Consider the following 57,068-nt stretch of genomic DNA (forward strand, 5'->3'; position numbering starts at 1 on the left):
GACCGCGACTGACCCAGCTCGCACAGGGGGGCACGGCCGTGGGAACCGGAGTCAATGCCCCCCGTACCTTTGCCCGCCTGTTCTGCCGCTACCTCAGCGTGCGTTCGGGCCTGACTCTGAAGCCGGCCAGCAATCACTTCAGCGCCCAGGCGACGCAGGACACGGCGCTGGAACTGTCCGGTCATCTCAAGACCACCGCGGTCAGCCTGATGAAGATCGCCAATGACCTGCGCTGGATGAACTCCGGGCCACTGGCGGGTCTGGGCGAGATCGCCCTGCCCACGTTGCAACCGGGCTCCTCCATCATGCCCGGCAAGGTCAACCCGGTCATTCCCGAGGCCGTGATGATGGTGGCCGCTCAGGTCAGCGGCAACGATACCGCCATCAACATCTGCGCCCAGCATGGCAACTTCCAGCTCAACACCATGCTGCCGCTGGTGGCCTACAACCTGCTGCAGAGCGAGCAGCTGATCGCCAATGCGGCCGAGCATCTGGCAGACAAGGCGATCCGCGGTTTCAGCGTGAATCAGGAGCAGATCGAACAGGCGCTGGCACGCAACCCGGTGCTGGTCACGGCGCTGAACCCGGTGCTCGGTTACGAAAAAGCCGCTGCACTGGCCAAGCAGGCCTATGCCGAGAACCGTCCGATCATTGATGTGGTGGAAGCGGAAACCGATCTCAGCCGCGAGGAACTGGAGCAACTGCTCGATCCGCGGCATCTCACTGGCGCCTGACAGGCGCCATCCGCTATACTTTCGGCCCCTGAACGTGAGCGAAAAACCCTGACAATTGCAGGGTCTGCACAGGAAAAGCGCATGAATCCAGATCTCGACAGACTCCAGCCCTACCCGTTTGAAAAGCTGGCCGTGCTCAAGGCCGGCATACAGCCACCGAGCAGCCTTGAACATATTTCACTGGGCATCGGTGAGCCCAAGCATCCGGCACCGCCGTTTGTGGAAGAGGTGCTGGCTGAAAACCTGAGTTGCCTGTCGAACTACCCGACCACCAAGGGCATGCCCGAACTGCGTCAGGCCATCGCCGGCTGGTGTGAGCGCCGCTTTGAACTGAACAGCGGCAGCATGGACCCGGAACGCAACGTGCTGCCGGTCAACGGTACCCGTGAAGCGATTTTTGCCTTCACTCAGGCCGCTGTTGCCCGTCGGGATGATGCGCTGGTTGTTGCACCCAACCCCTTCTACCAGATTTACGAAGGCGCCGCCTATCTGGCAGGCGCCCAGCCGCACTATCTGAACTGCCTGCCGGAAAACGGCTTTATCCCCGATTATGATGCGGTGCCGGCAGATGTGTGGCAGCGCTGCCAGCTGCTGTTTGTCTGCTCCCCGGGCAACCCGACCGGTGCCGTGCATGATATCGACACGCTGAAAAAGCTGATCGCACTGGCCGACGAGCATGACTTCATCATCTGTTCCGACGAGTGCTATTCCGAACTGTATCCGAACGAGCAGAACAAGCCTGCCGGCCTGCTGCAGGCCTGCGCCGAGCTGGGCCGTCACGACTACGCCCGCTGTATCGTGTTCCACAGCCTGTCCAAGCGTTCCAACCTGCCGGGCATGCGCTCCGGCTTCATCGCCGGCGATGCCAGCCTGCTGGAACCCTTCCTGCTGTACCGCACCTATCACGGCTGCTCCATGCCGATTCAGCATCAGCTGGCCTCCATCGCGGCCTGGAATGACGAAGGCCACGTACTGGAAAACCGCAGCCAGTATCGCCACAAGTTCGATGCCGTCCTGCGTGTGCTGCAGCCGGTGATGGACGTGAAGCAGTCCGATGCCAGCTTCTACCTCTGGGCCCCGACCCCAATTGCCGACGATGCGTTCGCCAAGGGGCTGTTCGAGCAGCAGAACCTGACCGTTCTGCCGGGCCGCTACCTGTCCCGCGAGGTGGATGGCGTGGTGCCGGGTGCCGGTTTCGTCCGTATGGCACTGGTGGCGACCGTCTCCGAATGTGTGGAAGCGGCCGAGCGTATCCGCCGTTACATCGAATCGCTGTAAGCGGGAGGCCCGATGACGACGATTTACGGCATCAGCAACTGCGATACCGTGCGCAAGGCGCGCAAGTGGCTGGAAGCGGAAGGTATCGCCTTTGACTTTCATGATTTTCGCAAGCAGGGCCTGAATGCCGAGCAGGTCGCCCGCTGGTGTGCTGCCGCCGGTACCGACAAGGTACTGAACAAGCGTGGCACCACCTGGCGCCAGCTGTCGGATGAGCAGAAAGCCATCACTGACGATGCCGCCCTGCAGGCTTTGCTGGTGGAACATCCGACCCTGATCAAACGCCCGGTACTGGAGCTGGACGACGGCCGCGTTGAGACAGGCTTCAAGGCAGACCGGTACGCCGCCCTGTTTGACCGCTAATTGGCAGGGCTCAAACGCTGGGTAACATGTTTTTTATTTTTAACGTAACGGAGTGAACAATGGCGAATTTCGCATTTGGCCTGGGTGTAGGCACCAAGTCCTCAGCCGGTGACTGGCTGGAAGTGTATTACAACGCACCGCTGCTGAACGCAGAGGACAAACTGATCGCAGCCGTTGCCGACAAGGTTGGCTACGAAGGCGGCAACCAGGCGATCGAACTGGATGCGGCACAGTTGAAGTCACTGGAAGCGGCATTCCTGTCTGTCGATGCCGAAGATCAGGCCGAAGTGGTTGAGATTCTGGAAGGCACCAAACAGCCGGTTGTTCTCTGCATTCTGGAAACCGACGCCGCGCCTCAGACCACCGCCGAGGTTTACCTCAAGCTGAGCCTGCTGTCGCACCGTCTGGTGAAGCCGCACGGTGTTGACCTGAGCGGCATGTTCCCGCTGCTGCCCAACGTAGCCTGGACCAATGAAGGTGCCGTGGCACTGGAAGACCTGCCCCGCCGTCAGCTGTCGGCTCGCGCTCAGGGCCGCGTGCTGGACGTGCAGTCTGTGGACAAGTTCCCGAAAATGGCCAACTACGCCGTACCGAACGGTATTCGTATCGGTGATACCTCACGCATTCGTCTGGGCGCTCACGTGGGCGAAGGCACCACCGTCATGCATGAAGGCTTTATCAACTTCAACGCCGGCACGCTGGGCGTGAGCATGGTGGAAGGCCGCATCTCTGCCGGTGTGGTCGTGGGCAACGGCTCCGATGTGGGTGGCGGTGCGTCCACCATGGGTACCCTGTCCGGTGGCAACAACGTGGTCATCTCCGTGGGTGAAAACTGCCTGCTGGGTGCCAACGCGGGTCTGGGCCTGCCGCTGGGTGATCGCTGCACCATCGAAGCGGGTCTGTACGTTACAGGCGGTTCCAAGGTCACCCTGCTGGACGACCAGAACAACGCCGTCGGCGTGGTCAAGGCTGCCGAACTGGCCGGCAAGCCGGACCTGCTGTTCCGTCGCAACTCTCAGAATGGCCGCATCGAGGTGAAAACCAACAAGAGCGCCATCGAGTTGAACGAAGAGCTGCACCAGCACAACTAAGCCAACGCTCCAACCGCCAGCCCCGCACGCCCTCTGCCGGTGTGCGGGGCTTCGCCTTTATAATCCAGGATCGCGACCATGACACAGCTTTCACCCACACTTGAACTGGCCAAGGATCTGATCAGCCGCCGCTCGGTCACCCCCGAAGATGCCGGCTGCCAGGAACTGATGATCAGCCGACTGGAGGCGCTGGGCTTCAAGATCGAGCGGTTGCCGTTTGAAGAGGTGACCAATTTCTGGGCCCGTCGGGGTGACAGCGGTCCGGTATTCTGTTTCGCCGGCCATACGGATGTGGTGCCCAGCGGCCCGGAGGAGCAGTGGGATTTCCCGCCGTTTGAACCGGTCATTGAAGAGGGCTATCTCTGTGGCCGCGGTGCTGCCGACATGAAAGGCAGCCTGGCCGCCTTCATTACCGCCGTCGAGCGCTTTGTTGAGCACCACCCTGATCATCAGGGCTCGATTGCCCTGTTGATTACCAGTGACGAGGAAGGCCCCTTCGTCAACGGCACCACCCGGGTGATTGACCATCTGGAAGCCCGTAACGAGAAGATCGACTGGTGTATCGTGGGCGAACCTTCCAGTACCGAGAAGGTGGGCGACATCATCAAGAATGGTCGGCGCGGCTCCCTGAGCGGCACCCTCAAGGTACGCGGTGTGCAGGGGCATGTGGCCTACCCGCACCTGGTGCGCAATCCAATTCACGAAGCCGCACCGGCACTGGCCGAGCTGGCTGCTACCACCTGGGATGAGGGCAACGACTTTTTCCCGCCTACCAGCTTCCAGATCTCCAACATCCACGGCGGCACCGGCGCCACCAACGTGGTGCCCGGCGAAGTGGAAATCGCATTCAATTTCCGCTTCTCGACCGAAGTGACGGCCGATGAGCTGAAAGTGCGTGTCCGCGACATCCTCAACCGTCACAACCTGGACTGGGATATCGACTGGGTGCTGTCCGGTAACCCCTTCCTGACCGCCGCGGGCGAACTGGTTGATGCCAGCCGTGAGGCGATCAAGGGGATCATGGGTTACGATACCGAGCTGTCCACATCCGGTGGCACCTCCGATGGCCGCTTTATCGCACCGACCGGTGCGCAGGTGGTCGAATTGGGGCCGGTCAATGCCACCATCCACAAGATCAACGAACGTGTCCGTGCCCGTGACCTGGAGGATCTGTCCTCCCTGTATGAAAACATTCTGGCACGCCTGATGGTCAAGGACGCATGACCACACCCGCACTGATCTGCCCGGTCTGCCACCAGCCCCTGCTGGCGGAAGCCAAACGCCTGCTCTGCCCTGACGGCCACAGTTTTGACCGTGCCCGCCAGGGCTACTGGAACCTGCTGCTGCCGCAGAAAAAGCGCAGCAAGGCCCCGGGCGACAGCGCCGATATGGTGCTGGCACGGCGCCGCTTTCTGGAGGCCGGCCACTACACCCCTCTGGCTGACCGGCTGAGTGCACTGCTGGCACAACACCTGAATATCACCTCCGAGAGCCAGTTGCTCGATCTTGGCTGCGGCGAAGGCTGGTACACCGACCGGCTCGCCCGCCAACTGGGCCTGTGCACAACCGGGCTGGATATCTCCAAGGACGCCATCAAGACCGCCTGCCGACGCAACCCGGACATTCACTGGCTGGTGGCTACCGGGGCGGATATTCCGCTGGCACCCGAGTCAGTGGATGCCGCAACACTGATCTTCAGCCGCCTGATGCCCGAGCCCACGGCACGTGTCCTCAAACCCGGCGGCCTGCTGCTGGTGGTGACACCGGGGCCTGATCACCTCCGAGCCCTGCGCCAGACAATCTACGACGAAGTCCGCCCCGGCTCGGGATTTGAACCGGCACGGCTGCTGGAAGAGCACTTTGACAGCGTATTGCGCGAGTCGCTGGCGTTCGAGTTTCAACTGGATACGCCCGACGCCATTCAGGACCTGCTGGCCATGACACCGCACGGGCACCGCCTGAACCAGCAAGCCCGCGCACGTCTGGACAAATGCACACAGCTGAACGAGCAGGCCGACTTCACCCTGCACCTGTTTCGCAAGCGATGAACCTGCACCGGTTCAAGGCACATTTACGTGAACGGGCGGAAAACCCGCGCGGGAATCTGCGCCTTTTGCTGAGCGGCGCGTTCATGTTCTTTGCCGGCCTTGGCGGCATCATGCTGGCCCAGCATGGGCTGCCCCCGAGCCTGAAAGCGGAAATTCTGGCACTGGCCGGCTTGATCCTGCTGAGCCTCGGCAGCATACTCGCCTTATACGGCTACCTGAGCCTCAGCCTGCTGCGAATCTGGCATTTTCTGGATGACGATGATGACCCAAGAGACGACACGCCACCCCGACATTGAGATCTACATCAAGGGGCGCACGCTTGAACCCATACTCGCCTGGCTGGAGCAACGTTGCGAGGCACTGGAGGAGGTCCAGTCCAGTGGCAACACTCATCACCTGATGTGCACCATGAACGGCCAGCGCGTACCGCTGATGATCCATGAACGCGCGCTGGGCAAGGCCTGGACCAGCCTCTGGTTCCGCTCCGACGCCACCCCCTGGGTGCGTGATCTGGACTGTGCAGAAGAAGCCTCTGCCGCACTGGACACTCAGGTACGCTGCATCGTATCCGGTTGGCAGGATGGCGACGATCCGGACGAGTGGTGGCGCATCGAAGCCGGTGAAACCGAAAAAATTACCTGGCGCACTGAATAGGACGGCCCCATGGCACTGGACTCTGATCCCCTGCACGCTCTGCTGCTCGATGGCGAAGGCGGCGCACGCGCGCTGCCCCCTGAGCAGGTTGATCGCTGGACCCCGGAACAGGGGCTGCTCTGGCTGCACCTGGACTATACCGACCCCCAGGCCAAACACTGGCTGGAAAACCACAGTGGCCTGCCGGAACTGGCCGTGGACGCCCTGCTGGCCGAAAATACACGCCCCCGCGCCGTTACCCTGAACCAGCACCTGCTGCTGGCCCTGCGCGGCGTGAACACCAATCCCGGCGCCGATCCGGAAGATATGGTCTCGATCCGGCTCTGTGTGTCGGCCGGTCGCATCATTTCCACCCGCAAGCGCCGCCTGCTCTCCGTGGTCAAACTGGTCGACGATCTGCAGCAGGGACAGGGCCCCTGCAACAGTGCAGACCTGCTGGTACAGCTGAATGAACGGCTGGTCGAGCGTATGGGGCAAACCGTCGAAAATCTGGACGATGAGCTGTCCGAGCTGGAACTGAGCCTGCTGACGGATGCCCAGAGCGAAATGCGCCACGCCGTTCGCAATCTGCGCCGTCAGTGCATCAGCCTGCGGCGCTACTACTCACCGCAGCGAGATGCCTTCAACCAGCTCCAGAGCGAACGTCTGGAGTGGCTGACAACCGACCACCGCCTGGCCCTGCGTGAGATCAGTGACCGCCTGCTGCGCCACATTGAAGATCTGGACATGCTGCGCGAACGGGCCGCCATGGCACAGGAAGAGCTGGCCAGCCAGCAGAGCGAACAGCTCAACCTGCGCATGTACGTGCTGTCGATCATTTCGGCGATCTTTTTGCCACTGGGCTTCCTGACCGGCCTGCTGGGCATCAACGTGGGCGGCATTCCCGGGGCCGACAACGACAACGCCTTTATGATGTTCCTCATCAGCCTTGTGCTGATGGTTGGCGGGCTATTCTGGCTGTTCCGCCGCTGGCGCTGGCTCTGACTGTTTCAGCTTCTGCTGCAACACGACGGCGCCCACGATCAGTGCCAGCCCGATGAACGTGGCGGGCACGATGGGCTCGTTCAGGAACAGACGGATAAACACCAGCGACAGAAAGGGTGACAGGAAAATCAGGTTGGAGATCCGGCTGACGTGGGTGGCTGAGCGCATGGCCCCCAGCCACAGCAGGAAAGTCACCCCCATCTCAAACAGTCCCACGTAGGCCGCCCCGAGCATCCCCTGCAGAGAAGGCACCACCAGCGCGCCCTGCCAGGCCATTACCGCCCACACCATGGGCGTGCCAAACAGGAAACAGAGCAGCAGGGTCACCGCCGGTGCACCCTGAGCCCGGGTATTCAGAATCCAGTACAGCGCCCAGATCAGAGTGCTGCCCAACGCCAGTACAACCCCGGCGGTGCTGTCGAACTCCAGCGCCAACACCTGCCCCCGGGTCGCAATCACCAGCGCCCCCAGATAGCCCAGCAGCATGGCGATCACATCCACCTTCTGCAGCTTCTGCTTCAGCATGGGGACAGCCAGCAGCGCCAGCGTCAATGCCCAGGTGTAGTTGAGCGCCTGAGCCTGTTGCGCCGGCAGCAGGTCATAGGCCTTGAACAGCACCAGATAATAGAGCATGGGATTCAACGCCCCCAGCGTGAAGAAAAAGCCGGGACGGGCTCTGAGCTGCAGCAGCAGCTCCCCCCACTGGCGCTTCCAGCTGACAGCCAACGCCAGCACAAGCGTCGAAAACAGGCCCGACCAGCCCAGCAGCTGGAGTGGCGTCAGTGTTTGCAGAGACAGTTTGAAGGCGGTCGCAACGGTGGACCATAGCAGGACGGCGCTCAGGCCAAGCACCATCGCTCTGGGTTGAGATTTCACAGACATCGGCGTTCCTGTCAGGTGGGGACCAAAACGCGCTAGGAAAACATATTTCGGGGCCTGTGTCAGGCTCTTGCATCGATGGCGTGGCGGGCCTGGTCGATCTCGCCAGCCAGGTTGCTGGCCGCGTAGAGGGCCACCTGCTCGAAACGGTCGGACTTCAGTGCCTGCGCCCTCGGGGTACGTGCCTGAACATCCAGTCGGGCAACCTGAAACGCATAGTCGCCCGGATTGGGGTCATTAATGGAATGATTCAGACGATCCACCACCTGCGGCGTATGCAACTGTACGGGGTCCGGATAACTCAGGGGCGCCGCTTCGGGCAGTGCAAATCCTTCACCGGTGGGCGCACCCGGCGCCTGAGGCTGGTAGATCTCCTGGTTGGAGGCGATGAGACTCAACAGGAAAGCAAATTGGGCACCATTAGGCGACTGCACCGCCTGTGGCAGTGAGGCCGTATAGGTTTCTATCCTGTTTTGAATCTTGTCTGCTTGCATCTTCCCTCCACTCAGGCTGGTATTATCGGCAAGCAGCTGTAATTCTTTATGTTTTTCATCAAGCGAGGTATTGAATGGGACGCTGGCGACCGCCTCAGGCCAAAAGTTCACCCTATATCACTCGGGAAGGCTACGAACGGCTCACACAAGAGCTCAAATACCTGTGGAAAGAGAAACGCCCCGAGGTGACTCAAGCCGTGAAGGAAGCAGCGGCGCAGGGCGACCGTTCCGAGAATGCCGAGTACATCTATGGCAAGAAACAACTGCGTGAAATCGACCGGCGGGTGCGCTACCTGTCCAAGCGACTGGAACATATCAAGGTGGTGGACCGCGTGCCCGACGATACCAGCCGCATTTTTTTCGGTGCCTGGATTACCCTGGTGGACGAAGAGGACCGTGAACGCCGCTACCGTATTGTGGGCGCGGATGAAATCGACCCGGCCAGGGGCTACATCAGCATCGATGCACCGCTGTCACGACAGCTGTTGAAAAAACAGGTGGGTGATGAAGTCGTGATCGAACGCCCGGAAGAAGGTGAACTCTGGCTTGAAGTGCTGGCCATCGACTATTGATGGTCGGCCTGTTGAACGTACTCAATCAGCTCGATCAAAGCGAATGCATGCAATGGATTTTGAATCGGGGCAGGTAAAGAGAAACCGGAAATGGTGGGTCGTATAGGACTCGAACCTATGACCAATTGGTTAAAAGCCAACTGCTCTACCAACTGAGCTAACGACCCTCCGGTTGCGAAGAGTGGTGGGTCGTATAGGACTCGAACCTATGACCAATTGGTTAAAAGCCAACTGCTCTACCAACTGAGCTAACGACCCGCTCTTTGCAGATGATCAAGCCAAACAGGCTAGATCGATTGGGTTGGCTCCCCGAGCTGGACTCGAACCAGCGACCAATAGATTAACAGTCTACTGCTCTACCAACTGAGCTATCGGGGAAAAACCCAAATCATCCTTTTAAAATGGCGGAGGGACAGGGATTCGAACCCTGGGAGCCTCTCGACTCGTCGGTTTTCAAGACCGGTGCTTTCGACCACTCAGCCATCCCTCCAAAGGATGGGCGCAAATATTACCTTCTAAATTTTTGGTGTCAACCATTAAGTGGCAAAAAATTACGTAACCTGCAGAAATGGTTATATTTTTACCTGTTGTTCACCCAGCTCGGACAGGGGCCGCGGTGCCGAGAACAGGTATCCCTGCAGCTCATCACAGCCCCGGGCTTCCAGGAAGCTGGCCTGAGCACGGGTTTCCACCCCTTCGGCCACGACCTGCAACCCCAGCGAGTGGGCCAGAATGATGATGGTTTCCACGATGACACGGTCGTCTGCGTCCGTTTCGATATCACGTACAAAGGAGCGATCAATCTTCAGGTAATCGATCGGCAGGCGCTTCAGGTACTCCAGCGAGGAGTAGCCGGTACCAAAGTCATCGATGGCCACTTCCACCCCGAGCGCCTGCACTGCTGCCAGCTGGTCTGCTGTGGTCGCAAAATCCTCCACCAGCGCGTTCTCGGTCACCTCAATGCACAACTGCTCCGGCTTAATGTTATGCGCTTCGATGGTACTCCTCAGCGTTTCGGCCCAGTTGCCACTCTGGAACTGTCGAGGTGAGAGGTTGATGCCGATCTGCTTGCTGGCCAGACGCGGATCATTCAGATCGTCCACAACCTGCTGCAACAGCCAGGCGGTCATCTGCTCCAGCGCATCCGTGGTTTCAGCCAGCGGAATAAACTCGGCCGGTGACACCGTGCCAAGCTCCGAGCTGTGCCAGCGCATCAGGGCTTCATACCCCGTGATTTCACCGCTCGGTTTCAGTCGCGGCTGATACACCAGACTGAATTCCCGCTGCTCAAGCGCACGCGGCAGGGCTGCCTTGATGCGCATGGCACGCTGGTTACGCTCGTTGATCTGAGGATCGAAGAAGGCAAAGCGACCACGTCCCAGCTCCTTGGCAAAATACATGGCGGCATCGGCATGCCCCAACAGGTCTTCAGGGGTATCACCATCACGTGGATAACTCACGACCCCGATACTGCAACCTACGCGCACCTCCCGTTCATCAATGAGATAAGGGGCTCGAAGCCGCTGAATCAGCTTGTCAGCCACCACAGAGAGTGCCGTATCATCGCGCACCTGAGGCAGCAGCAGGGTAAACTCGTCCCCACCGAGTCGGAACGCCCGGTCCGAATCGCGAATCTCTTCACACAGGCGGTGTGCCACTTCGCAGAGCAGGCGATCACCGGCCGCGTGCCCATGAGAGTCATTCACCTCCTTGAACAGATCCAGGTCGATAAACAGGAGCCCGAAAGGTTCGTGGTAGCGTTCGCCGCGATGCACGGCTTCGGTCAGGGCATGCATGAACTCGGTGCGGTTATACAGGCCGGTGAGAGAGTCGTGATAGGCGAGCCGGTGCAGATCCTGCGCCGCTCGCTTCTCCTCGGTGATATCCTGGAAGATGCCGAAATAGCCGTCCAGTTCGCCGTCCCGGTTGTAAATACCGCTGACGGACAGGCGCACCGGATAAAGGATGCCGTCGGCACGCCGGTTTTCCAGCTCGCCCGTCCACTTGCCCTTTTCCCTGAGTGTCTGCCACAGGCGTGAGTAAAACGCCTGATCCTGCTGCCCGGACTGCTGAATGGAAGGTGCCTGACCCAGCAACTCTTCACGACTGTAGCCACTCATCTGCACCAGTGACTCATTCACATCAACAATGCGGTTATCGGCATCAGTAATCATGATGCCTTCGGTCGTGTGCTCAAACACTCGCTGAGCAATCCGCAGCAGGCTCTCGTTGCGTTCCTGTTCAGTAATATCGGTGGCCACTGTCGCCACGGCATAGCAGTTCCCCTGCTCGTCTTCCAGCGGGAACTTCACCATGAACCAGCGGTGCAACTCCCCCTTTACGGGAAACTCGATCTGGAACTGGACCGGTGCGCGAGTCTCCAGCACTTCCTTATCGCGGACCACGATCTGCTGTGCATAAGGGTCGTCCAACAGATCAAATACCGAGCTGCCATTCTCGTCCGGCTGCCCCAACACCTGAACGAAACGTTCGTTGTAGAGACGGTAAACACCGTTCAGGTCCTTGATGTAGACCATCGACGGGATGAACTTGAGGATATTCTCCATCTGCCGGTTGAATTTGACGATCTGCGCCCGGCTGGCCTCCAGACTGCCGGCCATCTGATCCAGCACCTGACCGATCTGACTCAGCTCATCCGCGCCCTTCAGGTTGATACGATGGCTGAAGTCGCCAGTGGATAGCTGTTTGACCGCACCGGTAATGCACTGCAACCGCTGAGTAACCCATTTTTCCAGCAACCACCAGAGCAGAAAGGCAAACAGCACAACTGCCAGTGTGATCCAGACAAACAGCTTGTCCAGCTGGCTGGTAAACGGCTGGAGTACACGCTGTACATCCAGCTCCAGCAAAATGGTGCCGGTTCGGTCGCGCAGGCGGTTTTCAGGGTCCGGGTACAGGTAGGACGCGACGCCATAGAGTGTGTTTTCCCCCACGCTCTGGCGTTCATAAATGGGTTCGGTGGCATTGTGTGAACGTTCCAGCAGGTCCGGGCTCATGTGCAGCGCCAGCGTGTTAACCGACTTGCCCACCTGAGCCAGGCGGCTGGAGGCCACAACCTGCCTGTTCGCATCCAGCACCAGCAGGTGCTTTACTTCGCGGTGAGCACTGGCCACTGCGACTTCTCGCTTCAGGCCCGCCAGATCACCGCGGCTGAGCATGTATTCCGTGGTGCCCTGCAGGCGGTTCAGGGTTGACCTCAGATCATCTTCCAGATTCTGGTGGATCAGATCACTGACAAACGGCCTGACCACTCCGAGCGCCAGCAACAGCAATACCAGCGCCAGAATGACAATACCGCCCGGCAAGAGGCGCCTTAATGGCATCGCGTCAAAAGGCTTCATTCAGGATAACGGCTGTACACCAGCCCCTCCAGTTCGGGGATATGGTCGATCAGGCCGTTGGCCTGCATGATGGCCGCCAACCGTTGCAACTGCTGTTCCAGTGGTGGCGCCTTGCCCGACATCAACGCGGCGGTCTCAGCCTGGCGCGGCAACTCAAGGCCCTCAAGGCTTTGCAGCACCAGCTGAGGCGATACGCCCAGCCGTTCCGACATCATCACTGCGCTGCGTTCAGGCTCCGCCTCGATGAACGCCAGCGTCCGGTTCCAGGCCTCGATGATGCGCCGTACCTGCTTGTGCTCCAACAGGTTCTGCCGCACCACAATCACATCCACGATCTCGCCGGGCAGGCTGCTGGAGTCGAACAGGCGCACAGCCTGATCCACACCGATCTGCTGCGGCACCGGATCAAAGGTGACCAGCGCATCCACTTCACCACGGCGAAACGCCTGAATGTGGTCGTTGACTTCCAGCGGTACCATGACGATGTCATCCGGTGACATTTGGTTGATCTCCAGTGCACGGGAGATCATGTAGGCCCCCAGAGCAGAGGCTTCCAGCCCTACCCGCTTGCCCTTCAGTACTTCAAAGCTGTCAATGCCGGGGCGCGCCAGAATGACGTCGGCGCCCATGGAAATATTTGTCACCTGAATAATGACCGGCTCAAGGCCCATGCGGCGCAGGTTGATCACCTCATCCAGCGTCAGGGCCGCCGCATCAATGGCTCCATTACGAAAGGCGCGCATCACTTCACTGGCAGAGGGCAGTTCAACCAGTGCCACATCCTGCTCGGACAACAGTTCCAGATTACGGGCGATGTAGAGGGGTTCATAGCCGGGCCAGAGGTTGGTACCCAGCTTGAGAGGGGTCGTACTGTGAAACAGATACGTCGAAGCCAGTGCCAGTGCAGCCAGCAGTCCCAAGAGTATTATTCGAAAGCGGATACGCATCATGCGGCTCCTGTCACACTTCACTGTTTATGTTACCGCATTCAGACACCGGCATCACCTTTACCACTGCAGTTGTGGAAAACCGCCTTCACCCCGCCTTTCCCCGAAAACAAGTCACAGATTTACACACATAACGGCACCCCTGTCCCAACTGTTGAAAACCGGTTTGAGCTTGCCCACACTTTCTGTGCAAAACCCTAAGGATAAGTTTTGGAAAGCCCCAAAAGACACATCATAAGATTCTGTTTTATATGGCATTTAAAAAACCGTATATTTATTGAACGGCTTCCGGCAACTTGTCCTCAGGGTCAGAATGTCAACCCCAACTCACCGGTTATTTTTCAACCAAAACAGGGTTTCAGCAAAACATTCAAGCCCTTTTATTCACATTGCGCTCGCTTCTGGCAGCGGGGGTTTTCAGACTGTGCACAACTTACTTACGTCAGGGCAGGCGGCGCCCCATCCACCAGCTCTCGTGCCAATAGGGGTTGTCAAGACGGGAGATCATAACGCCACGGCTGCTGGACGCATGCATGAACTCCCCGTTGCCAAGGTAGATGCCGGCATGACGCTGTTTAAAGCCTGTCTTGAAAAATACCAGATCGGCCGGCTGCAGTTCCGTACGGGAAATTCGCTGCCCCAGCCTAGACTGCTGGGCGGTTGTACGGGGGAGCTGACGGTCGTCGAAGCGGAAGTAAACCTGTTGTATGAAGCCGGAGCAGTCGACTCCGTCAAGGGAACCACCGCCCAGGCGATAGGGCGTACCGGCCCATTCGGAATAGTGTTGCAACAACTGCACCCTGACCGGATGATCCGATGCCACCGTGCGCGGAGCGGGTGGCGTACTGCTGCAGGCAGACAGCATGAGGGTTGCCAATAGAAGCCAGAGCAAGCGCGTCTGTTTCATCCCGGGTGCCTCCTTGAGCGCGTATTCACTCTTATATTAGCGCGACCTGATCCAGCTGTCCTGCACCCGCCGTGCCCACTCAGGCAAACAGGTGGGAAAACCCCAGCCCCGCCATCTGTTCAAATGCCGAGACCTTCAAAGGAGGCGCAAACAGAAAGCCCTGTACCTGTCCACACCCCATGGATTGCAGCAGTGTCAGCTGCTCCGGCAGTTCGACCCCCTCAGCTACCGTACCGCACCGGAAGTGACGGGCCATATCGATCACGGTTTCAACCAGGCGCCGATCCTGCGCCTGAGTGTGCAGCTCGCGGATAAAGGCCCGGTCGATCTTCAGCACGCTGACGGGGAGGGTTTTGAGATAGGCCAGCGATGAGTAGCCGGTCCCGAAATCGTCAATCGCGATGGCGATACCCGCTTCGGCCAGATATTGAAGCTGAGCCCGCGCCAGCTCCACATCTTCCATCAGCCCCGACTCGGTGACCTCGACCTCCACCATGCCGGGCGGCACACCGGCGGCTTCGACCTGTGCCACCAGACGGGGCGCATAATCCGGCTGCATCAGCTGTACACTGGAGGTATTGAAGGCCAGCGAGAAGTCCTCATTGACCACTCCTCGCTGGAGCCAGTCCCGCAGCTGGGCCAGCGCCTGCGCCTGTACCCATTCCCCTATCGCCAGAATCTCGCCACTGCGTTCCGCCGCCGGAATGAACTCGGCCGGTGACACCGGCCCCAGGGTTTCACTGTGCCAGCGCAGCAGCGCCTCGGCACCACTGAGGCGTCCACTGGCAATATCGACCTTGGGCTGATAGAACAGGGTCAGCTCCTGCCGGTCCCGGGCCTGACTCAGGGCTTCGCGCAGTGTCTGACGCCGCTGCAGCTCCTGCTCAAGCGCAGCATCATAGGCTCGAGGGGCAGCCGGAACATCCGGCAGTGCCAGTGCGGCCATGCGAATCAGCTGCTCGGCGGATTCACTCCCCTGACTGGCACTGAGTCCCACTCGAGGGCTGAGGCGCAACGACAGGGCCTTGACCCTGAGCGGCTCACTCAGCACGGAAAGTACCCGGGACAAGCGTTCCGACTCTGCGTCCTGTCCCTGCCAGTGCGGCAGCAGGAAAACCCATTCGGTGCTGTTCCAGACACCACACTCCAGACTCATCTGATCCTGCAGCCGCAATACCCGGTCGGACAGGGCCAGTGCCAGCTGATCAGCCTGCGCATAGCCCTGCAGGCGCGCCACATCGGACATGCCGTCCAGCGCCACAAAGAGAACAGCAACCGGGACCGCACGGTTCAACTGCCGGGACAAGGCCTCCACCACACCACGGCGGTTCGGCAGCTGGGTGACAGGATCTTCCCGTGACTGGCGCTGCAGTTCGGCCGTGCGCAGTGCCACCAGCTTTTCCAGCTCGTCCGCCTTTTCACTGTGCTCACGCAGTTTCAGACGGCGCTCCAGTGCATTGTTCAGTCGCTGCAGCACTTCCGTATGATCAAAGGGCTTGGTAATGAAATCCTGCGCACCGAGGGAAAGGGCTTCATAGCGGGTACGCTCATCGATCTGCGCCGTCAGAAAGATAACGGCGGGCATCCCCTCTCCCAGCCGCTGTTGCAGCCGCTGCATCAACTCCAGACCACTGATCGCCGGCATGCGAATATCCAGCAGGATCAGGTCAGGACAACGCTCATGCACATGGCGCTCCGCCTGCAAGGGGTCGGTGTAACTGTGAATGGCACTGAAACCGGCACCTTCCAGCAAGTCTTCCAGCAGCTCAACATTCACCGCATTGTCATCCACAATCAGTATCTGAGCGTCTGCCTTGGGCGGCATGGCTGCACTCATGTCAGCGCCTCCTGGTTAAAAATCTGCTCAATACGCCGGATAAAAGCGGCCAGATCCAACGGTTTGGTCAGGTAGTCCACAAAACCGGCTTCACGGGCACGGCGAATATCGTGGGTGGAGGCGGCTGCAGACACCGCCAGCACCGGCACCCCGCTGGTCAGGGGGTTGTTGCGCAGAATCTGCTGAGCCTGAAACCCGTTCATGCCCGGCAGATCAATATCCATCAATACCAGATCCGGGGGAGCGGAGCAGGCCAGCTCAATGCCTTCTTCGGCACTGGACACACAGGTCAGTTCACACCCGCCCAGATCTTCAAACAGGTCGATCATCAAGCGCTGGTTGGCCGGGTTGTCTTCAATGTACAGCACCTGACGCGCCTGGATCGCTACGGACTGAGGGGCATCCGGTGAGGACGCCTGCCCCTGCGGAGCCCGGTTCGGCTGCTCATCCAGCGGCAGCTCGAACCAGAATTCACTGCCCTCGCCTGCAACACTTTCGACGCCGATCTCACCCTGCATCAGATGCACCAGCTTGCGCGTGAGGGCCAGCCCGACTCCGGAGCCCTCTACGCTGCCACTGTCGGCATCGAGTCGGCTGAACGGCAGGAACAGTTCGGACATGCGATTTTCCGGTATGCCAATACCGGTATCCTGTACCCGTATTCGCACCTGAGACTCGGATGGTTCACAGGCGAGCATGACCTGTCCGCCCGGCCGGTTGTATTTGATGGCATTGCTCAACAGGTTGATCAGCACCTGTCGCAGGCGCGTGTAGTCAGCCCGGACACTGCAACGGCAGCTCTCGGGGCTGAGCCAGCGCAAGCGCACCTGAGCCTTGTCGGCCTGTGGACTCAGGGTTTCAATCGCCTCCTGGACCACATCGGCCAGCGAAACGGCCTCGATGGACACCTGCATTTTGCCCGCTTCTATGCGTGCCAGATCCAGCACTTCGTTAATCAGGTTCAACAGGTGGCGGCCACTGCGAATGATCTGCTCGGTTTGCCGCTGCTGCCGGGCCTGCAGCGGATGCCGACTGTTCAGCAGCAGCTGTGCAAACCCCAGAATGGAGTTCAGTGGCGTTCTCAGTTCATGACTCATGGACGAGAGAAACTCGCTCTTGGCCTGGCTGGCACGCTCGGCACGGTCATGTGCGGCCTGAAGTGCTTCGTTCAACTGCTGCTGCTCATTCATCTGCCGGTACAGGTTGATCAGCAGCGCACAGGTAGAGGTAAAGGGCTCCAGCCACTCCACCAGCTCCGGATCATAATCCTCGGCGGCATTGGCGATGGCATACATGCCGATCACCTTGCCCTTGTCACGAATGGGCACGCCCATGAAACGGTACAGGGCGGGGTGTCCCGGTGGCAGGCCGCCGCCTCGGGGGTCGGTCTGCATCCGGTTGCTCAACACCGTCTCCCCGCCGGCAAATACACGGCCCAGCATGCTGTCCGGGTTGGTCAGCATCATGTCGCCACTGACCAGTTTTTTCATCAGGGCCCGGGACTCATCACTCCAGGAGAGGTCGGTGATGGCGTGCAGCTTGAGTGCAGGAACGCCAGACTGCTGGACCACCTCCCCGATAAGGGCATATTCGCTTCCGGTCAGCTCCTTGAGTGCCTCCTTGAGAAACCGCCACAGCGTATTGCCCGAGACCAGTGCACGGTAGTCGGTCAGGCCGGTATGCAAGACTTCCAGCAGCGCGCGCTGACGCTCCTGATGCTGGCGTGAGGCATAGACATCACTCAGATCAGATAGAATACCGATAAACTCGCGGCTTTCAGGTGCGTGCTGATCCGCCTGCACCTCACTGACCGCCAAATGCACGGGGATGGTATGCCCGTCACGGTGCAGGGCTTCCACCTCACGTCCCATACCGATGACCTTGGCTGCCCCATGCTGCTGATAATCCGTCAGGTACTGATCGTGATGTTCACTCCAGCGCTTTGGCATCAGGACCTTCACGTTGCGACCGACCAGTTCCGACTCCCGATAGCCGAGCATCTCCTCGACCGAGCGGTTGACCGCCAGAATCTGCCCGTGCCCGTTGATACGGACAATACCGGCTGCCGCGCCCTGAATGATCGCCTTGTAGCGGGCCTCGCTGGCTCGCTGGTGCCGCTGGCGCTCTTGCCGTTGCTGCCGGGCCTCAAACAGGAGCAGCAGGGCTTCGGCCTGTTCTCCCAGCCGCTGCAGCAGAGCCAGCTCCTGCGCGGAAAAGCTGCGCGGCTCCACCCCATACAGAAACAGCGTCCCCACCACTTGTCCCTGATGCTTAAGTGGCGTACCGGCATAGGCGCGAACACCGGCATCCACCAGCGGTGCCGGCACCGCAAGGCCGGCTCCTGCCTGCAGGTCCCGGATCTGAAAACTCCCCCCCGTTCGCAGCACCTGCTCGCACGCCAGCCGGCTAAACGGCCATTGATTCGACTCCAGCCCTGTCACGGCCTTGCACCACTGCTGCTCCGCATTGATAAGGCTGATGCCGGCAAAGGCCATATCCAGAGTATCCGCAGCCAGTGCTGCCAGGCCGTCAAAGGCAGCGTCCGGCTCACTGCCCCAGATGTTCAGGGATTCCAGTGCTTCCAGACGTGCCGGGTCGGTGACGGGCTGATCGGGGGACGAGAGTTTCATGGACGCATGCTCAATTGCCTGAAGATGCCCTCATAGTCGGGCATTTGGGAGCCGGCCGCAATGCCAGTGAGGCGCAACACTGACGACAGGCTCGATGTCATGCTTGTCCACAAATACTGTGGAAAACCCCTTGGACAACCTACGCACACACATTGCCAGCATGCGAAATACCGGCCCTCGCTGCCAATGCTTAATTTCCATCCTCAGAGCAGGCAATCTTTGCTAGGATTCGCACACACATGATTATGCGAGACAACACCGTGTTTGCTGAACTGATGCTGCATGAACGCCTGCTCAAGGCGATTGACAAACTGGGCTTCAAGCGCCCGACCCCGGTACAGGCCGCTGCCCTGCCGGAAGCCCTGGCCGGCCATGACCTGATTGTGGGCGCCGAAACCGGCAGTGGAAAAACGCTGGCATTTGTAGCCCCCATGCTGCAGCACTTTCTGGATATTTCGGCACCCAACACCGGTACCCGCGGTCTGATCCTGACCCCCACCCGTGAGCTGGCCGAGCAGGTGTGTCAGGCAGTGAAGGATATTGCTGCCTTCACCCGCATCAACGCCATGACCGTTTGCGGCGGCACCGGCTTCAAGGAGCAGGCGGCCGAAATCCGCAAGAACCCGGAAATCCTGGTGGCAACCCCCGGCCGGCTGGCCGAGCACCTGGAGCGCAACACACTCGATCTGGACGACCTTGAATTTCTGGTACTGGACGAAGCCGACCGAATGCTCGACATGGGCTTCCGTGATGAGGTCATGGCCATTGTCCAGCTCTGCCGCCCTCAGCGTCAGTCCATGGTGTTTTCCGCCACTCTGACCCACCGCGGTGTTCGTGAAATCCTGCCGCAGGTCCTCAACGAGCCCAAAGAGCTGCTGTTGAATACCCCGCAGAATGCTCAGGCAAGCATTCGTCAGCAGATCATTCTGGCCGATGACGACAAACACAAGGAACGACTGGTCGAGTGGCTGCTGGCACACGAAACCTATGACAAGGCGATCATCTTCACGAACACCCGCGACAAGGCCCAGTGGCTGGCCAAAAGCCTGCAGCGTCAGAATCGCCGCTCAGGCGTCCTGCATGGCGAAATGACGCAGGACGAGCGCAAGCATGTCATGGAGCTGATGCGCAGCGGCAAGATCAACGTTCTGGTCGCCACCGATGTAGCCGCCCGCGGGCTGGATATCGAAGGTCTGGATCTGGTGATCAACTTCGACATGGCACGCAAGGGCGATGAGCACGTGCACCGCGTTGGTCGCACCGGCCGTCAGGAACGGGAAGGTCTGGCAATCTGCCTGATCGCCCACAACGAATGGAACCTGATGGCCAGTATCGAGCGCTACCTGCGGATCGAGTTTGAGCGCCGCACCATCAAGGGCGTGGAAGGGCAGTACAAGGGGCCGAAAAAGGTCAAGGCGTCCGGCAAGGCGGCCGGCAGCAAGAAAAAGAAAACCGATGTGAAGCGGGCCAAAAGCACCGCCGGCAAGCCCAAGAGCAAGCAGCGCGTGCGTGATCGCAAGGATCAGGGCAAACGCCGCAGCGACAGTGCTCGCCCGGCACCGAGCCTGGGTGACGGCTCCATGCCGCTGATGAAAAAACGTTCCGACCGCTAACCCTCCCCTTTTGCCCCGGGCTGCCCCCTGTCGGTCAGCCCGGTCCGGCCACCTCAGCCGCCTGCACCTTCGCACCCGCCGGATGCCCCTCGCCTGTGTAAATCTGCTAGTCTCAGGGGGATGGATCTCGGGCTTGCAGGAGGCATGATGATTCAGGAACCGCTGCTTTTAGTGCTGGTCGCCCTGGCGCTGGGGATGCTGATCGGACTTCAGCGTGGCTGGCATGAGCGTAACACCCGCGCTGGCGGGCGTATCGCGGGCATTCGCACCTTCGGACTTCTATCCATGGCCGGCGCCATGGCGGCCCTGCTGGCCGAGCCGCTGGGCCCCGGCATCACGATCGGTATCGGCATTGCCGCTGCGCTCCTGCTGGGGCTGGCACACTGGCTCGACTCTGGGGAAGACCATGACTTCGGCATCACCACCGTGGTCGCGGGTATCGTTACCTATCTGCTCGGGGCGATGACCATCCTCACCGATCTGACCCTGCCCGTTGCCATCGCCGTTCTGACCACGATCGTGCTGCACTTCAAGCAAACCCTGCACCACGCACTGGAACACCTCAGCGACCGGGAGATCCGGGGCATCCTGCAACTGGCGCTGATATCGGCGGTGCTGCTGCCGGTACTGCCAAACCAGAACTACGGCCCTTGGGGCGCACTGAACCCCTATGAAATCTGGCTGCTGGTGGTGCTGATCGCCGGCATCAGTCTGGCCGCCTACTTTGCCATGCGCCTGACCGGCCCCGACAAGGGGGTCATCATTACCAGCCTGCTGGGCGGGGTTGCCTCCAGCACCGCCCTGACCCTGAGCCTGGCCCGCATGAATGCCCGTCTGCCGCTGCCGCGCCTGCTCGCCTGCGGCATACTGCTGGCCGCCACCATCATGTACCCCCGTATCCTGCTGGAGGTTGCCGTGGTCAACCCGTCACTGCTGGGTGCGCTCTGGGCCCCCATGACAGCCATGGGGCTGGGCTGTGCCCTCATGGCCACCTGGCTGTGGCGTACACGCGAACCCTTCGGCAACGTGGACACTTCACACCTGTCGGCCGAGCCCTTCCAGCTCATGCCGGCGCTCCAGTTTGGCCTGTTGCTGGCCGTGATCATGCTGCTGTCACACGGAATCAAGGCCTACATGGGCGAGCAGGGGCTCTGGCTGGTGTCCATCGTGGCCGGCCTGACGGACGTAGATGCCATCACCCTGACCCTGGCCCGTATGGCACATGACACTATCAGCCAGGAGACGGCCGTCACCGGTATCACCCTGGCCGCCATTACCAATACCCTGGTCAAGGGCGGCCTGGCCCTGTTTGCCGGCCACTGGACCCTGTGTAAACGCCTCTGGCCCGGACTGATACTGGCCGTACTGCTTGCGATGATCACACTGATGCTGACCTGATAAGGACGTGGACCATGACCACCCTGCTGACACCTGAACAACTGCGCCACGAATGTCATCTGGAACCGCTCGGCATTCACTCCTCCGCCGACATTACGCCCGACTACTCGGCACTCGGCCAGACCCGGGCACTGGATGCGATCCAGTTCGCCATCGGCATGGACCACACCGGCTATAACCTGTTCGTCAGCGGCTCTACAGGCCTTGGCAAGCGCGAGCTGGTCTCGCGCATCATCAGCGCCGAAGCGGCCAGCGGTGAAGCGCCCCGTGACTGCTGCTACATCCACAATTTTGAACAGCCCGGCAGCCCCTGCACGCTGATTCTGCCCCGCGGACTGGGGCAGGAGCTGCATGAAGATCTTCGCAAGCTGATTGAGATCCTGCTGGCACGCATCCCGGCCCAGTTCAAAAGTGATGAATATCGCAGCCAGCTGCAGGCATTGAATGACGAGTTTCAGCAACTGGAAGAGGCCAGCTTCAAGGCGCTGGGTCAGAAGGCGCATGAAGCGGGCATCACCCTGATGCGCACGCCCGGCGGTTACACGCTCGGGCCGATCAAGGACGGCAAGCTGATGACGCCGGAGCAGTTCAGCAAGCTGCCCGAGGAGGAACAGGCCCGCATCAAGGAAAAGGTGGATGCGCTTAACGAAGAGCTGACGGAACTGGTGCATGAGGTTCCGCGCATGCACCAGCAGCATCAGGCCCGTATTCGTGAGCTGGAGCAGGAGACCACCCGCGGGGTGATCGACCCGGCCCTGAACAACCTGCGTCAGAAGTATGGCGAGCACATTGCGGCACTCGCGTTTCTGGATACCCTGCATCAGGACCTGATCGAGAACGTGGATGACTTCTTTCCCACCGAGGAAGAGGAGCGTGCGCCGCTGCACAAGCGGGCCCGTTCGGCCAAGTTCCGCCGCTATCAGGTTAATGTGCTGGTCGGGCACACCGAAAACGGGGGCGCCCCCGTGGTGCATGAAGATATCCCCAGCTACCAGAACCTGGTCGGCCGGGTCGAATACGAGGCTCACTTCGGCACCCTGAGCACCGATTTCAGCCTGATCCAGCCCGGCGCCCTGCACCGCGCCAACGGGGGCTACCTGATTGTGGATGCGCAGAAGCTGCTCAGCTACCCCTTCGCCTGGGAGGGCCTGAAGCGGGCCCTTCGCAACCGCGAGGTGCGCCTCGATCCGCTGGAGAAGATCTACGGCATCAGCGGAACCCGCTCACTGGAGCCGGAACCGGTACCACTGGAAGTGCGGGTCATTCTGATCGGCGAACGCCGGCTCTACTACCTGCTCAAGCACTACGATCCGGAGTTCACCTCCCTGTTCAAGGTGTATGCCGACTTTTCCGAGGGGTTCGACCGTGATCAGGAAAACCTGCAAAGCTACCTGGGGCTGATCAGCATGCTGGTGCGTGAAGAGGGACTGACCCATTTTGATCGCACCGGGCTGGAGGCCATTATCGAGTTCAGCTCAAGGCGCATGGATGACAGTGAAAAGCTGTCCCTGAACCGGGGCCAGCTGATCGACCTGCTGCGCGAATCCAGCTTCTGGGCATTGCGGCAGGGCGCCTCGCTGGCTGATCGCAGCCATGTGGAAAAGGCGATCCACCAGCAGCGTTATCGCAGCAGCCAGTTCTCCGAATTGATGCAGGAACAGATCGAGCGCGGCCTGCTGATGGTCGACACCTCGGGCACCCGTATCGGTCAGGCCAACGGTCTGTCGGTCTTTCAGCTTGGGGATCAGCGCTTTGGCAAGCCGGCGCGCATCTCGGCCACCGCGAGGATTGGCAACGGCCGCATGCTGGATATCGAACGTGAAACCAAGCTCGGCGGGGCCATTCACTCCAAGGGTGTCATGATACTGGGGGCCTGTATCGGTGCCCGCTACGCCCGTAACCGACCGCTTTCACTCAATGCCAGTCTGGTGTTTGAGCAGTCCTACGGACCGGTTGACGGAGACAGTGCCTCGGCCATCGAGTTCTGCACCCTGATCTCGGCCATCGCCCGGCTGCCGCTGCGCCAGAGTCTGGCGGTCACCGGCTCCATCAACCAGCAGGGCGAGATTCAGGCCATTGGGGGCGTGAATGAAAAGATCGAGGGCTTTTTCGAGCTGTGCCAGAGCCGTGGGCTGGATGGCCATCAGGGCGTCATCATCCCCGCGGCCAATATCGAGCACCTGATACTGCACCCGGATGTGGTCGACGCCTGCCGAAAGGGGCGCTTTCATGTATATGCCGTCTCGACGCTGGATCAGATGATTGAGCTGCTGTTCGATCGCCCCGCCGGCACGGCTGACAGTGATGGTCGTTACCCGCCAGCCACCGTAAACGGGCTGGTTCAGCTCCAGCTCACCGACTGGGCGGAACAAATCCAGAAACAGTCGGCCAAAGGACAGGATTAGGCAGCAGGGGTTGAAGCCTTGAGGCTTCATCCCAAGCTCTTATTCATGCGCTACCCTGAATACTTAACCCAATATCGCAGGAGAGCCCAAGCATGACATCACTGGATGCAACGCAAACCCTCAAGGTTGGGGACAAGGAATACCGCATCAGCAGCCTGCAAAAAGCTGTCGAGCAACTGGGGGATATCGACCGCCTGCCCCGCTCACTGAAGGTGCTGCTGGAAAACCTGCTGCGCCGCAGCGACAGCGAAGTCGTGCAGCCGGAAGACCTTCAGGCACTGGTCGACTGGCAGCACCAGGGCGGTCAGTCTGATCGTGAGATAGCCTATCAACCCGCCCGCGTGCTGATGCAGGACTTCACCGGGGTGCCCGGTGTGGCCGATCTGGCCGCCATGCGCGATGCCGTCAGCGCACTGGGTGAGGACCCGCAGAAAGTGAACCCCTTGTCTCCGGTGGATCTGGTGATCGACCACTCGGTCATGGTCGACCACTTTGCCAGCCCCGATGCCTTTCGCGACAACGTACGCATAGAGATGGAGCGCAACCGTGAACGCTATGCCTTCCTGCGCTGGGGTCAGACCGCCTTCGACAACTTCAGGGTCGTCCCGCCGGGCACCGGCATATGCCACCAGGTCAACCTTGAATATCTGGGCAAGACCGTCTGGACCGCCGAGCAAGACGGTCACACCTGGGCCTATCCGGATACGCTGGTGGGCACCGATTCGCACACCACCATGATTAACGGCCTCGGCATTCTGGGCTGGGGTGTTGGTGGTATTGAGGCGGAAGCCGCCATGCTCGGCCAGCCGGTCTCCATGCTGATTCCCGAAGTGGTCGGCTTCAAGCTGACCGGCGCACTGCGTGAAGGCATTACCGCCACCGATCTGGTGTTGACGGTCACGGAGATGCTGCGCCAACACGGCGTGGTCGGCAAGTTCGTCGAGTTTTACGGTGATGGCCTGGCCCAACTGCCGCTGGCAGACCGAGCCACGCTTTCCAACATGGCGCCGGAATACGGCGCTACCTGCGGCTTCTTCCCGGTGGATGAGGAAACCCTGCGCTACCTGCGCCTGTCCGGCCGCAGCGAAGAACAGGTGGCACTGGTTGAGGCCTACTGCAAGGAGCAGGGGCTCTGGCGTCACCCCGGTGATGAACCCGTGTTCACGTCCCGCCTGGAGCTGGACCTGAGTACAGTCGAAGCCTCACTGGCCGGCCCGAAACGCCCGCAGGACCGGGTCGCCCTGCATGATCTCAAATCCCGTTTCGATGAACTCATGGCGCTCAACCTGACACCCGCACCGGGCGATGACGTCGGCAAGCTCGAAGCGGAAGGCGGACAGCCGTCACCCGGCGCAGCCGGGGTTGCGGAGGTCGAGTACGATGGCCAGCGCTTTACACTCGATCATGGGTCTGTCGTCATCGCCGCCATTACCTCCTGCACCAATACCTCCAACCCCGGCGTGATGCTGGCGGCCGGCCTGCTGGCCCGGAAAGCCGTGGCGAAAGGGCTGACACGACAGCCCTGGGTAAAAAGCTCGCTGGCGCCCGGTTCCAAGGTCGTCACCGATTACCTGCAGGCCGCAGGGGTGGATAAGGCGCTGGATCAGCTTGGCTTCAATCTGGTGGGGTATGGCTGTACCACCTGTATCGGCAACTCCGGCCCGCTGCCCGAACCGATCGAGCACGCCATTCGCGATCAGGACCTGACCGTCGCCTCGGTCCTGTCCGGCAACCGCAACTTTGAAGGGCGCGTTCACCCGGCCGTAAAAACCAACTGGCTGGCCTCGCCTCCGCTGGTCGTGGCCTTTGCTCTGGCCGGGCGGGTGGATATCGATCTGGAGCAGGAACCGCTGGGTGAGGATGCGCAGGGCAACCCGGTCTTCCTGAAAGACCTCTGGCCCAGCCAGCAGGAGGTGGCCGATGCTCTGGAGAAGGTGAACACCGAGATGTTCCGCCGCGAATACGGCGCCGTATTCGACGGGGATGCCGAATGGCAGTCAATCGAGGTGGCCACCGGCAATACCTACAACTGGCCGGACTCGACCTACATTCAGCAGCCCCCCTTCTTCGATGGCATGCAACCCGAACCCGAAGCAACCGAGGATATCGATAACGCACGTATCCTTGCGCTGCTGGGAGACTCGGTCACCACCGACCATATTTCGCCGGCGGGTGCGATCAAGCCGGACAGCCCGGCCGGACGCTATCTGCAGGAACAGGGGGTAACGCCGGAGCACTTCAACTCCTACGGCTCACGGCGTGGCAACCATGAAGTGATGATGCGCGGTACCTTCGCCAACATTCGCATTCGCAACGAGATGCTGGAGGGTGTCGAAGGCGGTGAAACCCGCCACTACCCCAGTGGTGAGCAGCTGGCCATCTATGATGCAGCCATGCGTTATCAGGAAGAAGGGCGGCCACTGGTCGTCATTGCCGGCAAGGAGTATGGCACCGGCTCATCCCGTGACTGGGCGGCCAAGGGCACCCGCCTGCTGGGCGTGCGCGCCGTCATTGCGGAGTCGTTCGAGCGCATTCATCGCTCCAACCTGCTGGGCATGGGCATTTTGCCGCTGGAGTTTGTGGACACGGATCGCAAGGCGCTGAAGTTGACCGGTGAAGAGGAGATCAGCCTGAATGGACTGGGCGATCTGTCGCCGCGCCAGACACTGACCCTTGAAGTCCGCTACCCGGACGGTCAGTCTCGACAGGTACCGGTGCGCTGCCGTATCGATACTGGCAACGAACTGGCCTACTTCCGCCATGGCGGCATTCTGCACTTCGTGCTGCGCCGCATGATCGGCAAGGCCTGACTGGATCAGGTGCTTGCGTGCACCGGTTCATCAAGCAGCCCCGCGCCAGCCATCGCCCGTGAGGGCCGGCGCGGGGTACAGGGCTGCAAGCGTCAGTCGCCTGCAGCCAGCCACGTGAATATCAGGCCGCGACCTGCTGTTCGCCGGCCAGCCAGCCACGAATGGCAGCCAGACCCTCCATGACCGGCGCAGCCAGTCGTCCCAGCTCCGCCTCATCCGCGCTCAGCGCAGCGCTGCCGTCAAAGTTTACGTAGGAAAGGCGTGCCGCCAGTGCGTCTGCCGGCATTCCGAACGCGGTGCCCGGCAGCAGCGCCACACCGGCTTCGGTCAACAGCCGCTCACACAGCTGGTCAGCGGTCTCGATGCCTCGCTCGGCCAACACACCGCGCCAGCCGTCAAAGTCCGGGAACAGATAGAACCCGCCCTGAGGTGCAGCGGTTTTGACACCCGCTTCGTTCAGCGCCTCAGCCGCCCGGTTACCGATATGGCTCAGCACTACTCGCTCCTGCTCCACATACTGCTGCACCTCGGGACCGAATGCGTAGGCCACCTCAGCCGCATGCTGTACCGGAGAGGTGACGCAGGACCAGGTCTCCGAGGCAACGCCCAGCAGGCGCGGCATCATCGCAGGCGCCAGTGCTTCAGGCACGTGCAGCACGCCCAGACGCCAGCCGCCGGCGCCACACCACTTGGACAGGCCACCCGTTACCAGTGTGCCTTCAGGGTAGTAGCGCGCCAGTGAGCGGTGTTCACCGGTATGGTGCAGCATGCCGTAGATCTCGTCACTGATCACCAGCACGCCATGCTGGCGCAATACGCTGGCCAGCGCTTCCAGCTCAGCTTCGGTATAGGTGGTCCCACTCGGGTTACCCGGATAGTTCAACACCAGAATCAACGGACGCTGGGGCTGGGCACGTGCGACACAGAAGCGATCCAGCTGCTCGGCGGTCAGGCGCCATTCGGTGTCGGCACTGGTCTGCAGACGGTGCACATCATGCCCGGCCAGACGGGCCTGAGGCTCGTAGGACACCCAGCTCGGCGACACCAGCAGCACATCGGCTTCAGTAAAGGCGGCCATCACGGCGTAGATCAGCAGCTTACTGCCCGGACCGACCAGCAGGCGTTCAGGCTGCCAGTCCACTCCGTCCTGAGCACGGTGAAACGCGGCTGCCGCTTCACGCAGCGGACGCCAGCCCTGTACGGGCATATATCCCTTGGCGGCGGCGTTGTCGGCCAACACGGTCGAAACGGAGGCGGGTACGGGAAAAGGTGACTGACCAAAGCCAAAGCGGAACACGCGACGGCTCTGTTCCAGCGTATCGGAGCGTTCGTTAATCAAAAGGGTTTCGGAATGGTTAATCGGGCGTAAAAAATCGTCAACAGACATGGTTTGGGTCCTGGTTTCATGTGGCTACGTGCATCACTATGGACCCGATGAAAATCTTTTCAATAAAGCTACAATAAATGGAAATCTATTTTCAAAAAAGCTGACACCACAACCGGGTTAATTATTTTTTAACTTGTTTTACATGCAGTTATAAAACACCTCCCGGTATCGCTTAAAATCAATGGAAATGCGCCATGCCCTCGCCGATCACCTTTCCGCCCAAGTCGCTGTCCCAGCTGCGCAAGCTCCCCTCGCTGTTGAAACGGGGCGAAATGAGCCTGCCCATGGGCAAGCGCCTGCTGGTCGCCCTCTGCCTGATGCTGGACGACCCTCACCTGGTGGCAACCCACACGATCACTGAGCTGGCACAGGCAACGGGCGTGAGTCCCGCCTCGCTTACACGGCTGGCCAAATTGCTTGGGTTTACCGGGTTCGTGCAGTTTCAGGCACTGTTTCGCCATGCCGTCAGCGAACCGGGCCGCTATTACAGTGAGCAGGCCACGGCGCTGGTCAGCAGCGAGCAGGGGCAGAGCCTGTCCAGCAGAGTAAACAGTCATCGGGAGCGTCAGTCGGACAATCTGCTGAAAACCGCCGAACAGTTGAGCGAAGCCGAGCTGAACAAGGCAGCCGAATTACTGGTGAAGGCCCGGCGTGTGCGCATTGCCGGTCGCCGCCAGTCCTATGGTCTGGCCACCATGTTCAATTACATGCTGGGGCTTATTCGCGGTGGCGTTGGCGTGGTAGGTTCCGCCGGTGAGGGTCAGGCCCAGACACTGGCCGAACTGGATTCGCGCGATCTGCTGGTGATGTTCGGGTCCGAGCCCTACAGCCGTGACTCGGTGACGCTGGCCCAGTTGGCCTGCGAGCTCAAGCTGCCCCTGCTGGCGATGACCGACAGCCACCACTCACCGCTGGCCCAGCTGGCCAACGCCAGCCTGCTCACCGTCAACGCAAGCCCGCTGTATACCAACAGCATGGTGGCCACGGTGTTCATGATGGAAACCCTGTTGCTACATACTGCGCGCAAAATGGGCGACAGGGCGATCAGCCAGCTCAGCCGGCGAGAAGAACTGATCAATCGACTCAACGACGAATTCTGAGTCAGTGCAGGTCCGAATCGACCGGCCGTGGCCGAATCCTTGTTGGCGGGTGGTTGGCAGAGTCACCGTCGATTCGGTAGCGATTGCGCCCGGCCTCCTTGGCCGCATAAAGCGCCGCATCAGCCCGATGCAGCGCCTCTTCCGGGTCCGCCCGATGAGCAAGGCAGGCGCCGATACTGAACGTCATGCAGATCTTGGCCCCGCTGGCACTTTCCAGCACCTGGGCACGCACCACGCGCAGCAGACGCTCACAGATCGACTTGAGCATCTGCGGCTCGGCATCGCGCAACATGATCAGGAATTCATCGCCCCCCCAGCGGGCGGCGGAGTCATACTCACGCAGCACCGAGCGCAACACCTTGGACACCAGCACCAGCGCATCGTCACCGGCTCCGTGGCCATAGATGTCATTGATATCCTTGAAGTAATCCAGATCGATCCAGACCAGTCCAAGGGCGCGATGCTCGCGCTCGCAACGCTTGAGCTCTTCCATGATTTTCTGGTCCATGCCACGACGATTCAGTAGTCCGGTCAGCGCATCGGTCAGGCTGAGCTGGTTCAGCGCCTCGGTACGTTCGCGCACCTTCTCTTCCAGATTGGCGCGCGCCTCGTATACCTCCCGGGTCATCTGCTCAAACTCGTTCACCAGACGGCCCACTTCACCACTGGCATGTACGTCCAGCGGCTCACCACGATATTCGCCATGGCGAAACGCCCGAATGGCCTTGTCCAGCACCGACAGCGGCTCCACCACCCAGCGCCCAAGCACAAGCTGGAAGATCAGAATGGCCAGCAGCAGCGACACGGCAAACACCAGCAGGATGGTATTGAACCGGCTCAGCGGCAAAAGCTGATCCAGATCCATCAACGTAATTTCGTACCAGTCCACGTCCGGCAGATACGCCAGCCCCGCGAGATAGCGCTTGCCGTCGATCTCTACAAAACGGCTCATCACCTCGTTGGGTGTTTTCTGTACCTGCTCCATCACCAGTTTCAGGCGGGCCTGATCCCTGGCGCCCAGCATTCGGCCCAGATCACTGCTTTCACCCGCATCCTTGGTATAGCTGGCAAAATCGATCATGCTTTGATCACGGTAAAGCTGAATGGCCCCTTCGTGGTTCACGAACAGCGAGGTGATGCCCTCTTCACCGGTATCGACAATATCGTTCAGGAAGCCGCTCAGATTGATCCCGGTACCAGCCACCCCAAGCGGGCGGCCATCCGGGCCACGCACCATGATATCGATCCACATTTTGGTCACGCCCAGATGCACATCCGGGTTGACGTTAATGATCAAATCACGGTTTTGGGACAGGAATTCGTAAAACCAGCGATCGCTGGGTTCTCGCCGGTTGAGGATATAACGCAGTTGATCGGCGCCAAATTCATTTTCGGCATTGTTGTAGTAATAATGGCCATTTTCAGCCACGGCCAAAAAGTAATTACCGTTGCGGAAAGCGTCTCGATACCGCTCCAGCTCACGCAGGCCACGGTACTCAAGCACGATATCCCCGGGAGACTGCAGCCACTCGAGGAGAATCGGTGAGCTGGCCAGCTGACGCGCAAGCACAATCTCACGCAGCAGCGGCTGCAGTACGCGTTCCTTGTCGTACAGTACCTGTTTCTCAACGTAGCGTTGCGCCCATTCGGTGATGATACGGTCAGCCAGTGTCTGAACAGCCAACCAAACCGCCGATGCAGAGGCCAGTATCAATAACAACGCCAGAAAGCTCAGCCTGGCTTTCAGGTTCAACGGCACACCCCTGTTGAAAATAATCCACTGAAAAAATCAGCGTGTTCCGAATAAAAATCTACTATAGAACATGTTAAAGAAGCTGCGTAGCCTCGGGACGGATAAATTATTTTACCGGGGGTTGAAAGCGCTGCATTAAATCCCCACCCTCTAACCGGGTTTTACATTTCTTTCGCCAGCACCCGGTCCCATCGGCCCGAAGTGCCGACCTCTCCCTTTGTCCGGGTGCCCAGACAAAAGGAGGTAAAATATGCCAGTTGAGGATCTCTATCCGTCCCGAAACCGCACAGAGCCGGCCATTCTGGATCGACAGGATCCCATTATTCACAGCACCGATTTCAGCGCGGCCCCGATCAGCGAAGAACAATTGCGTCAGTACGAGGAAAAGGGTTTCCTGCTACTGCCGGAGGTATTCAGCCGTGCGGAGGTCAGCCGTTTTCTCAACGAACTGAATCAGATGCAGCAGGACCAGGCACTGCTGGATTCTGAGGTTTCCATCACTGAGCCGGACAGCGGCGCCCTGCGCTCGGTGTTCCAGATTCATCACCATAATGACCTCTTCAGCCAGGTCGCATCCGACCCTCGCGTGGCGGATATCGCCCGCTTTATTCTGGATGATGATCTCTACATCCATCAGTCACGTCTGAATTTCAAACCCGGTTTTAACGGCCGTGAGTTTTACTGGCACTCGGATTTTGAAACCTGGCACGTAGAGGATGGCATGCCGCGCATGCGTGCACTGAGCGCCTCCATCCTGCTGACCGACAACAGTGACTTCAACGGCTCCCTGATGGTGATGCCCGGCTCTCATCGCAAATATGTGAGCTGTGCAGGCGAAACCCCCGACGACTACTACCGCCACTCGTTGCAGCAGCAAACGGTTGGTACCCCGGATAATCACAGCCTGTCTTACCTGCACAAGCAGTATGGACTGGAATCCACGGCCGCTCCCGCCGGGTCTGTCCTGTTGTTTGACTGCAACCTGATGCATGGGTCGAACGGCAACATTACCCCCATGCCGCGCAGCAACCTGTTTTTCGTGTACAACGCGGCCAGCAACCGTTGCGTCGCACCGTTCTGCAACCAGCCTCCCCGACCGGAGTTTCTGGCGACGCGAGAGACCTTCGATATTCTGCCTCAGCGCAGTGCCTCTCAGGACCGCAAGGCCGGTTGAATCGCTTCGGGCAGGGACACTCCCTGCCCGTTCACGGATGCCAGAGGTCCAGCGAATCCAGGTAGTTGGCGCGCTCCCAGGCGGAAGGGTTTTGGGCGTTGGCATGACTGACGCTGCCCCTGAGTTGCGTCAGGGAGTCATATTCCTGCTCCTCCAGCCAGGCCAGCATCTCCTGTTTCATCCGTAACATCACACCACTTCCCTGCCGCATCAACACACTGGCCAGTTGCGCCACCTGCGCCCCGACCAGTTGCGTCCGAATCACGTCCTCGGCATGGTGAACACCGCCGGTAATTGCAACGTCCACTTCAACCTGTGCCTTGAGAATCGCCGTCCAGCGCAGCCGTTCGTTCAGTTCGGAGGGGGTCGAGAGCTGCAACTGAGGCAGGATTTTCAGCGTATCCAGGTCCAGCGTGGGCTCCAGAAAGCGATTGAAGAGCACCACGGCATCTGCCCCGGCATGCTTGAGCTGTGCCACCATATGGGTCGGACTGGAAAAGCGGGAGGACAGTTTGACCGCCAGCGGCAAGTTCGGCACCGCCGCCCTGACCGTGGCCAGGATATCCAGATAGCGCTGCTCCACGGCCGCGCCACTTTCGGTCACCGAGGCCGCAACGTGATAGATATTGAGTTCAAGCCCGTCAGCTCCCGCGTCAGCCAACTGGCGTGCATGCTCGGCCCAGCCCCAGGGGCTCACCCCGTTCAGGCTGGCGATGACCGGAATCTGCATGCGCTGCTTCATCGCCTGCAGCCGTTCCAGGTAGTGCTCCTCGGCCGTTTTGAACTGATCAGGAACCGGCAGGTAGTCATCCGCCTCCAGATGACCGATCTCCTGCTCGTAGAGAAACTGGTGCAACATCTCATGATCCCGGGTGCACTCCTCCTCGAACAGGCTGTGCATGACGATGGCGGCCGCTCCGGCATCTTCCAGTGCACAGGCGCCGTCAGCCGTTGCTGTCAGCGGTGACGCCGAGGGCACCAGTGGGCTGTCCAGATCCAGCCCCATGTAGCGGGTTTGCAGGGGATTAGTCATGCGCTTGACCCTCCTGTTGGTCGGCAGGCGTATCGATTTGACCCCAGCTCAGCCCGGCCAGTTGCTCGTAACGGTGATAGCGATCGCTGACTTCACGCTGTGCCTGCTGCAAAAAGCGACGCGCGGCTTCCGGATTGGCCCTTGCCAGCATGCTGAAACGCGCTTCGGTTCGGGCGAACACTTCGTAGGGAATGGAGGGCGGTTTGGAGTCCAGTCGCAGCGGATTCTGGCCCTGCTCGGCTCGCCGAGGATCATAGCGCAACAGGGGCCAGTGCCCGGACTCCACTGCCAGCCGTTGATGTTCGTGGTTGTCCGCCATATCGAAACCATGCGCGATACAGGGTGAATAGGCGATGATCAGCGAAGGACCATCCCAGCTTTCCGCTTCCTGAAAGGCGTGCAGCGTCTGCACGTCCTTGGCGGCATAGGCCACGTGTGCCACATACACCTGCTCGTAGTCCATGGCGATGCGGGCCAGGTCTTTCTTGGCCACGGGCTTGCCGCCGGCGGAAAACTTGGCCACTGCCCCGCGCGGTGTTGCCTTGGAGGTCTGCCCGCCGGTATTGGAGTACACCTCCGTATCCAGCACCAGAATATTGACGTTGCGACCGGAGGCGAGCACATGGTCCAGCCCGCCATAGCCGATATCGTAGGCCCAGCCATCGCCGCCGATGATCCACACGCTGTGGCGGCAGAGCTTGTCGGCCAGACGGTCCAGTTCCACCGCTCTGGCATCATCCATGCGTCTGAGCCGTTCACGCAGCCGGGCGATACGCTCACGCTGGGCCTGCACTCCCGCCTCATCGCTTTCATCCGCCACCCGGATCGCATTCACCAGCTCGGCGTCCAGTTCATCGGCCAGGCTCTCCAGCAGCTCAAAGGCATACTCCGTTTGCTTGTCCAGCGCAGCACGCATGCCCAGACCAAACTCGGCATTGTCTTCAAACAGCGAGTTGTTCCATGCCGGCCCCCGTCCCTCGGCATTATGGGTCCAAGGGGTGGTGGGCAGGTTACCGCCGTAAATGGAGGAGCAGCCGGTCGCGTTGGCCACCAGCATGCGGTCGCCGAACAGCTGGCTCAGCAGGCGAATGTAGGGGGTTTCACCGCAGCCGGAGCAGGCGCCGCTGAACTCGAACAGCGGGTCCATCAGCATGGAACCCTTGAGGGTATTGGCTTTCAGGCCGGTGCGATCAAAGGGTTTCAGGTCCTTGAAGAACTGCCAGTTATCTCGCTCCTGCTCAACCACCTCTGCCTTGGGCACCATATTCAGTGCCTTGCGGCTCTGGTTGGACTTATCGTGAATCGGGCAGATTTCGACACATAGGGTACAGCCGGTACAGTCATCCGGCGAAATCTGATAGCTGATCAGAGTGTTGTCGGGAAAATCTCGCGCCCCCTTGATCGGCACAGCCTTGAACCCTTCCGGTGCCCGCTTCATCTCACCGGCATCAAATGCCTTGGAGCGGATCACCGAATGAGGGCAGACAAAGACACACTTGCCGCAATGGGTGCAGAGATCGGGCTCCCACTGCGGCAGCTCCCGTGCGAGATCACGCTTTTCGTAGGCGGCCGTGCCCACCGGCCAGGTGCCATCGGTGGGCACCCGGCTGACCGGCACCTGATCACCGCGACCGGCAATCAGTTCGGCTGTCACCCGCTGCACGAAGGGGCTGGCATCCTGAGCATCCACTTCATGCATGGGAATTCGGCTGGTCACCTGCTCAGGCACGTCAAAGGCTTCCAGGTGTGAGAGCGCATTATCGATGGCAGACAGGTTCATATCGGCAATACGGCGACTGCGACGGCCATAGCTGGACTCGACTGCCGCCTTGATCTGCCCGATGGCATCCTCGTGCGGCAGAATCTCGGTCAGGGCAAAGAAGGCAGTCTGCATGATGGTGTTGATACGCTTGCCAAGCCCCGCTTCCTCGGCGACCCGGTATGCGTCCAGCAACCACACCTTGATCTCCTTGCTGACCATCGCCTGCTGAACGCTGGCCGGCAGCGACTGCCAAAAGGCCTCTCCCTTCAGGTGCGTATTGACCAGCAGGGTCGCCCCCTGCGCCGCCTTGTCCAGCATGGGATAGCGTTGCAGAAACAGGGGCTGGTGGCAGCCGACAAAATCGGCTTCTCCGTCCTGAATTTCATACGTCGACCGAATGGGATCCGGGCCAAACCTCAGGTGAGAGACCGTGACGGCCCCGGACTTCTTGGAGTCGTAGACAAAATGCCCCTGCGCATGGCGCTGCGGGTCGGCCCCGATGATTTTGATGCTGTTTTTGTTGGCCGACACCGTTCCGTCTGCCCCCAGACCGTAAAACACGGCCTGAAACTGACGCTCCCCGGCGTGGGTTCTGAAGTGTCGGTCCCAGCGCAGGCTCAGGCGTGTCACGTCATCATCGATGCCCACGGTAAAGCTCGGCGCGTAACTCTTGCGCCCCAGGTGATCGAATACGGCTTTCACCATGCCGGGCGTAAACTCTTTTGATGACAGGCCATAGCGGCCTCCCAGCACTCGGGGCAGCCCCTCGCCGGGCCAGTCTCCCTCACTGCAGGCACGGAACAGGGCGGTGGTCACATCCTTGAACAGCGGCTCGCCGTCAGCCCCCGGCTCCTTGGTACGGTCCAGCACGGCAACGGCTTTAACACTGGCCGGCAGCTCCGCCAGCAGCCGTTCAGGCGACAGGGGACGGAACAGACGAACGGTCAGCACGCCGACCTTTTCACCTGCACTGTTCAGGTGATCAACGGTTTCCTGCACGCAGTTGGCGGCCGATCCCATCACCACGATTACCCGCTCGGCGGCCTCGTCGCCATGGTATTCGTACAGGCGGTACTGGCGCCCGGTCGCCTCGGCAAAACGGTCCATCGCGTTCTGCATGATGGCAGGAAAGGCATCGTAATAGGGATTCACGGCTTCACGGGACTGAAAGAACAGGTCCGGGTTCTGAGACGTGCCCCGCACAACAGGATGCGCTGGCGACAGCGCGCGATCACGGCAGGCCCTGACCAGCGCCGGGTCGATCAGCTGCTGCAGTTGTTGCGCTTCAAGCACCTCGACCCGGCTGATTTCGTGGCTGGTCCGAAAACCGTCGAAGAAATGCAGCACCGGGACTCGCCCTTCCAGCGAGGCCATTTCGGCAATGCAGGCCATGTCCATCACCTCCTGCGCATTACAGGAGGCCAGCAGCGCAAAACCGGTGGTGCGGGCGGCCATCACATCACTATGGTCGCAGAAAATCGACAGGGCGTGGGTCGCCACTGAACGCGCTGCCACATGAAACACCGTGGGGGTCAGTTCACCGGCGATTTTGAACATGTTGGGGATCTTGAGCAGCAGCCCCTGAGAGGCCGTGAATGTACAGGTTTTGGCACCGGCCTGAAGGGCGCCGTGGACGGCCCCGGCGGCACCGGCTTCACTTTGCAGCTCAATCACCTGGGGCACCGTGCCCCAGAGGTTGGTTTGATGACGGTTGCTCCAGCTGTCGGCCAGCTCCCCCATCACCGAGGCCGGGGTGATGGGATAGATGGCAATGACATCATTGAGCTGGTGCGCAACCCGGGCAGCGGCTTCATTGCCATCCATCATCCGTATTTCCGGCCGGGTCATGTCAGTCTCCACTTCAGAGGGTCATGGCCTCAGTATGGCAAAGAAGTGGAGACTCGCACTTGACCTGTGCCAACAGGCCGGCCCCGTTCAGGCCACCTCGCCGCGCCCGAAAACGGTCTCAACCAGTTCGCGAAAACTGGTGGCCTGGAGGTTGATCTCAACCGGCACCTGCAGCTGACGGGCAATTTCACTGGCCGAGATGATGCCGCAGATCTCTTCCGTGGCCGGGTTCACAACCAGCATGTGCTGGCTGCCCTCATACTGAAGGGTTTTCAGCAGATCCCCAATGGTGCCCTGCTGCAACACGGACAGCGGTACTCCGCGCAGCTTGGCCCGGGGCACCATCACATCCTTGATGCTCAAATCTTCCCGTTTCAGCCCCAGACTGGTGGCCTGGCTCAGCACCTTTCGGCTTTCAAGGTCGATGACGGTCAGGATGCCACGGAAGTGTGCACTGCTGTCGGTCACGATGACTGAGCGCACGTGCACCTTGCGCATGGCGCGCGTCGCCTCGTCGACACTCTCATTCAGGCTCATGGTCAGTGGCACCACCTTTCTGAAGTCGGTCATGACCGACTCGGCCGGAGAGTCCAGATCAATGGCCGAACTGGATTCAGCGCCGGACAGGGTTTGATAGTGCTCAAGACTTACGGTTTTCAGTTCGTGATAGCGTTGCATGATTTCGATCTCCACACGCCAGCGGCGTGATGCATTCATGTTTGAATCAGTCAGCGGGAACGGACAGCATCAGGCCAACCGGGGAGGAGCCCTGGCCCGGGGTGTGGAGAAACTGAAAGGCGGGATAAGGGGATCGCGCTCCTGCGCGATAAATGCAGACTTACAGACCTGTATATTCAGGGGCTGGTGCAGTGCAGGATCATCCGTGTCAGCAGGGGCCGAGTCCGCCAGCGCGGACTCCATGGCCACCGGCTCCAGCGACAGCTGGATATCTACATCCTGCCGGACTTCAGGGAGAGCAAGCCATGACAGCGCCAACAGCAGCAGAGCAAGGCTTAGCCGCAAAATGCTCGATGGCATCGGTCTGCAGGTGGAATCAGTGCGACTGCTCATGGCGCGGAATGCCTCTGTCACTGAACGGCTGAATGCCATTTCAGCATAGTGCGTTCACGGCAGAGGTCAACGCCGACCAACAGGGTTCACAGCTGTGGCGCGTCAAAATCCTCGGGCTCATCCGTGTACACGCACACATTCCAGTCCTCGGCCAGCCCGTCCTCGGCCTTGCAGTAACGCTCGAAAAACTCGGTGATTTCACGACGCTGGCAGTGCGCTTCAAAACTTTCCATATCGGACCAGATTTCATGAAACACGATCGGGAAACTGCTGCCTTCGGCAAAAGGACTGTCGATATGGCGTGTAACCGTGTATTGCACACACCCGTCCTCGCGGTGAGCGTTGGGTTCAAGCTGTTGCAAGACACGAAACAGCTCCGCTTCCTTGCCGGGTTTGGGCTTGAACTGGGCAGTGCAGTAAACCAGAGATGACATGGACCACTCCTTGTTGAGTCGGTTATTGAGACAGTGCCCGATCGAGCCGAGCGATATAGGGACGGATGACCGCCTTGTCCGCTGCCGACACCTGCGCCAGCATGCGGGCAGCTTTCAATGCCAGCTCCATGCGCGCACGTGTTTCGGGGTCAAGCAGCTGCAACAGGTCAGGATCCAGAGTGCCACCGGAAGCGGCCAGGGCAAGGATTTGCGGGCTTTCGGCTTCCGCCTTGACCGCCCCATAGGCCAGTACGATGCGATCACCCGCCAGCGCCCAGCTTTCGGTGCTGGTGAACTCGCTGTGCCGAACAATGTTTTCCAGTGTCTGATGGGCTTCGGGATACCGTTGCCTGAGCAGGGTTACGCCCCGCAGGTGTGGATCAAACACACCCGCTCCCGGCATGATCTCCCGGTGCAGAAACCGGCCCTTGCCCTCGGCCTGCATCGACTCGGCCAGGGCACGCACCTTGGGCAGTGTTGCAAGATAAGCCTCGATCGAAGCAGGGTTGAGCCCGGCCGCCTTAACCGGCAGTGCCAGCATCCAGAACAGGGCAAAAAACAAGGGTGCAGTCCGCATTTGCAGCTCCCGGCCAGTTTCATTGATCCGTGAGTCTATCAGATGCAATTTTCCTCGCCCATGACGCTACGCAGAGACGTTTGAACTGTGCAATAATCACCGCTACTGGCAAAAACAATCATAATAATCAGCGCACTTCGGTGAGCTGAGCTCAGACTAACCCATGAGGGGGACTGTATGACTCTGAAGAAAGCAACCTTCGGTAAGACACTGCTGGCAGCGGGCACGCTGATGGCCGCCATGACAGCCGCACATGCCGAGACACTCAAGATCGGTATTGCCGGTCCGGTGACCGGCCCCGTTGCCCAGTACGGTGACATGCAGAAAATCGGTGCCATGATGGCGATCGACAAGATCAATGAAGCCGGCGGCGTTAACGGCATGACACTGGAAGGTGTTATCTATGACGACGCCTGTGACCCCAAGCAGGCCGTAGCGGTAGCCAACCGCATCGTCAATGACGACATCCGCCACGTGATCGGTCACCTCTGCTCCAGCTCCACCGAGCCGGCTTCCGATATCTATGAAGAGGAAGGCGTGATGATGATCACGGCGGCCTCCACCTCCCCCACCATCACCGAAAAGGGTTATGAGCTGATCTTCCGTACCATCGGTCTGGACAGCCTGCAGGGCAGCCTGGCGGCGGAGTACATCAAGGACAACATCAAGCCGCAGCGTCTGGCCGTGATTCATGACAAGCAGCAGTATGGTGAAGGTCTGGCGACCACGGTACGTGACATGCTGGCGGATGCAGGCATTGAAGCGCAGATGTTTGAAGGTGTCACCCCGGGCGACAAGGACTTCTCGGCGCTGATCGCCAAGCTGAAGCGCAATAACATCGACTTCGTTTACTACGGCGGCTACCATCCGGAGCTGGGCCTGATCCTGCGCCAGTCACGTGAAAAAGGCTTTGATGCCGCGTTCATGGGCCCTGAAGGGGTTGTGAACTCCGACCTGGCCGCCATTGCAGGCGACGCGATGGAAGGTGTCCTGGCAACCGCACCGAAGAGCTTTGACCAGAGCCCGGAAAACGCTGCCCTGGTAGAAGCCTTCAAGGCACGCAACGAAGACCCGTCCGGTCCTTTCGTATTCCCGGCCTACTCGGCGGTTCAGGTGATGACCGAGGCGATGGACGCCACCGGCAAAACCGATCCCTACGCACTGGCTGAGCACCTGCGTGCCAATCGCTTTGATACCACCATCGGTGAAATCGGTTTCGATGCAAAAGGCGACCTGACCGAACCGACATTCGAGATCTACACCCTGCACGCCGACGGCAGCAAAACCCCCGTCACCAAGTAATCACTGCTCTGAATCGAGCCCTCTTCCCTTTCGGGGGTAGAGGGCTCGCCTCTGCCTGAGGGTCCCAGATGACTGAAACCAGCCTCTACATACTTCAGCAGCTGATCAATGGACTGACCATCGGCTCAACCTATGCTCTCATCGCCATCGGCTACACCATGGTGTATGGCATCATCGGCATGATCAATTTTGCTCACGGTGAAGTGTACATGATCGGTACCTACACCGCGTTCATTACCATTGTCGGCCTGTTGACCATGGGTGTCGGTTCCCTGCCGATCATACTGTTACTGGCCTTGATCACTGCCATTATTATCTCGTCGACATACGGTTACGCGATCGAGCGGGTGGCCTACCGGCCTCTGCGAGGCGGACCACGCCTGATCCCGCTGATCACCGCAATCGGCATGTCGATTTTCCTGCAGAACTATATCCGTCTGGCACAGGGATCTCGTGATCTGGCCATGCCGGCCCTGATTTCCGGCGGTATCGAGTTCGGTGATCCGGCCGTATTCGAAGTCAGCATTTCCTGGATGCAGCTGATCATCTGGGGCATCACGTTGATTTCGATGACGTCGCTGGCCATGTTTATTTCCCGCTCACGCCTTGGCCGTGCCTGCCGCGCCTGTGCGCAGGACCGTGGCATGACCAACCTGCTGGGCATCGATACCAACCGCATCATTGCCCTGACCTTCGTGATCGGTGCTGCACTGGCCGCGGTTGCCGGCGTTCTGCTGGGCCTTTACTACGGCATCATCAACCCCTACATCGGTTTCATGGCGGGCCTCAAGGCGTTTACCGCTGCGGTTCTGGGTGGTATCGGTTCCATCCCCGGCGCCATGCTGGGTGGCCTGATACTGGGGGTAACCGAAGCACTGACAGCCGCCTTTTTCCCGTCCGAGTACAAGGACGTGGTGGCATTCAGCCTGCTGGTCCTGATTCTGTTGTTCCGTCCTACCGGCCTGCTGGGCAAGCCGGAAGTGGAGAAGGTGTAAAAGGAGTCGATGATGCAACGAGCACTCTTCCCCGCGCTGTTTGCGGCGGGCGTAACCTTCCTGCTGACCTGCCTGGTCATTGGTGTACGCCTTGAGCAGGTTGGTGCCGAACTGACCGTCACGGGCGCTGACGCCGACACCTGGGGCTGGATCGCCTTTGCCGTGATTGGCGTATTTCTGTTCCAGCTGTTCCAGACACCGCTGTCGCGCCTGAAGCAGCGACTGCCGACCCCGGATGTGACCGGCCTGCTGCCGGATACTCAGCTGCGTAACCGGCTCAAGCCCTGGCTGATCTCGCTGATTGTGGTCGGCCTGTTCGTATGGCCGTTCATGGTGTCCCGTGGTGCGGTCGATCTGGCAACCCTCACCCTGATCTACGTCATGCTGGGGCTTGGCCTGAATATCGTGGTCGGCTTTGCCGGTCTGCTGGACCTGGGTTACGTGGCCTTCTATGCCGTCGGTGCCTATACCTACGCCCTGCTGTCGGAATACTACGGACTCTCGTTCTGGGTCTGCCTGCCGATTGCCGGCCTGCTGGCGGCCACCTTCGGCTGTATTCTGGGCTTCCCGGTGCTGCGTCTGCGCGGTGACTATCTTGCCATTGTGACCCTCGGTTTCGGCGAGATCATCCGCATTCTGTTGAACAACTGGACCAACGTCACCGGCGGACCCAACGGCATTGGCGGCATCGACAAGCCCAGCCTGTTCGGGCTGGAGTTCAGCCGCCGCGCCAGTGAGGACAGCCAGACCTTCCACCAGTTCTTCGGTATCGATTACGACAGCAGCCACAAGGTAATCTTCCTCTATCTGGTAGCCGTGGTACTGGTACTGCTGACCGTCTATGTGATCAACCGGGTACAGCGCATGCCGATCGGGCGTGCCTGGGAAGCACTGCGTGAAGACGATATCGCCTGCCGCTCGCTGGGCCTCAACCCCACCGTGATCAAGCTGTCCGCCTTCACCATGGGGGCCTCTTTTGCGGGCTTTGCCGGCTGCTTTTTCGCTGCCCGCCAGGGCTTTATCAGCCCCGAGTCGTTCACCTTCATTGAATCCGCCATCATCCTGGCGATCGTGGTACTGGGTGGCATGGGGTCACAGCTGGGCGTCATCATGGCGGCCATTGCAATGACCATTCTGCCCGAGCTGGCACGTGAGTTTCAGGAGTACCGCATGCTGATGTTCGGCGGCGTGATGGTCCTGATGATGCTGTGGCGCCCGCAGGGTCTGCTGCCAATGAAACGTCCTCACCTGGAGCTGAAAACCTCATGAGCGAGAATCTGTTAGACGTCTCGGGTCTGATGATGCGCTTCGGCGGTCTGCTGGCGGTGGACAACGTCAGCCTGCAGGTGAAGCCCCGTCAGATCCATTCCATCATCGGCCCCAACGGGGCCGGCAAGACCACCGTGTTCAACTGCATCAGTGGTTTCTACAAGCCCACCGGTGGTGAAGTCCACTACCGTGGCAAGCCCATTCAGGGCATGAGCAGTAACCACATTTCACTGCAGGGCCTGGTGCGCACCTTCCAGCATGTGCGCCTGTTTGCCAACATGACGGTGATCGAAAACCTGTTGGTAGCTCAGCACCGTCATCTGAATACCAACTACTTTGCCGGACTGGTCAAAACACCGTCCTACCGCCGCCGTCAGCGTGAAGCGATGGATCGGGCCGAGCACTGGCTGCGCCAGGTCAACCTGCTCGAGTTTGCCAACCGTGAAGCCGGCAACCTCTCCTACGGCCAGCAGCGCCGCCTGGAGATCGCACGCTGCATGGTGACCGAGCCGGGTCTGCTGATGCTGGACGAACCGGCCGCAGGCCTTAACCCCAAGGAAACCTCGGAGCTGGATCAACTGATCGTTCGCCTGCGTGACGAGCAGGACATTTCCGTCCTGCTGATCGAGCATGACATGGGGCTGGTGATGGGGATTTCCGACCATATCACCGTGATCAACCAGGGGGCTCCGCTTGCCAATGGCACCCCTGAACAGATCCGAGAAAACCCTGAAGTGATCAAAGCCTATCTGGGGGAAAGCTGATGCTGCGACTGGATAATGTTTCAACCTTCTACGGCAAAATTCAGGCGCTGCACAACGTCTCGCTGGAAGTGAATCAGGGTGAAATCCTCACCCTGATCGGTGCCAACGGTGCCGGCAAGACCACGCTGATGATGACTATCTGTGGCGACCCGCGTGCACAGAGCGGTCACATCGAGTTTGACGGTCAGCCCATTCAACAGATGAATACCTCCGATATCATGCGGATGGGCATGGCCGTGGTACCGGAAGGCCGCCGCATCTTCTCCGGCATGACGGTGGAAGAAAACCTGTTCATGGGCAGTTTCTTCCGCAGCAAGGATGAAGCCGAAGAGCAGCTTGAGCACGTGCTTGAGCTCTTCCCGCGCCTGAAGGAGCGTTACAGTCAGCGCGGGGGCACCATGTCGGGTGGCGAGCAGCAGATGCTGGCGATCGGTCGCGCTCTGATGAGCAAGCCGCGCCTGTTGCTGCTGGACGAACCCTCACTGGGGCTGGCCCCCATCATCATTCAGCAGATTTTCGAGATTATCGAGAAACTGCGTGAAGAGGGTGTGACCATCTTTCTGGTGGAACAGAACGCTCATCAGGCATTGAAAATTGCGGACCGTGGCTACGTGCTGGAGAATGGCCACATTGTGATGAGCGGCACCGGTAACGCGCTGCTCAACGATGACAGCGTTCGCAAAGCCTATCTGGGCGGTTAATGGAAGGACCCCATGCATCTGCTGGTTATTTCGCTGCTGGCCCTGTTTGCCAGCCTGTCACTGCTGATTATTGGCAACTCGTTTCTCATCACTCTGCTGGGCCTGCGCTTCAGCCTGCTGGGGATCGAGCCCTCCACCATCGGCATGGTGATGGTGTGCTATTCAGCCGGCTTTGTACTGGGGTCTCTCTATGCCGACCGCGTCATCCGACGGGTCGGCCACATCCGCGCCTTTGCGGTGTTCGCCGCACTGGCCGCGATGGCAGCCCTGATCTACCCCATGACCTATACGGTCTGGCACTGGGGCATTCTGCGCGGGATTGGCGGCCTGAGCATTGCGGCTCTTTTCGTCGCTATTGAAAGCTGGTTCAGCGCCGTCGCAACCAATGCCAACCGCTCCAAGATTTTCTCGCTGTATCAGATTGCTGCCTATATGGCTGCCGCCGGTGGACAGCTGTTGGTGGGGAGCGGCAACCCGATCAATTACGCCCTCTTCTCACTGTCGGCACTATTCATCATTGCCGGGATCATCCCCCTGTCACTGTCGCGCATGCATTCTCCCGAGGTGCATGAGTCCGGCACACGCATGTCACTGCTGACGCTGCTGAAACTGGCGCCTCTGGGTGTCACTGCGGCCTTTGTCAGTGGCATTTTCCTGGGCTCCTTCTATACGCTGGTGCCCCTGTTTGCCAGCCTGACCGGGCTGGAAAACACCCAGATTTCACTCTACATGTTTGCCGCCATCATGACCGCCATGGTCCTGGCCTGGCCCATTGGCTGGATCTGTGATCGTTTCCAGCGCAGCTCAGTACTGATGTTCATTGGCGTACTGGCAGGCGCCGCCAGCCTGGCGAACGCTCTGCTGGCTGAGCAGGAGTTTGGCCTGCGCCTGCTGGCCCTGTGCATTTGCATGGGGATGGGATCGACCGTCTACTCCATCGCGGTTGCGATCACAAACGATGTGATGGACAGCTCGCAAATCATTGCCGCCAGTTCCGGACTGCTGCTCAGCTACGGCCTGGGCAGTGTATTAGGCCCCCTGATCAGCTCGGCACTGATGGAATGGCTCGGACCCGCCGCCCTGTTCCAGCTGCTGGCGACCGTACTGGTGGCACTGGCCGGTTTCACGCTGTACCGTCAATACCGCGTGCCGCCCATGCCTGTGGCAGCACAGGAGCAGTTCATCCCGGCGATTCCGGATGTACATGTCATTTCGGAAATCGACCCGCGTCATGAAGAGTTTGTTGATACACCGCTGGAAGAGCTGTTCCGAACGCCCGCTGAGCACTCAGAGGCTGGCAATGAAGGCGAACTGATGCCGGACAGCGACCACCCGCAACCGGTGGAAACGGGCACTGAAAGTGAATTGATGCCCGACAGCGCCCCTGATACCGATATCCAAACATCGAATCACGCGCCAGACACACCCAGAGGCAACTGAACCGAGCCCGCCTCCTGAAACCCTTTTTGCTGCGCGCTGTAGTCCCAGCGCTGCAGCTCAACCCCGGTGTCATCCGACAGGATCAGGTTGAACGAGTTCGGCTTCCCGTCCCGGGTACGGCTGGAGATGGCGGTACCGGCCTGAAGCGTCCAGGCATCACCGGGCACACCGGCATAGCGCCCGCTCAGGGGGGCAAAAAACGGATAATGAATATGACCGGCCAGGTAGAGCTGCATCCCGGCAGCGGTCCAGGCCCGCACGGCATCCTCCGCCCCGCGAGCAATATTGCGCTCATCCGACAGCAATACCGCATCCACCGGATGATGGCCCACCACTACCTTGAACGCAGCCCGGCTGGTTCTCAGCAGTTCGGACACCCGCTCAACCATCTGCTGGTCAAAGGCACCGTCCACATGGCGTCGTGGATCTGTAGTGTTCACCCCGACCACCAGCGTAGACGCCGTTTCGATCACAGGATCCAGTCGGTGCCCGAAAACCCGACGGAAACCTGCATAGGGTGCCCGAAAGCGATGCCAGACATTGAACAGAGGCAAGTCATGATTACCGGGGACTGCCAGCACCGGCACCTGCGGCAGGGCCTTGACCAGTTTTCGACAGGCATCAAACTCGTGCCGGCGCGCCCGCTGGGTCAGGTCTCCACTGAGCAGAATAAGGTCGGGCGCCAGCCGGTGGCAGCTCTGCAACAGGGCTGCCAGCACATCCGGGACTTCGGTGCCAAAATGCAGGTCTGAAAGCTGGATTATTCGCATGGCATCGCCTCGTCATGAGCCGGCACCAGGCAGGTAAAGGCATCAGGCGCCACGCTGAAGGTCAGCGGCGTGTTCAGCCGCCTCAGTTCGCCATCAATCGCCACCGTCATGTGGTGTCGACGCGTTGTCACATCGAGACGCCGTGTCAGGAAATAATCCAGCTGATCCAGCTTGCGCAACCGCCCCTTCACACTGGCCCAAAGGTAACGCAACAGGGCCAGCGCCGAATCGGAGCGCATCACGAACACCAGCATCTGGCCGGACCGGATCTGCTCAATTTCCGGCAGATCGAAATTGCTCAGCTGAGCAGGGCTGACACTGGCCAGCAACATGGGTGCTGTCTCGATATGCCGGTTGCCGTCATGTGCAAGCACCAGCCGGCGCCCTCGTGCGCGGGTCAGAAATACCCAGACACCGCTGAGCAGCGACACCAGACGGTTACGCCCGGTGATGGCGCTGACCTGTTCCCGCGCCGCAATAATCTTGGGATACACACCGAGACTGGCACTGACACAGAAGGGAAAGCCGTTCACCCGGGCAAGCGGGAAGGACGCCTCTGTGCCGGTCAACAGCACCTCCAGTGCTGCGTCAACCTGTTCAGGAATGCCGCGGTCGCGTGCAAAAAAATTGAACGTGCCGCGGGGAATCACCGCCAGCGTCACCCCGGAGCCGGCCACAACCCGCAAAGCGGCATTCAGCGTGCCGTCACCGCCGGCCACCACCAGTATCAGCCTCTCTTCCCGGCAACGCCTGACCAGCGGGCGCAGCTGTGGCTCCAGACCATGCCTTGAGGGTGACAGCTGCAGCAGCTCGACCAGCACTGATGCCGGCAGCCGTTCTCGAATCTGCGCCTCAAGCGCCTGATCATCCTGATCACCCGCGCCCGGGTTGATGACAACCAGGAAGCGCCGTGTATCATGAGTGTCTGCACCCATAACCTTCTCCCAAGCGGAACCCCTGTCGGCCAAACCGGTCACAAGGCCGACTATTGGCAAGGAGACCCAAGATCATGTTCCTTCATCGTAGAGGTTACCTGACCTCAGTACTGGCCGCCACGCTCCTGTTGCAGGGCTGTTCGGTGCTGGAAAACGCAGTCCCCACCCCCGACATTCAGGTGGCCGGTCAGGCCCTGTACCGTGAGCGCATGCAGCTGCCCCCCGATGCGACAGTGGAGATCCGGCTGGAGGACGTATCCCGGGCCGATGCTGCGGCCGAGCTGCTGGCACAGCGTCATCTGGAAGCACCGGGTGCTCCACCCTATGATTTCCGCTTTTCTCTCGACCCGGACCAGTTCACACCGGGTCACCGTTACAGCCTGCGTGCCAGTATCCGGCAGGACGGACGCCTGCTGTTTACCACTGATCAGCACTACCCGGTCCCCGCGGACAAAAGCTCCAGCCATCAGCTGATCATGAAGCAGGTGCAGACCGAAGCCGCACCCGCTCCCCGAGCCGGCCTGATAAATACCTACTGGAAACTGGTGCAACTGAACGGCCAACCGGTTCAGGCAGAGGACGGCCAACGCGAGCCTCACCTGACGCTCAGACCGGATGGGCGCCTGCAAGGACACTCTGGTTGTAACCAGTTCATGGGCCAATACCGCCTGACTGCCAACAGCCTGCAGCTGGGCCCCATCGCCGGCACGCTGCGTGCCTGTGCCACCGGTGCAAAAACGGAACAGACGCTGCTGCAACTGCTGCAGGGTGAGGTGCACTGGTCCATTCAGCAGGATGAGCTGCGCCTTCAGGACTCCACTGACGCCTTCAGCGCACGGTTCAAGGCGGTTTACCTGCAGTAAGGTTGCACTGAAAGGGCCGCTGATTTCGGCGATCACCCCGTTTTTACGCCTTTTCGGAAGACCCGCACAATTTTTTTAAAAAAGTGTGTAAGGATTCTTCGCCAGCCTCGACTGATCACCAGGAACACAAAACGGCCTCGCATAGTGCAAGGCCGACACGCATAACTGCAACCCAACGTTAAGGTGATCAACATGTCTAAACATAACACTCCCACCATCGCCGCCGTCGGTACCGCTTTCCTGCTCGGCCTGGGCACTACGGCCAGCGCCAGTGCTGCTGAAAATCCCTTTGCCGCTCAGCCCCTGAGCAGCGGCTATGCCGAGCTGGCCGAAGCCAAATGTGGTGAAGCCAAGTGTGGCGCCGACGAGAAGCCCAAGGCCGACCGCGAAGGCAAGTGCGGTGAAGACAAGCCTGCCAAGCCCAAGGCCGACACCGAAGGCAAATGCGGTGAAGCCAAGTGTGGCGGCAACTCCTGAACCCGCTGAGGCAACCGGCTCCTGATGGAGCCGGTGCCCCTTGAACCGGAGGTCAGATGTCTATTACCCAACCATCCATTGAAGGCACCGGGCTGGGCCTGAGGCGCAGCATGCTCAGGGAGCTGCCCGAGGCGGACCTGAGCGCGGTGGACTTTTTCGAGGTCGCACCGGAAAACTGGATGCAGATGGGGGGGCGACTGGGACGGCAGTTCCGCGCCCTCACCGAAGCTCACCCATTTTCCGCACACGGCCTGTCCTTGTCTCTGGGGGGACCGGAGCCACTGGATATGGATTTTGTCGATGCGGTTGGCCGCTTTCTGGACCAGCACGGCATCGTACTGTACAGCGAACACCTCAGCAGCTGCAGCGACCACGGCCATCTGTACGACCTGATGCCGATTCCCTTTACGGCAGAGGCCGTCCACCATGTTGCCGCACGCATTCGTCAGGTACAGGACCGGCTGCAGCGCCGCATCGCAATCGAAAATGTCAGTTACTACACCCCGCTGGCAACCGAACTCAGCGAGCTGGAGTTTACCCGCGCCGTGCTAGAAGAGGCAGACTGCGATCTGCTGCTGGATGTGAACAACATCTACGTCAACAGCATCAACCACCGATATGACGCCAACACCTTTCTGCAGGCCATGCCGGCGGAACGGGTGGTGTGCATACACGTGGCCGGCCACTATCAGGACGCCGAGGATCTCCTCATCGATACCCACGGCGCCCCGGTGATCGACCCGGTCTGGTCACTGCTGGAGCAGGCCTATGCCCACGCGGGGCCTGTGGCCACATTGCTGGAGCGCGACTTCAACCTGCCGCCCCTTGCCGAGCTGTTGCAGGAAGTCGATCAAATCCGGCGTTACCAACAGGGAGCAGCCCGCCATGAACGCCTCAGTGCCTGAGCCCGATTTCAAACAGCGCCAGCGCCGCTTTGCCGACCAGATCCGCAACCCGAACCAGCCCTTGCCCGAAGGTATAGAGCCACGCCGGATGCAGGTGTACACGGAACTGTTTTTCAACAATCTGGCCGGCTTTCTCGAGGGCGCGTTTCCAGTCTATCGCAGTCTGTGCAGCGACCGTTTCTGGGCAGACGAGGTGCGCGGTTTCATGCAGCACTACTCGGCCCAGAGCCCGCTCTTTCGCAACCTGGCACAGGCCTACCGGGAGTACGTGGAGCAGCAGCGCCCCCCGCGCAGCGAGGATCCGCCCTTCCTGCAGGAGCTGCTGCACTATGAATGGGTTGAGCTGGCACTGGATATCGACGAAGCGGACCCGTTTGAATCAATACCGCCTTCCCTGCCTGATGCCGAGCAGCTGCTTAGAGAGCATCCCCGGGTATCGCCACTGGCCTGGTCGTTCTGCTATCGATGGCCGGTGCATCACATCTTTCGGGACTATCAGCCCACGCAGCCACCCGAACAGTCCAGCTGGCTGCTGGTGTACCGCACTCGGCAGGATGAAGTGAAGTTCATGGAACTGAATGCCGTCAGTGCTCGGTTGCTCTGGCTGTTGAGCGAGCAGCCGGGAATCAGCGGTGCCCGGGCACTGGAGCAGATCGCCACCGAGCTGGACCACCTGGCAAAAGACACCGTCATTCAGGGCGGGCTTCAACTGCTGCATCAATTTGCGGAAAACGACATTGTACTGGGGACAACTCCCTGTCAGGAGACTGCATCATGAACCGCCTGACCACCGCGTATCGCCCCTTTCAAACAGCCCTGCAACACCTGCAGTGGGGCGATGGCATAGCCCCTTTGCTGATACGACTCTACCTGGCCCCCATCATGCTGCAGGCGGGCTGGAACAAGCTGAGCCATTTTGAGGACACAGCCGCCTGGTTCGGCAACCCGGACTGGGGGCTTGGATTGCCCTTCCCGGAGCTGATGGCCGCACTGGCCGCCGGGACCGAATTCTTCGGTGGCATACTGTTACTGATCGGTTTCGCCGTACGCTGGATCAGCATTCCTCTGATGATCACCATGCTGGTCGCTGCCCTGACGGTACACTGGAGCAACGGCTGGCTGGCCATTGCTGACAGCAGCAGCTGGCTGGCCAATGAACGGGTCATGGAAGCGGCCGAACGCCTTCAGCGCGCCCGAGCCATCCTGCAGGAGCACGGCCATTACGACTGGCTGACAGGCCGGGGCTCTGTCGTCATCCTGAATAACGGCATCGAGTTTGCCGCCACTTACTTCGTCATGCTGCTGAGCCTCTTTTTCACCGGCGCCGGGCGTTTCACCAGCGTTGATTACTGGCTGGCACGCCGTACCGGTCTGGGGGTGCGTACTCCCTCAGAATGACAGCGGCAACATGCCGGCCACTCCCAGCAGTATCAGCACCAGATTCACGCTGATGAAGGAAAGGGCGGTGGCCACCACCAACGCGGGGGCACAGAGCGCGGATTGCCCATAGCGAGCCCCCAGCAGCGACAGCACGCTGGCCATCGGCATGGCCGCCATCAGGATGGTGATCGCCTGCATGGCAGGATCAAAGTCCGGCAGCATCCAGACCGTCAGTGCCATGATAGCCGGATGCAGCAACAACTTGCTGACCGCCATCTGACTGATATCCACGGCACGCCCTTGCATCGAACTGCTCACCAGACTGCCGCCGATGACAAACAGTGCCACGGCCGCTGCCGAGCGCCCCAGCATGCCTACCGTCTGTTCAAGGGCTTCCGGCAACTCGAACTCCAGCCAGGACACCAGTAGCCCGGCCGCGATCGCCAGCACCAGCGGATTGGCCAGGGTTCGTTTCAGTAACTGAAGGGCCCGGCGCCCCGCCCCGGCCTCGCCGGTGCACAACTCGGCCAGCAACAGACCCAGTGGAATCAGCAACAACAGATCCACCAGCATGCTGAGCGCCACCGCCACGGCGGCAGCGGAGCCAAAAATCTCACCGGCAACAGCCAGACCGATAAAGGCACTGTTGGCCAGGGTTGCCCCAAGCCCCTGAAACGCCGACTCCCAACAGCTCAGCTTGCGCAGGCGTGCACTGAACGCAAAGGCGATCACCAGCATCAGTACCGATCCCAGCGCATAGGCACGCAGGTAGTCAAGATTCAGCGATTCTTCCACCGGACGGCTTGCCATGGACTGAAACAGCAATGCCGGCAACGCCAGCTTGATGACGTAACTGCCCAGCGACGGCAGCGCCGACTCACTGACCCAACCGGCGCGGACCGCAAAGAATCCGACCGCGATGAGCAGAAAGATGGGCAGGGTAAGAAGAAACAGCTGAAGCATCGAACCTCCTAAATAATTAACATATTAACTAATAAGGTGTATTGTGCATTTTTTGCTCAGCACGCTGAAGCGATTAATTCTCAGCTGTTCGGTGCATTTTTTTCATGGTTGACCGCCCCGAATGGATGAAGGATGATGATCGCTCTTTGATCAGGACGTAATACATGCAGCGCAACGGCTTCACTCTGGATACCACCGGATGGATGAAAGCTTTCGGGATGCCACCGAAGGCCTGCCCGTGCCCGCGCAAATATGCGCCTCCCTCGCTGCCATGCCCTGATCAACACTGATTTCATTGATTCAAGGCCGCAGCTGTTTCTGCGGCCTTGGTCGCTGAAACTGCGGCCGACTGACAAGGAGCGGTTATGTCGGTACCCATTTCATATCTGGCCGTGGTGATCATCTGGTCCACCACCCCCCTCACCATTGCCTGGAGCAGCGAGTCGGTCGATCCGGTATTGGCCGCCGGTATTCGCATGGCGATCGCGGCCGTTCTGGGCCTTGGCTTGATGGCCGTGCTGCGCACACCATTGCCGCTGCACTGGCGTGCCCAGAAAACCTACGCCTGTGCGGCTATCGGGGTGTTTGGGGCCATGTGCTGTGCCTATCTGGCGTCCCGCTTCGTCCCCTCAGGGCTGATTTCGATCATGTTCGGACTGGCTCCGATTCTGTCCGCCATTCTGGGTCAGTGGCTGCTGCAGGAACCGGCCTTTCAGCTGTACCGCTGGGCTGCCTGCCTGCTGGCATTTGCAGGTTTGGGGGTCATCTTCACCGATGATGTGGCTCTGGGGCAGGACAGCCTGCCCGGGCTGTTGCTGCTGTTGCTGGCGGTCACGCTGTTCAGCCTGAGCGCGGTGCTGGTCAAGCGCTGCGATGGACGGCTCAACCCGCTGGCACACACGGTGGGTGCGCTGATCTGGTCATTGCCCGGCTTTGCCATCACCGGCTGGCTGATTGACACCGACCCGCTGGTGATTGATCTGGCCAGCCGCTCGTTCTGGTCCATTCTGTATCTGGCTATTTTCGGCTCACTGCTGGGCTTCGTCAGTTACTTCCATGTCCTGCGCCACCTGCCGCCCAGCACCGTGGCGCTGGTGACGCTGATCACGCCGGTGTTTGCGCTGATGCTGGGCCACCTGCTCAACGACGAGCCTCTCACCGCCGGGCTCTGGCAGGGCTGTCTGCTGGTCGTTGCAGGGCTGGGCCTGTTTTTCTGGGGCCACCGGTTACAGCCGTCGCTGAACCGCCAGTCCAGCAAATAGGCACTCAATGAAGTACTATACTCACCCTTTTTCGCAGCCGGAGTGATGCCTTGAATCTCTACCTGCAAACGCTGGGGTATACCGCCAATATTGTTGCCCCCATTTTCTTTATCCTGTTCCTGGGCTATCTGCTGCGCCGCATGCGGCTGATTGATGACGCCTTCGTTGCCACCGGCTCCAGGCTGGTGTTCGTGATTACTCTGCCGGCGCTGGTGTTCATGTCCATTGCCCGCATGGATTTTCAGGCGGTCTTCAACCCACAGCAGCTGCTCTATGTCCTGATCACCATCGGCGTCAGTTTTGCGCTGATCTGGTGGCTGGCGGCACGCTGGATCAAGGCCCCGGAGGATCTGGGTGTCTTTATTCAGGGGGCCTTTCGCAGTAACTACGGCATCATTGGACTGGCGGTCAGCTTTAACCTGTTCGGCGACGCCGGACTGGCACAGGCATCGCTGCTGCTGGCACTGGTCATTCCGCTGTTCAACGTGCTGTCTATTCTCTGCCTCAGCCTGCCGATGCAGCGCAGCGAAAGCATGAAACTGAGCCAGACCCTGCTGGAAGTGCTCAAGAACCCGCTGATTTTGGCGGTGCTCTTCGCCCTGCCGGTCTCCTGGTTCGGCCTGCAACTGCCCCAGGTGGTCGCCAAGACCGGTACCTATTTCGCCAATCTGACCCTGCCGCTGGCCCTGCTGACCATCGGGGCATCCCTGAACATGAAGAGCCTGCACGACACTTCGGCACAGGCGTTCTGGGCTACGGCACTGAAACTGGTGATTCTGCCGCTGGTACTGACCTTTGGTGCCTGGCTGTATGGATTCGAGGGGCAGGATCTGGCGATTCTGATGGTGCTGTTCGGCTGCCCAACCGCTGCCGCCAGTTTTGTGATGGCCAAGGCGATGGGCGGCAACGCACAGCTGGCGGCCAATATCGTGTTGACCACCACGCTGGGCTCGGTGCTGACCCTCAGTGGTGGCATCTATCTGCTGCGCCTGCTGGCCGTGATCTGATAACGCAACACCGGGGTAGAAAACTGCATGCTGAAGTCACTGTTCAACTCCCCTCAACAGCGCCTGATCAAGGCGATCCAGTCCGGTGATCCGGACAAGGTGGCGCGTTTGCTGCCCAAACTGGCGCCGGATGACCTCTGTGCCCCGGATGATGACGGGGTGCACGCACTTGAGCATGCGCTTCAGGCCGATACTGTCCGGATACTGACGCTGCTGCTGAACAAGACCGCCTCGCCCCTGCCGGCCGGTCGCTGTGGCACGCCACTGATCGTGCTGGCTCTGCAATATGAGGACAGCCTGCCGCGTATAAACGCTTTGCTGCAGGCAGGAGAAGATGCCAACCTCAGTCATGAGGGGCAGCCACTGCTGCACCACTGCGCCCGCTATTGCACACCTCAGCGGCTGATGGTGCATGTGAGCCGGTTGCTGGAATACGGCGCCGACATCAACGCTGCAGATGAAGCCGGTATGACCCTGATGGAGAAATTGATGCCCCGGGGCGATCAGGCCCTGCTACAGTTTCTGATCCAGTCAGGGGCCGAATGTGAGGAAGCCTGGCTGGAGCAGCTGGACGATCAGGCCCTGGCGGCCCAGCTCAGGCGTATTCGTGAAGATCTGCGCATCCGGCAGATGATGCTGGGCGGCTGATCAGGCCGCCGCGTTAACGCCCAGGCGCGGAATCTCGATGGCCGGGCAGCGGTCCATCACCACGGCAAGCCCTGCGGCTTCCGCGCGTTCGGCGGCCGCTTCGTTAATCACGCCAAGCTGCAACCAGACCGCCGGTGCGCCCGCCTCGATCGCTTCATCCACCACATAGCCCGCTTCAACCGAGTTGCGGAAAATATCCACCAGATCCACCGGCTCAGCAATATCAGCCAAGGTGGCAACCACCGGCTGCCCAAGCACTTCCTGTCCCGCCAGTGCCGGGTTGACCGGAATCACCTCATAGCCGCTTTCCAGCAAAAAGGACATGACCTGATAGCTGGCACGGTGGGGCTTGGCGCTGGCTCCCACCAGCGCGATGCGGCGCGTGCGCTCCAGCAGGGACTTGATTTGGTTATCCTGCATGGCGATTCTCTCCTCTGCAAACAGGGCATTCGGGATCAGGGCGCAGTTTGAGGCTGCGCCATTGCATTCGCTGTCCATCCAGCAACAGCAGTCGACCGGTCAGGCTTTCGCCCACACCGGCCAACAACTTCAGCGCTTCCATCGCCTGCATACTGCCGATAATCCCCACTAGCGGCGGGAATACACCGGATTCGCTGCAACTGAGCGCCTCGTCATCGCCGGTGCGATACAGGCACTGGTAGCAGGGTGAGCCCGGATCACGCGGATCGTACACGCTGATCTGACCATCAAAGCGAATGGCCGCACCGGAGACCAGCGGGGTGCCACTTTCAAAGCAGGCACGGTTGAGGGCAAAGCGCGTCTTGAAGTTGTCGCTGCAGTCCAGCACCAGGTCCACGCCTTCCACCTGCTGTTGCAGGTCGTGACCATCAAGACGTTCAGCACGTGCAGTGACGCGCACATGAGGATTCATGGCCTTCAGCCGTGCCGCCGCCGATTCCACCTTGGGCTGCCCACACGCCGCATCGTCATGGATAATCTGACGCTGCAGGTTGCTGACCTCTACGTGGTCATCGTCTACCAGCACCAGCTCACCGACACCGGCGGCTGCCAGGTAGGCAGCCGCCGGTCCGCCCAGACCGCCCAGCCCCAGAATGAGGACTCGTGCCTGGCGCCAGGCCTCCTGACCGGCCACGTCCACCTCCGGCAGCATGATGCTGCGGCTGTAACGCATCAATTCCTGATCATTCATCATGTTGCTTTCCTCGCCAGCGGCCCTGCGTCACCCGCTCGTTGCCCCCCAGATCTCGCACCGTTGCAACCTCGTCATAGCCCAGCGCCGCCAGACATGCGCGCACCTGTTCTCCCTGATCATAGCCATGCTCAAACAGCAGCCAGCCACCGTCCAGCAAATAGCCGGGGGCCTGCTGTGCAATCTGGCGAATATCCGCCATGCCTTCTTCTTCGGCAACCAGCGCACTCAGAGGTTCAAAACGGACATCGCCCTGCTGCAGGTGCGGGTCCGAAGGGTCGATATAGGGGGGATTGCTGACCAGCATGTCGAAACGCCCGATCAGGGGCTCACACCAGGAGCCCTGCAATACGGTCACATTCGACAGCGCGTTGTGCTCTGCGTTGTCTCTGGCCAGCGCCACGGCGCCCGGGTGACGATCGGTTGCCACCACTTCCCATTGCGGCCGTTCCACAGCCAGTGCCAGCGCAATGGCCCCCGTACCGGTCCCGAGGTCAGCCACGCGTGCCGGACGGTTTGGCAGCAGCGCCAGTGCCTGCTCCACCAGTCGTTCGGTATCGGGGCGCGGGATCAGGGTATCGGGGCTGACCTTCAGCCTCAGTGTCCAGAAATCGCGGTAGCCCAGCAGGTGTGCCACGGGTTCACCCTGAATACGGCGGGCCAGCAGCTGCTCAAAGCGCTGCTGCTCCGACGCGCTGAGCAGGTGCTCAGGCCAGGTAAACAGAAAACTGCGCGGTTTGCCGAGCACCTCACACAGCAGCAGCTCCACATCCAGTCGCGGGCTCTCGCTGCAATCGGCCAGTTGCTCGGCTCGGGCCAGTGCCGCCGCCACACTCGGTTCAGTCATTGGACAGGCTGCTGAGCTGTTCGGCCTGATATTCGTTGCGAAGCGGCTGAATCACCTGATCCAGATCGCCGGCGATCACTTCATTGAGGCGATACAGCGTCAGGTTGATGCGGTGGTCCGTCAACCGGCCCTGAGGAAAGTTATAGGTGCGGATACGTTCGGAACGGTCGCCGGACCCGACCAGACTTTTACGGGTGCTGGCCTGCTCGGCCTGCTGTTTATCC

The 57,068-nt window shown here is 60.2% G+C and carries 52 protein-coding genes and 4 tRNA genes (2 of these 56 only partly in view); 30 read left to right on the forward strand and 26 right to left on the reverse strand.

Annotated elements, in window-relative coordinates; genetic code table 11:
* The 9 genes from H9C73_RS03930 to zntB form a co-directional block, all read left to right on the forward strand.
* Window positions 1-734, forward strand: partial view of a class II fumarate hydratase gene (locus H9C73_RS03930; RefSeq protein WP_209286489.1) — the 3' portion only. It extends 640 nt beyond the left edge of the window; 734 of the gene's 1,374 nt are visible here — the last part of the coding sequence; its start codon lies beyond the left edge, outside the window; the stop codon is at window positions 732-734.
* Between the two features lie 81 nt (window positions 735-815).
* Complete coding sequence (dapC, locus tag H9C73_RS03935) at window positions 816-2,012, forward strand: succinyldiaminopimelate transaminase (protein ID WP_209286490.1); 1,197 nt, start codon at window positions 816-818, stop codon at window positions 2,010-2,012.
* Window positions 2,013-2,024: 12 nt separating this feature from the next.
* Window positions 2,025-2,375 carry an ArsC family reductase gene (locus H9C73_RS03940; protein ID WP_209286491.1) on the forward strand — a complete coding sequence of 117 codons (351 nt, stop codon included), beginning with the start codon at window positions 2,025-2,027 and terminating at the stop codon, window positions 2,373-2,375.
* Window positions 2,376-2,434: 59 nt separating this feature from the next.
* On the forward strand, window positions 2,435-3,466 hold the full coding sequence (gene dapD / locus H9C73_RS03945; protein WP_209286492.1) for a 2,3,4,5-tetrahydropyridine-2,6-dicarboxylate N-succinyltransferase: 1,032 nt from the start codon (window positions 2,435-2,437) through the stop codon (window positions 3,464-3,466).
* A 78-nt stretch (window positions 3,467-3,544) separates the two neighbouring features.
* Entirely contained in the window at window positions 3,545-4,690 is a 1,146-nt protein-coding gene (dapE, locus tag H9C73_RS03950) for a succinyl-diaminopimelate desuccinylase (RefSeq protein ID WP_209286493.1), read from the forward strand.
* Window positions 4,687-5,514, forward strand: a complete 828-nt coding sequence (locus H9C73_RS03955; protein ID WP_209286494.1) for a putative RNA methyltransferase — start codon at window positions 4,687-4,689, stop codon at window positions 5,512-5,514. Before dapE ends, H9C73_RS03955 begins: the two co-directional genes overlap by 4 nt.
* A complete protein-coding gene (locus H9C73_RS03960) occupies window positions 5,511-5,810 on the forward strand; it encodes a hypothetical protein (protein ID WP_209286495.1) in 300 nt (99 codons plus the stop codon). Before H9C73_RS03955 ends, H9C73_RS03960 begins: the two co-directional genes overlap by 4 nt.
* Window positions 5,776-6,168 carry a hypothetical protein gene (locus H9C73_RS03965; RefSeq protein ID WP_209286496.1) on the forward strand — a complete coding sequence of 131 codons (393 nt, stop codon included), beginning with the start codon at window positions 5,776-5,778 and terminating at the stop codon, window positions 6,166-6,168. Before H9C73_RS03960 ends, H9C73_RS03965 begins: the two co-directional genes overlap by 35 nt.
* Before the next feature lie 9 nt (window positions 6,169-6,177).
* Window positions 6,178-7,152 carry a zinc transporter ZntB gene (gene zntB, locus H9C73_RS03970; RefSeq protein ID WP_209286497.1) on the forward strand — a complete coding sequence of 325 codons (975 nt, stop codon included), beginning with the start codon at window positions 6,178-6,180 and terminating at the stop codon, window positions 7,150-7,152.
* On the opposite strand, the gene H9C73_RS03975 is transcribed toward zntB, so the two are convergent.
* On the reverse strand, window positions 7,117-8,034 hold the full coding sequence (locus H9C73_RS03975) for a DMT family transporter (protein WP_209286498.1): 918 nt from the start codon (window positions 8,032-8,034) through the stop codon (window positions 7,117-7,119). The two genes, zntB and H9C73_RS03975, sit on opposite strands and share 36 nt — an antisense overlap.
* Before the next feature lie 59 nt (window positions 8,035-8,093).
* A complete protein-coding gene (locus H9C73_RS03980) occupies window positions 8,094-8,525 on the reverse strand; it encodes a hypothetical protein (RefSeq protein WP_209286499.1) in 432 nt (143 codons plus the stop codon).
* A 74-nt stretch (window positions 8,526-8,599) separates the two neighbouring features.
* Between H9C73_RS03980 and greB the strand changes: the two genes are divergently transcribed.
* Window positions 8,600-9,097 carry a transcription elongation factor GreB gene (gene greB, locus H9C73_RS03985; RefSeq protein WP_209286500.1) on the forward strand — a complete coding sequence of 166 codons (498 nt, stop codon included), beginning with the start codon at window positions 8,600-8,602 and terminating at the stop codon, window positions 9,095-9,097.
* Between the two features lie 91 nt (window positions 9,098-9,188).
* Here the strand turns inward: greB and H9C73_RS03990 are convergent.
* From H9C73_RS03990 to H9C73_RS04030, 9 genes are all read right to left on the reverse strand, one after another.
* A tRNA-Lys gene (locus H9C73_RS03990) sits at window positions 9,189-9,264 on the reverse strand.
* 15 nt (window positions 9,265-9,279) lie between these two features.
* Window positions 9,280-9,355: transfer RNA gene (locus tag H9C73_RS03995), tRNA-Lys, on the reverse strand.
* Window positions 9,356-9,399: 44 nt separating this feature from the next.
* A tRNA-Asn gene (locus tag H9C73_RS04000) sits at window positions 9,400-9,475 on the reverse strand.
* A gap of 24 nt (window positions 9,476-9,499) precedes the next feature.
* Window positions 9,500-9,587, reverse strand: a tRNA-Ser gene (locus H9C73_RS04005).
* Between the two features lie 82 nt (window positions 9,588-9,669).
* Complete coding sequence (locus H9C73_RS04010; protein WP_209286501.1) at window positions 9,670-12,459, reverse strand: EAL domain-containing protein; 2,790 nt, start codon at window positions 12,457-12,459, stop codon at window positions 9,670-9,672.
* Complete coding sequence (locus tag H9C73_RS04015) at window positions 12,456-13,406, reverse strand: ABC transporter substrate-binding protein (protein WP_209286502.1); 951 nt, start codon at window positions 13,404-13,406, stop codon at window positions 12,456-12,458. Before H9C73_RS04015 ends, H9C73_RS04010 begins: the two co-directional genes overlap by 4 nt.
* Window positions 13,407-13,848: 442 nt before the next feature.
* Window positions 13,849-14,313 (reverse strand): C40 family peptidase, encoded by a 465-nt coding sequence (locus tag H9C73_RS04020; RefSeq protein ID WP_209286503.1) that lies wholly within the window; start codon window positions 14,311-14,313, stop codon window positions 13,849-13,851.
* A gap of 79 nt (window positions 14,314-14,392) precedes the next feature.
* Window positions 14,393-16,150: a putative bifunctional diguanylate cyclase/phosphodiesterase gene (locus tag H9C73_RS04025; protein ID WP_236014066.1), complete on the reverse strand. Its 1,758-nt coding sequence runs from the start codon at window positions 16,148-16,150 to the stop codon at window positions 14,393-14,395.
* A complete protein-coding gene (locus tag H9C73_RS04030; protein ID WP_209286504.1) occupies window positions 16,147-18,780 on the reverse strand; it encodes a hybrid sensor histidine kinase/response regulator in 2,634 nt (877 codons plus the stop codon). The genes H9C73_RS04025 and H9C73_RS04030 overlap by 4 nt, the downstream gene beginning before the upstream one ends.
* Window positions 18,781-19,019: 239 nt before the next feature.
* On the opposite strand from H9C73_RS04030, the gene H9C73_RS04035 reads away from it, so the two are divergent.
* The 4 genes from H9C73_RS04035 to acnA all read left to right on the forward strand — a co-directional run bounded on the left by H9C73_RS04035 (window position 19,020) and on the right by acnA (window position 27,006).
* Window positions 19,020-20,393: a DEAD/DEAH box helicase gene (locus H9C73_RS04035; protein WP_209286505.1), complete on the forward strand. Its 1,374-nt coding sequence runs from the start codon at window positions 19,020-19,022 to the stop codon at window positions 20,391-20,393.
* Window positions 20,394-20,540: 147 nt separating this feature from the next.
* Complete coding sequence (locus H9C73_RS04040; RefSeq protein ID WP_209286506.1) at window positions 20,541-21,791, forward strand: MgtC/SapB family protein; 1,251 nt, start codon at window positions 20,541-20,543, stop codon at window positions 21,789-21,791.
* 14 nt (window positions 21,792-21,805) lie between these two features.
* Window positions 21,806-24,196 carry a Lon protease family protein gene (locus H9C73_RS04045; protein ID WP_209286507.1) on the forward strand — a complete coding sequence of 797 codons (2,391 nt, stop codon included), beginning with the start codon at window positions 21,806-21,808 and terminating at the stop codon, window positions 24,194-24,196.
* Window positions 24,197-24,288: 92 nt separating this feature from the next.
* Window positions 24,289-27,006 (forward strand): aconitate hydratase AcnA, encoded by a 2,718-nt coding sequence (gene acnA, locus H9C73_RS04050; RefSeq protein WP_209286508.1) that lies wholly within the window; start codon window positions 24,289-24,291, stop codon window positions 27,004-27,006.
* Between the two features lie 121 nt (window positions 27,007-27,127).
* Here acnA and H9C73_RS04055 read toward each other — a convergent pair whose 3' ends face one another.
* Window positions 27,128-28,393, reverse strand: a complete 1,266-nt coding sequence (locus H9C73_RS04055; protein ID WP_209286509.1) for a pyridoxal phosphate-dependent aminotransferase — start codon at window positions 28,391-28,393, stop codon at window positions 27,128-27,130.
* 194 nt (window positions 28,394-28,587) lie between these two features.
* Between H9C73_RS04055 and H9C73_RS04060 the strand changes: the two genes are divergently transcribed.
* The gene (locus H9C73_RS04060; protein ID WP_209286510.1) at window positions 28,588-29,493 is read left to right on the forward strand and encodes a MurR/RpiR family transcriptional regulator; all 906 of its coding nucleotides are present in this window, start codon (window positions 28,588-28,590) and stop codon (window positions 29,491-29,493) included.
* A 1-nt stretch (window position 29,494) separates the two neighbouring features.
* Here the strand turns inward: H9C73_RS04060 and H9C73_RS04065 are convergent, their stop codons facing one another.
* On the reverse strand, window positions 29,495-31,246 hold the full coding sequence (locus tag H9C73_RS04065; RefSeq protein ID WP_209286511.1) for a diguanylate cyclase domain-containing protein: 1,752 nt from the start codon (window positions 31,244-31,246) through the stop codon (window positions 29,495-29,497).
* 250 nt (window positions 31,247-31,496) lie between these two features.
* Here H9C73_RS04065 and thpD point away from each other — a divergent pair, with 250 nt between their 5' ends.
* Complete coding sequence (thpD, locus tag H9C73_RS04070) at window positions 31,497-32,420, forward strand: ectoine hydroxylase (RefSeq protein ID WP_209286512.1); 924 nt, start codon at window positions 31,497-31,499, stop codon at window positions 32,418-32,420.
* A gap of 31 nt (window positions 32,421-32,451) precedes the next feature.
* Here the strand turns inward: thpD and H9C73_RS04075 are convergent, their stop codons facing one another.
* From H9C73_RS04075 to H9C73_RS04100, 6 genes are all read right to left on the reverse strand, one after another.
* On the reverse strand, window positions 32,452-33,453 hold the full coding sequence (locus tag H9C73_RS04075) for a dihydroorotate dehydrogenase-like protein (RefSeq protein WP_209286513.1): 1,002 nt from the start codon (window positions 33,451-33,453) through the stop codon (window positions 32,452-32,454).
* Window positions 33,446-37,063, reverse strand: a complete 3,618-nt coding sequence (gene nifJ, locus H9C73_RS04080) for a pyruvate:ferredoxin (flavodoxin) oxidoreductase (RefSeq protein ID WP_236014067.1) — start codon at window positions 37,061-37,063, stop codon at window positions 33,446-33,448. The genes H9C73_RS04075 and nifJ overlap by 8 nt, the downstream gene beginning before the upstream one ends.
* A gap of 87 nt (window positions 37,064-37,150) precedes the next feature.
* Complete coding sequence (locus H9C73_RS04085) at window positions 37,151-37,780, reverse strand: CBS domain-containing protein (RefSeq protein ID WP_236014068.1); 630 nt, start codon at window positions 37,778-37,780, stop codon at window positions 37,151-37,153.
* 30 nt (window positions 37,781-37,810) lie between these two features.
* Complete coding sequence (locus H9C73_RS04090) at window positions 37,811-38,101, reverse strand: hypothetical protein (protein ID WP_209286514.1); 291 nt, start codon at window positions 38,099-38,101, stop codon at window positions 37,811-37,813.
* A 119-nt stretch (window positions 38,102-38,220) separates the two neighbouring features.
* A complete protein-coding gene (locus H9C73_RS04095) occupies window positions 38,221-38,568 on the reverse strand; it encodes a putative quinol monooxygenase (RefSeq protein ID WP_209286515.1) in 348 nt (115 codons plus the stop codon).
* A gap of 22 nt (window positions 38,569-38,590) precedes the next feature.
* Window positions 38,591-39,145 carry a hypothetical protein gene (locus H9C73_RS04100; protein ID WP_209286516.1) on the reverse strand — a complete coding sequence of 185 codons (555 nt, stop codon included), beginning with the start codon at window positions 39,143-39,145 and terminating at the stop codon, window positions 38,591-38,593.
* 177 nt (window positions 39,146-39,322) lie between these two features.
* Between H9C73_RS04100 and H9C73_RS04105 the strand changes: the two genes are divergently transcribed.
* From H9C73_RS04105 to H9C73_RS04130, 6 genes are all read left to right on the forward strand, one after another.
* Window positions 39,323-40,447, forward strand: a complete 1,125-nt coding sequence (locus H9C73_RS04105; protein WP_209286517.1) for a branched-chain amino acid ABC transporter substrate-binding protein — start codon at window positions 39,323-39,325, stop codon at window positions 40,445-40,447.
* Window positions 40,448-40,515: 68 nt separating this feature from the next.
* Window positions 40,516-41,442, forward strand: coding sequence for a high-affinity branched-chain amino acid ABC transporter permease LivH (gene livH / locus H9C73_RS04110; RefSeq protein WP_209286518.1), 927 nt, complete (start codon window positions 40,516-40,518; stop codon window positions 41,440-41,442).
* A gap of 12 nt (window positions 41,443-41,454) precedes the next feature.
* A complete protein-coding gene (locus H9C73_RS04115; protein ID WP_209286519.1) occupies window positions 41,455-42,711 on the forward strand; it encodes a high-affinity branched-chain amino acid ABC transporter permease LivM in 1,257 nt (418 codons plus the stop codon).
* Entirely contained in the window at window positions 42,708-43,475 is a 768-nt protein-coding gene (livG, locus tag H9C73_RS04120; protein ID WP_209286520.1) for a high-affinity branched-chain amino acid ABC transporter ATP-binding protein LivG, read from the forward strand. The genes H9C73_RS04115 and livG overlap by 4 nt, the downstream gene beginning before the upstream one ends.
* Window positions 43,475-44,176 carry an ABC transporter ATP-binding protein gene (locus tag H9C73_RS04125; RefSeq protein ID WP_209286521.1) on the forward strand — a complete coding sequence of 234 codons (702 nt, stop codon included), beginning with the start codon at window positions 43,475-43,477 and terminating at the stop codon, window positions 44,174-44,176. The genes livG and H9C73_RS04125 overlap by 1 nt, the downstream gene beginning before the upstream one ends.
* A 12-nt stretch (window positions 44,177-44,188) precedes the next feature.
* Entirely contained in the window at window positions 44,189-45,616 is a 1,428-nt protein-coding gene (locus H9C73_RS04130) for an MFS transporter (RefSeq protein ID WP_209286522.1), read from the forward strand.
* Here the strand turns inward: H9C73_RS04130 and H9C73_RS04135 are convergent.
* Together H9C73_RS04135 and H9C73_RS04140 are read right to left on the reverse strand one after the other, a co-directional pair.
* Window positions 45,586-46,386 carry a metallophosphoesterase family protein gene (locus H9C73_RS04135; RefSeq protein WP_209286523.1) on the reverse strand — a complete coding sequence of 267 codons (801 nt, stop codon included), beginning with the start codon at window positions 46,384-46,386 and terminating at the stop codon, window positions 45,586-45,588. The genes H9C73_RS04130 and H9C73_RS04135 overlap by 31 nt on opposite strands.
* Window positions 46,377-47,321: a diacylglycerol/lipid kinase family protein gene (locus H9C73_RS04140; RefSeq protein WP_209286524.1), complete on the reverse strand. Its 945-nt coding sequence runs from the start codon at window positions 47,319-47,321 to the stop codon at window positions 46,377-46,379. Before H9C73_RS04140 ends, H9C73_RS04135 begins: the two co-directional genes overlap by 10 nt.
* Window positions 47,322-47,395: 74 nt before the next feature.
* Between H9C73_RS04140 and H9C73_RS04145 the strand changes: the two genes are divergently transcribed.
* The 5 genes from H9C73_RS04145 (at window position 47,396) to H9C73_RS04165 (ending at window position 50,964) form a co-directional block, all read left to right on the forward strand.
* Complete coding sequence (locus H9C73_RS04145) at window positions 47,396-48,184, forward strand: YbaY family lipoprotein (protein WP_209286525.1); 789 nt, start codon at window positions 47,396-47,398, stop codon at window positions 48,182-48,184.
* 192 nt (window positions 48,185-48,376) lie between these two features.
* The gene (locus tag H9C73_RS04150) at window positions 48,377-48,661 is read left to right on the forward strand and encodes an HvfA family oxazolone/thioamide-modified RiPP metallophore (protein ID WP_209286526.1); all 285 of its coding nucleotides are present in this window, start codon (window positions 48,377-48,379) and stop codon (window positions 48,659-48,661) included.
* A gap of 56 nt (window positions 48,662-48,717) precedes the next feature.
* Entirely contained in the window at window positions 48,718-49,566 is an 849-nt protein-coding gene (locus H9C73_RS04155; protein ID WP_209286527.1) for an HvfB family MNIO-type RiPP peptide maturase, read from the forward strand.
* Window positions 49,547-50,344, forward strand: a complete 798-nt coding sequence (locus H9C73_RS04160) for an HvfC family RiPP maturation protein (protein ID WP_209286528.1) — start codon at window positions 49,547-49,549, stop codon at window positions 50,342-50,344. Before H9C73_RS04155 ends, H9C73_RS04160 begins: the two co-directional genes overlap by 20 nt.
* Window positions 50,341-50,964, forward strand: a complete 624-nt coding sequence (locus H9C73_RS04165; RefSeq protein ID WP_209286529.1) for an HvfX family Cu-binding RiPP maturation protein — start codon at window positions 50,341-50,343, stop codon at window positions 50,962-50,964. Before H9C73_RS04160 ends, H9C73_RS04165 begins: the two co-directional genes overlap by 4 nt.
* Here the strand turns inward: H9C73_RS04165 and H9C73_RS04170 are convergent.
* A complete protein-coding gene (locus H9C73_RS04170) occupies window positions 50,956-51,909 on the reverse strand; it encodes an AEC family transporter (protein ID WP_209286530.1) in 954 nt (317 codons plus the stop codon). The genes H9C73_RS04165 and H9C73_RS04170 overlap by 9 nt on opposite strands.
* 365 nt (window positions 51,910-52,274) lie before the next feature.
* Here H9C73_RS04170 and H9C73_RS04175 point away from each other — a divergent pair, with 365 nt between their 5' ends.
* The 3 genes from H9C73_RS04175 to H9C73_RS04185 are packed head-to-tail and all read left to right on the forward strand — an operon-like array spanning window position 52,275 to window position 54,826.
* Entirely contained in the window at window positions 52,275-53,171 is an 897-nt protein-coding gene (locus tag H9C73_RS04175; protein WP_209286531.1) for a DMT family transporter, read from the forward strand.
* Between the two features lie 50 nt (window positions 53,172-53,221).
* The gene (locus H9C73_RS04180; RefSeq protein WP_209286532.1) at window positions 53,222-54,178 is read left to right on the forward strand and encodes an AEC family transporter; all 957 of its coding nucleotides are present in this window, start codon (window positions 53,222-53,224) and stop codon (window positions 54,176-54,178) included.
* A 27-nt stretch (window positions 54,179-54,205) separates the two neighbouring features.
* Window positions 54,206-54,826 (forward strand): ankyrin repeat domain-containing protein, encoded by a 621-nt coding sequence (locus tag H9C73_RS04185; protein ID WP_209286533.1) that lies wholly within the window; start codon window positions 54,206-54,208, stop codon window positions 54,824-54,826.
* Here the strand turns inward: H9C73_RS04185 and H9C73_RS04190 are convergent, their stop codons facing one another.
* The 4 genes in view from H9C73_RS04190 to prfA are tightly spaced (each overlapping or abutting the next) and all read right to left on the reverse strand, a layout consistent with a single transcriptional unit that may run on beyond the window.
* Window positions 54,827-55,246, reverse strand: a complete 420-nt coding sequence (locus tag H9C73_RS04190; RefSeq protein WP_209286534.1) for a CoA-binding protein — start codon at window positions 55,244-55,246, stop codon at window positions 54,827-54,829. It abuts the gene before it with no gap.
* A complete protein-coding gene (moeB, locus tag H9C73_RS04195) occupies window positions 55,236-56,000 on the reverse strand; it encodes a molybdopterin-synthase adenylyltransferase MoeB (RefSeq protein ID WP_209286535.1) in 765 nt (254 codons plus the stop codon). Before moeB ends, H9C73_RS04190 begins: the two co-directional genes overlap by 11 nt.
* Window positions 55,990-56,844 (reverse strand): peptide chain release factor N(5)-glutamine methyltransferase, encoded by an 855-nt coding sequence (prmC, locus tag H9C73_RS04200; protein ID WP_209286536.1) that lies wholly within the window; start codon window positions 56,842-56,844, stop codon window positions 55,990-55,992. Before prmC ends, moeB begins: the two co-directional genes overlap by 11 nt.
* Window positions 56,837-57,068, reverse strand: the 3' portion of a protein-coding gene (gene prfA / locus H9C73_RS04205) for a peptide chain release factor 1 (RefSeq protein WP_209286537.1). It continues 854 nt past the right edge of the window; 232 of the gene's 1,086 nt are visible here — the last part of the coding sequence; its start codon lies off the right edge, out of view — the gene reads right to left on this strand; it ends in the stop codon at window positions 56,837-56,839. The genes prmC and prfA overlap by 8 nt, the downstream gene beginning before the upstream one ends.

Source organism: Marinobacterium alkalitolerans (assembly GCF_017776525.1).
Classification (GTDB): domain Bacteria; phylum Pseudomonadota; class Gammaproteobacteria; order Pseudomonadales; family Balneatricaceae; genus Marinobacterium; species Marinobacterium alkalitolerans.

Bases quoted from the DNA above. Each gene is read 5' to 3' on its own strand.
- H9C73_RS04045 (WP_209286507.1), top strand. From the start codon at position 21,806: ATGACCACCCTGCTGACACCTGAACAACTGCGCCACGAATGTCATCTG.
- H9C73_RS04135 (WP_209286523.1), bottom strand. From the start codon at position 46,386: ATGCGAATAATCCAGCTTTCAGACCTGCATTTTGGCACCGAAGTCCCG.
- greB (WP_209286500.1), top strand. From the start codon at position 8,600: ATGGGACGCTGGCGACCGCCTCAGGCCAAAAGTTCACCCTATATCACT.
- H9C73_RS04025 (WP_236014066.1), bottom strand. From the start codon at position 16,150: ATGAGTGCAGCCATGCCGCCCAAGGCAGACGCTCAGATACTGATTGTG.
- H9C73_RS04145 (WP_209286525.1), top strand. From the start codon at position 47,396: ATGTTCCTTCATCGTAGAGGTTACCTGACCTCAGTACTGGCCGCCACG.
- H9C73_RS03960 (WP_209286495.1), top strand. From the start codon at position 5,511: ATGAACCTGCACCGGTTCAAGGCACATTTACGTGAACGGGCGGAAAAC.
- H9C73_RS03940 (WP_209286491.1), top strand. From the start codon at position 2,025: ATGACGACGATTTACGGCATCAGCAACTGCGATACCGTGCGCAAGGCG.
- H9C73_RS04035 (WP_209286505.1), top strand. From the start codon at position 19,020: ATGATTATGCGAGACAACACCGTGTTTGCTGAACTGATGCTGCATGAA.
- H9C73_RS04030 (WP_209286504.1), bottom strand. From the start codon at position 18,780: ATGAAACTCTCGTCCCCCGATCAGCCCGTCACCGACCCGGCACGTCTG.
- H9C73_RS04185 (WP_209286533.1), top strand. From the start codon at position 54,206: ATGCTGAAGTCACTGTTCAACTCCCCTCAACAGCGCCTGATCAAGGCG.
- moeB (WP_209286535.1), bottom strand. From the start codon at position 56,000: ATGATGAATGATCAGGAATTGATGCGTTACAGCCGCAGCATCATGCTG.
- H9C73_RS03955 (WP_209286494.1), top strand. From the start codon at position 4,687: ATGACCACACCCGCACTGATCTGCCCGGTCTGCCACCAGCCCCTGCTG.
- H9C73_RS04175 (WP_209286531.1), top strand. From the start codon at position 52,275: ATGTCGGTACCCATTTCATATCTGGCCGTGGTGATCATCTGGTCCACC.
- H9C73_RS04075 (WP_209286513.1), bottom strand. From the start codon at position 33,453: ATGACTAATCCCCTGCAAACCCGCTACATGGGGCTGGATCTGGACAGC.
- H9C73_RS04060 (WP_209286510.1), top strand. From the start codon at position 28,588: ATGCCCTCGCCGATCACCTTTCCGCCCAAGTCGCTGTCCCAGCTGCGC.
- dapE (WP_209286493.1), top strand. From the start codon at position 3,545: ATGACACAGCTTTCACCCACACTTGAACTGGCCAAGGATCTGATCAGC.
- H9C73_RS04100 (WP_209286516.1), bottom strand. From the start codon at position 39,145: ATGCGGACTGCACCCTTGTTTTTTGCCCTGTTCTGGATGCTGGCACTG.
- H9C73_RS04155 (WP_209286527.1), top strand. From the start codon at position 48,718: ATGTCTATTACCCAACCATCCATTGAAGGCACCGGGCTGGGCCTGAGG.
- H9C73_RS04125 (WP_209286521.1), top strand. From the start codon at position 43,475: ATGCTGCGACTGGATAATGTTTCAACCTTCTACGGCAAAATTCAGGCG.
- H9C73_RS04160 (WP_209286528.1), top strand. From the start codon at position 49,547: ATGAACGCCTCAGTGCCTGAGCCCGATTTCAAACAGCGCCAGCGCCGC.
- livG (WP_209286520.1), top strand. From the start codon at position 42,708: ATGAGCGAGAATCTGTTAGACGTCTCGGGTCTGATGATGCGCTTCGGC.
- H9C73_RS04090 (WP_209286514.1), bottom strand. From the start codon at position 38,101: ATGCCATCGAGCATTTTGCGGCTAAGCCTTGCTCTGCTGCTGTTGGCG.
- H9C73_RS04130 (WP_209286522.1), top strand. From the start codon at position 44,189: ATGCATCTGCTGGTTATTTCGCTGCTGGCCCTGTTTGCCAGCCTGTCA.
- H9C73_RS03980 (WP_209286499.1), bottom strand. From the start codon at position 8,525: ATGCAAGCAGACAAGATTCAAAACAGGATAGAAACCTATACGGCCTCA.
- H9C73_RS04165 (WP_209286529.1), top strand. From the start codon at position 50,341: ATGAACCGCCTGACCACCGCGTATCGCCCCTTTCAAACAGCCCTGCAA.
- H9C73_RS04010 (WP_209286501.1), bottom strand. From the start codon at position 12,459: ATGAAGCCTTTTGACGCGATGCCATTAAGGCGCCTCTTGCCGGGCGGT.
- H9C73_RS04085 (WP_236014068.1), bottom strand. From the start codon at position 37,780: ATGAATGCATCACGCCGCTGGCGTGTGGAGATCGAAATCATGCAACGC.
- thpD (WP_209286512.1), top strand. From the start codon at position 31,497: ATGCCAGTTGAGGATCTCTATCCGTCCCGAAACCGCACAGAGCCGGCC.
- H9C73_RS04150 (WP_209286526.1), top strand. From the start codon at position 48,377: ATGTCTAAACATAACACTCCCACCATCGCCGCCGTCGGTACCGCTTTC.
- H9C73_RS04170 (WP_209286530.1), bottom strand. From the start codon at position 51,909: ATGCTTCAGCTGTTTCTTCTTACCCTGCCCATCTTTCTGCTCATCGCG.
- H9C73_RS04020 (WP_209286503.1), bottom strand. From the start codon at position 14,313: ATGAAACAGACGCGCTTGCTCTGGCTTCTATTGGCAACCCTCATGCTG.
- prmC (WP_209286536.1), bottom strand. From the start codon at position 56,844: ATGACTGAACCGAGTGTGGCGGCGGCACTGGCCCGAGCCGAGCAACTG.
- H9C73_RS04095 (WP_209286515.1), bottom strand. From the start codon at position 38,568: ATGTCATCTCTGGTTTACTGCACTGCCCAGTTCAAGCCCAAACCCGGC.
- H9C73_RS03975 (WP_209286498.1), bottom strand. From the start codon at position 8,034: ATGTCTGTGAAATCTCAACCCAGAGCGATGGTGCTTGGCCTGAGCGCC.
- H9C73_RS04055 (WP_209286509.1), bottom strand. From the start codon at position 28,393: ATGTCTGTTGACGATTTTTTACGCCCGATTAACCATTCCGAAACCCTT.
- livH (WP_209286518.1), top strand. From the start codon at position 40,516: ATGACTGAAACCAGCCTCTACATACTTCAGCAGCTGATCAATGGACTG.
- dapD (WP_209286492.1), top strand. From the start codon at position 2,435: ATGGCGAATTTCGCATTTGGCCTGGGTGTAGGCACCAAGTCCTCAGCC.
- dapC (WP_209286490.1), top strand. From the start codon at position 816: ATGAATCCAGATCTCGACAGACTCCAGCCCTACCCGTTTGAAAAGCTG.
- H9C73_RS04115 (WP_209286519.1), top strand. From the start codon at position 41,455: ATGCAACGAGCACTCTTCCCCGCGCTGTTTGCGGCGGGCGTAACCTTC.
- H9C73_RS04190 (WP_209286534.1), bottom strand. From the start codon at position 55,246: ATGCAGGATAACCAAATCAAGTCCCTGCTGGAGCGCACGCGCCGCATC.
- H9C73_RS04040 (WP_209286506.1), top strand. From the start codon at position 20,541: ATGATTCAGGAACCGCTGCTTTTAGTGCTGGTCGCCCTGGCGCTGGGG.
- nifJ (WP_236014067.1), bottom strand. From the start codon at position 37,063: ATGACCCGGCCGGAAATACGGATGATGGATGGCAATGAAGCCGCTGCC.
- H9C73_RS04140 (WP_209286524.1), bottom strand. From the start codon at position 47,321: ATGGGTGCAGACACTCATGATACACGGCGCTTCCTGGTTGTCATCAAC.
- acnA (WP_209286508.1), top strand. From the start codon at position 24,289: ATGACATCACTGGATGCAACGCAAACCCTCAAGGTTGGGGACAAGGAA.
- H9C73_RS04015 (WP_209286502.1), bottom strand. From the start codon at position 13,406: ATGCGTATCCGCTTTCGAATAATACTCTTGGGACTGCTGGCTGCACTG.
- H9C73_RS03965 (WP_209286496.1), top strand. From the start codon at position 5,776: ATGACCCAAGAGACGACACGCCACCCCGACATTGAGATCTACATCAAG.
- zntB (WP_209286497.1), top strand. From the start codon at position 6,178: ATGGCACTGGACTCTGATCCCCTGCACGCTCTGCTGCTCGATGGCGAA.
- H9C73_RS04105 (WP_209286517.1), top strand. From the start codon at position 39,323: ATGACTCTGAAGAAAGCAACCTTCGGTAAGACACTGCTGGCAGCGGGC.